A 57,671-nucleotide genomic window follows, 5' to 3' on the forward strand; every position below is an offset into this window, starting at 1 on the left:
CAGCCACTCGCCGATCCCGATGACCCACTTGCCGACCGGCGGGTGCACCACGAAGGTGGGGGTGTCACCGATGCCGGTGTCGCCCCTGAGAATCGCCTCGTTGGCCCCGTCGTCGGGCCACTTGGCCTCGTAGCCGTGCTGCCACAGCGCCCAGGCGTCCTTGGCGTAATACGTCTCGTCGAATATGACGTCCCTGGGGCTGCCCAGGTGCCTGAAGCGCAGCAGTCCCGCGAAGAGGGCGACCAGCAGCGGCCCGATCCAGCCCATGCCGCGCGCCAGGAGCAGCGCGGGCGCCGGGCGCAGCCCCAGCGCCGCCCACAGCCGGGTGCCGGGCTGCTGGTACGGCGGCACCAGCCGCTCCCGCACGTCCGGCGCGGGGCGTCCCGCGTACCCGAACCGCCGCAGTCTGCGCTGCCACGGGGGCGGCTGCCCGTCTGCCCTGTGGCCCTGCCGGCCTCGCGTCGCGGTGTCACTGGTCACCGCGCCATCGTAGGGAACGCGTCTGTGCGCGTCCGTACGGCCGCGCGGCACCCTTGGCGGGCGTGCCGTCCGAAGCGGGGGCGCCCGGGCGTGCGGGGAGCGGACTCGGGTGCGGCCGAGCGCCCGGGAAGGCCGCCGCCGGGGCCCCGCGGGTCGTGCGCCCCGCCCGGGCCGCGGCCACGCCGGCGCCCCGCCCTGCGAGGATGGGAGCGTGACTGGAACGCTCGTACTCGCAGGTACCCCCATCGGTGACGTCGCCGACGCGCCCCCACGGCTGGCCACCGAGCTGCTCGCCGCCGAGGTGATCGCCGCCGAGGACACCCGGCGGCTGCGCCGGCTCACCCAGGCCATGGGGGTGCACACCACCGGCCGTGTCGTGTCGTACTTCGAGGGCAACGAGTCCGCCCGGACGCCCGAGCTGGTCGAGGCGCTGCTGGGCGGGGCGCGGGTGCTGCTGGTGACGGACGCGGGGATGCCGTCCGTCTCCGACCCCGGCTACCGGCTCGTCGCCGCCGCCGTCGAGCACGACATCAAGGTGACGGCCGTGCCGGGGCCGTCCGCCGTGCTCACCGCGCTGGCGGTGTCGGGGCTGCCGGTCGACCGGTTCTGTTTCGAGGGGTTCCTGCCGCGCAAGGCCGGCGAGCGGCTCGGGCGGCTGCGGGACGTCGCGCAGGAGCGGCGCACGCTCGTGTACTTCGAGGCCCCGCACCGGCTGGACGACACGCTGGCCGCCATGGCCGAGGTCTTCGGCGAGGAGCGGCGTGCGGCCGTCTGCCGGGAGCTGACCAAGACGTACGAGGAGGTCAAGCGCGGTCCGCTCAAGGAGCTGGCCGAGTGGGCCGCCGAGGGCGTGCGCGGGGAGATCACCGTCGTCGTGGAGGGCGCCCCCGAGCCCGGGCCGCAGGAACTCGACCCCGCCGAGCTGGTCCGCCGGGTGCGGGTCAGGGAGGAGGCGGGGGAGCGCCGCAAGGAGGCCATCTCGGCCGTGGCGGCCGAAGCGGGCCTACCCAAGCGCGAGGTCTTCGATGCCGTCGTAGCGGCGAAAAACGCGGCAAAATAGGGCGCTTCAGAAGGTAATAGGGTTATCGTGAAAGGCAAAGCTTAGGCATGGCAGCCTGGCGCTTCGGATATGAAGCCGCCAAGTTTGGCCCAATTCAAAGCCCTGGCTGCTGCGCCGTCGCCGTGATGGGCGTTCCCTGGATAGCGGGACGTCCGGTCCCGGAGAGACTTGTCCAGCGGACAAGAGGAGCTGCCATGAGCGAGACCGCGGGTACCTCGAGCGGTGTTCAGCCGATAGCCCAACCCCGCACGCTGACCGAACCGCGCGCACCCCGGCCGGGGCGGAGCAAAGGCGACGTCGGGCACGAGTCCTACGCCTTCGCGTGCATGCGCTGCGCGCACGGCTGGGAGCAGTCGTACGAGATCGAGCACCACACCGACGCCGAGGGCAGGGCGTACGTCACCTACTACGCGGACGACGAGCGCGTCCCCTCCCCGCTGACCCGCCCGACCTGCGCGAACTGCGGCGCCCACGTCGTGCGCATCATGCGCTCCGGCCAGGTGACGCAGGTGGCCGACGCCCTGCACCTGCCCACCGGCTCGGTGGTCTCCGGCGCCGGACCGCTCCCCACCCGCGACTCCGTCGCCCGGCCCCGGCGTCCCGACGCGAACGGGACCCAGAGCCACTGGCACCTCGCGGATCTGCTGAAGCCCTTCCACCGGAAGTGAGCCCGGCCCCGGGCGATCTCTAGAATCGCGTCATGGCGGCAACAGCATCGAACAGCGGCACGACCGGCGGCGAGCGGAAGAAGAACGACGACAAGGACGTTCCCCCGCCCCTCCCGGCGCCCCTGAACGTACCGGTCGCCGACTCGCACACCCACCTGGACATGCAGAACGGGTCCGTGGACGAAGCCCTCGCCAAAGCGGCGTCCGTCGGCGTGACCACGGTGATCCAGGTGGGGTGCGACCTGGCCGGATCCCGCTGGGCGGCCGAGACCGCCGCCGCGCACGACGCCGTGTGGGCCACCGTGGCCCTGCACCCCAACGAAGCCCCCCGCATCGTCCTCGGCGACCCCGACGGCTGGTCGCGACAGGGCGCCCGCGAGCCCGGCGGCGACGCCGCCCTCGACGCGGCCCTGGCCGAGATCGACGCGCTGGCCGCGCTGCCGCACGTACGCGGCGTCGGCGAGACCGGCCTCGACTACTTCCGCACCGGACCCGAGGGCATGGCCGCCCAGGAACGGTCCTTCCGGCGGCACATCGACATCGCCAAGCGGCACGGCAAGGCGCTGGTCATCCACGACCGCGAGGCGCACGACGACGTGCTGCGCGTCCTGGCGGAGGAGGGCGCGCCCGACACGGTCGTCTTCCACTGCTTCTCCGGCGACGCCGAGATGGCCAAGACCTGCGCCGCCGCCGGCTACTACATGTCCTTCGCGGGCAACATCACCTTCAAGAACGCCCAGCCGCTGCGCGACGCCCTCGCCGTGGCCCCGCTCGACCTGGTCCTCGTCGAGACGGACGCACCGTTCCTGACCCCGATGCCGTATCGCGGACGGCCCAACGCGCCTTACCTCGTTCCGGTCACCTTGCGCGCGATGGCCGAAATCAAGGGGGTCCACGAGGACGCTCTGGCCACGGCGGTCGCCGCGAATACCGCACGCGCGTTCGCCTATTAACTCTCACGGCGCGACGCAGTGTGACTATACGACTTTGGAGAGTGAGGATCACTCCGCTACAGTCCCGGCCCGATAGCTCGGACCCAGTGGAGTGTCGTGAGTCATGCACAGGGCAGCCCCCGCGCTGCACACCGCGGGGCGGCCGAAACGCCGATGTACGAGCCGTACGCGCCCTACGCGCCGCAGGTTCCGTACGAACCGCAGGCCCCCCACGAGCCGCGGACCCCGTACGAGGCGCGAACCCCGTACGAGCCGCAGGTCCCGTACGAGCCGTACGGGGCGTACTGCCCCGAGCCCCGCGAGCCGGAGTCCTACTCCGCGCAGGCCCACGGCACGCAGGTCTACGGGGCCCAGCCCTACGGCTCCGGCGACCCCTACAGCCCGTACCAGTCCTACGAGCCGTACCTGCCCCGGCAGTCCGCCTCCCCGGACGCCTACGCCGCCCCCGACACCCACTACGCCCCGGCCGAAGCCCCGGCCGCGACGGCCGGAACCCCGGCCGAGACCCCGCCCGCCGCGCCCTACGACGAGGCCCCGGACGCCTTCGGGCCGCCGCTGCCCCCCGAGGACCCCGCCCCCCGCCCCGCCCCCGGGCGGCGCAAGAGATCCGGCGAGCGCCCCGACCGGCTGCGCCGCCTCGTCCCGCAGGCCCTCGTCGTGGCCTTCCTCGCCGGCGGCACGTCCTCCTTCATCGCCAGCGACAAGATCGTCAAGCTCAGCGTCGACGGCACCCCCCGCACCCTGCACACCTTCGCCGACGACGTCGGGGAACTCCTCGCCGACGAGCACATGAGCGTCGGCGAACACGACATCGTCGCCCCCGGCCCACACCACGACCTCGCCGCGGGCGACGAGATCGTCGTCCGGTACGGCCGGCTCCTCGCCCTCACCCTCGACGGCGAGCACCGTCGGGTATGGACCACCGCCCGGACCGTCGACGGCGCCCTGCGCCAGCTCGGCGTGCGCGCCGAGGGAGCCTTCCTGTCGGCCTCCCGCTCCGCCGCCATCTCCCGCCAGGGCCTGGACCTGGACGTGCGCACCGAGCGGACCGTCACCTTCATGGCCGACGGCCGCGAGCGCACCATCCGCACCAACGCCGCCACCGTCCACGAGGCCATCGAACAGGCCGGCATCACCCTGCGCGGCCAGGACACCACCTCCGTCGACCCCGACAGCTTCCCCCGCGAGGGCCAGACGATCTCCGTCATGCGCATCACCGGCAGCCAGGAGGTCCGGGACTTCCCCATCGACTTCACCACCGAACGCCGCGACGACCCCACCCTGAACAAGGGCACCGAGGTCGTCGCGCAGCGCGGGGAGAAGGGCGTCGAACGCGTCACCTACGCGCTGCGCACCGTCAACGGCGTCCGGCAGAAGCCCAAGCGGATCGGCTCGGAGATCGTCCGGCAGCCCCGCACCGAGATCGTGAAGGTCGGCACCAAGGCCGTGCCCGTGGCCGTGCGGGGCGGGGACGGCCTGAACTGGTCCGGGCTCGCCCAGTGCGAGGCCGGCGGCCGGCCGGACGCGGTCGACCCCTCGGGCACCTACGGAGGCCTCTACCAGTTCGACGTCCGCACCTGGCAGGGGCTCGGCGGCCGCGGCCGGCCCCAGGACGCACCCGCCTCCGAGCAGACCTACCGGGCCAAGAAGCTGTACGTGAGCCGGGGCGCGAGCCCGTGGCCGCATTGCGGCCGTAAACTTCACGGGTGAGTTCCAGCCCCAGCACAGACGAGCCCGGCGCCCTGCTCGGCCCCGCCGACATCCGCGAGCTGGCCGCAGCCTTGGGGGTACGCCCCACCAAGCAGCGCGGCCAGAACTTCGTGATCGACGCCAACACGGTCCGGCGCATCGTACGGACCGCCGAGGTGCGGCCCGACGACGTCGTCGTCGAGGTCGGACCCGGGCTCGGGTCACTGACCCTGGCCCTGCTGGAGGCCGCCGACCGGGTCACGGCCGTGGAGATCGACGACGTGCTCGCCGCCGCCCTCCCCGCCACCATCGCCGCGCGCATGCCCGCTCGCGCCGACCGCTTCGAACTCGTGCACAGCGACGCCATGCGCGTCACCGAGCTGCCGGGCCCCGCGCCCACCGCGCTCGTCGCCAACCTGCCGTACAACGTCGCCGTGCCCGTCCTGCTGCACATGCTGGAGCGGTTCCCCACCATCGAGCGCACGCTCGTGATGGTCCAGTCCGAGGTCGCCGACCGGCTCGCCGCCCGGCCCGGCAACAAGGTCTACGGCGTGCCCTCGGTCAAGGCCAACTGGTACGCCGAGGTCAAGCGCGCCGGCGCCATCGGCCGCAACGTCTTCTGGCCCGCCCCGAACGTCGACTCCGGTCTCGTCTCCCTCGTGCGCCGGCCGAAGCCGATCGAGACGACCGCCACGCGCGAAGAGGTCTTCGCCGTCGTCGACGCCGCCTTCGCCCAGCGCCGCAAGACCCTGCGCGCCGCCCTCTCCGGCTGGGCCGGCTCCGCCCCCGCCGCCGAAGCCGCGCTGGTCGCCGCCGGCATCTCCCCGCAGGCCCGCGGCGAGTCGCTGACGGTGGAGGAGTTCGTGGCCGTCGCGGAGAACAAGCAGTAGCCGCACCGCACCGCAGCCGCCACCCCGTACCAGCCGAGGAGCCCGCACCCCGTGACCGCGTCCGTCACCGTCCGCGTACCCGCCAAGGTCAACGTCCAGCTCGCGGTCGGCGGGCTGCGCCCCGACGGCTTCCACGACCTGGCCAACGTCTTCCTGGCCGTCGGCCTGTACGACGAGGTCACCGTGGCCCCCGCCGACGAACTGCGCGTCACCTGCGCCGGCCCGGACGCCGACCGGGTGCCGCTGGACCACACCAACCTCGCCGCCCGCGCCGCCCTCGCCCTGGCCGGGCGGCACGGACGCGACGCGGCTGTGCATATCCACATCGACAAGGACATCCCGGTGGCCGGCGGCATGGCCGGCGGCAGCGCGGACGGCGCGGGCGCGCTGCTCGCCTGCGACGCCCTGTGGGGCACCGGCGCCTCCCGCGCGGAACTCCTGGAGATCTGCGCGGAGCTGGGCAGCGACGTGCCGTTCAGCCTCGTCGGCGGCGCCGCGCTCGGGCACGGCAGGGGCGATCTGCTCACCCCGCTGACGGCCGGAGGCACCTTCCACTGGGTCTTCGCCGTCGCGGACGGCGGGCTCTCCACCCCGGCCGTCTACGCCGAGTGCGACCGGCTGCGCGAGACCTCCGGCGCGGGCGCGGGCGTGGCGGACGTCCCCGCCCCGCAGGCATCGGACGCCCTGCTGGACGCGCTGCGCACCGGGGACACGGCGGCCCTGGCGGCCGCCGTGTCGAACGACCTGCAGGCCGCCGCCGTCTCGCTGCGGCCCTCGCTGGCCGCGACGCTGGCCGCCGGGACCGAGGCGGGCGCACTGGCCGCGATGGTCTCCGGGTCCGGGCCGACGACGGCCTTTCTGGTGACGGACGAGGCCGAGGCGGCGAAGGTCGCCGACGCGCTGCGCGCCTCCGGCACCTGCCGCGCGGTCCGCGTCACCTCGGGCCCCGCACCCGGGGCGACGGTGCGCGGCACCACGGCATGAGAGGACGCCGCCACCGGAACGGGTGACGGCGCCACGCGTGCCCCGGCGGGCCGTCCCGCCGGGACATCGCAACAGCCGACGGGACGGCCCAGGGACGGATCAGAGCCGGACCCCGGCGCTGTTGCCCACGCCGGTGGCGATGAGGCCGTGCAGGACAACGGCGCCATCCGCGCCTGGATCAACAACGCCGGCGACACCGGCGGCGGCTGGGCCGACCACGGCCGCATCGCCACCGGCGCCGGCACCGCCGACCGGGTCCGCGTCTGAGGGCCGGGGGTACTCAGCACCGCATGAGTACCCCCACCCTGGCGGCCCCCGCCACCGTCGGCCAAGGTGCGCACATGCCTTCGAACACCCGCGTGCGCGACCTCGCCTCCGCGACACCCACCACACGCGACCGCTACATCGACCTGCTGCGCGTCGCCTCCCTCGGCACCGTCGTCCTCGGCCACTGGCTGATGGCGGCGGTCACCGTCGACGCCGACGGCCGCGCGAAGGCGGGCAACCTGCTCGCGGTGGAGCCCGGGCTGCAACTCCTCACCTGGGTACTCCAGATCATGCCGGTGTTCTTCTTCGTCGGCGGCTTCTCGCACGCCCTCTCCTACCGCTCCCTCACCCGCCGGGCCGGCGGCCCCGCCTACGCCGCCTTCCTGCGGGCCCGGCTGCGCCGCCTGCTCCGGCCCACCATGGCCTTCATCGCCGTATGGGGCACGGGCGCCCTCGCCGTACAACTCCTCGGCGACACCGGACCCCTCACCGACGTCGCGGCCCGCCTCGTCGCCCAGCCGCTGTGGTTCATCGGCATCTACCTGGCGATGGTCGCGTGCACCCCGCCGCTGCTGCGGCTCCACGAGCGCTACGGCTGGGGCGCCTTCGCCGCCCTCGCCGCGGCGGCGGCCGGTGTCGACGCGCTGCGCTTCGCCGCGGACGTGCCGTTCGTCCAGTTCCTCAACTTCGCCTTCGTCTGGCTCGCCGTCCACCAGCTCGGCTTCCTGCGGGCCGACGGCCGCCTCACCGCCCCCGCCGTCCCGGCCGTGCTGGCCCTGGCCGGCCTCGCCGCGGCCGCCGCGCTCGTCACCTTCGGCCCGTATCCGCTGTCCATGGTCGGCATGCCCGGCGAAAAGATCAGCAACATGTCACCGCCCACCGCCGCCCTGCTCTGCCACGGCACATGGCTGGTCGGCGCGGTCGAACTGCTGCGCGGCCCCGGCACCCGGCTCGTGGCCCGGCCGCGCGTCTGGCGCGGCGTGATCACCGCGAACGGCATCGCGATGACCGCGTTCCTGTGGCACCTCACCGCGATGCTCGGCGTGTACGGGGCACTGCTCGCCCTCGACATACCCCTGCCCGCCCCGGCGAGCGCCGCCTGGTGGGCCCAGGTCCCGCCGCGGATCGCGGCCGCCGCCGTCGTCACCGCGGCGCTCGTGGCCGTCTTCCGCAAGGCGGAACAGCCCGCCGCCGCCGGGCCCGCCACGGCCCACCGCGCCTCCGGGCCCCTCGCCGCCCTCGGCGTCACCCTCGCCCTCCTCGGCATCCTCGGCCTGTCCATGGCCGGCTTCGGCGGCCTCCTGGAAGGCCACACGGCCCTGCTCGTCGCCGTACACGTCACCGCCCCGGCCGCCATCGCCACGGCCGCCGCAGGCTGGCTCCTGGTCGAGGCCGCAGCCAATCGCCGTACGGCTGCATTCAGCCCGTCCGGCGATTGAGGACGCGCCCGCAGGGCGCCAAGCCGCCGCAGGCGGCAACGACGGCCCGTAGCCGAAGAAGACGCCGGCCAGGCGAGAGGCGGCCACGACGGCCCGTAGCCGAGGAACCGCCGGCCAGGCGAGAGGCCGCGGCCGGGCGTGGGATCCTGGAGGCAGTCCCCTGGAGCAAGGAGTGGAATGGCAGCCAACCTGGTCAATCTGGAAGCCGTCGACAAGGTGTACGGCACCCGTGCGCTGCTCGACGGCATCTCCCTCGGCGTCAGCGAGGGCGACCGGATCGGCGTGGTCGGCCGCAACGGCGACGGCAAGACCACCCTCATCCGCATCCTCGCCAAGCTGGAGACGGCGGACAAGGGGCGCGTCACCCACGCCGGCGGCCTGCGCCTCGGCGTCCTCACCCAGCACGACTCCCTCGACCCCGCCGCCACCGTGCGCCACGAGGTCATCGGCGACCTCGCCGACCACGAGTGGGCGGGCAGCGCCAAGATCCGCGACGTACTGACCGGCCTCTTCGGCGGCCTCGACCTGCCGGGCTTCCCCCAGGGACTCGACACGGTCATCGGCCCCCTCTCCGGTGGCGAACGCCGCCGCATCGCGCTGGCCAAGCTGCTCATCGCCGACCAGGACATGATCGTCCTCGACGAGCCCACCAACCACCTCGACGTCGAGGGCATCTCCTGGCTCGCCGCCCACCTGCGGGCCCGCCGCTCCGCGCTCGTCGTCGTCACCCACGACCGCTGGTTCCTCGACCAGGTCGCCACCCGCATGTGGGACGTCCAGCGCGGCGAGGTCCACGAGTACGAGGGCGGCTACAGCGACTACGTCTTCGCCCGCGCCGAACGCGAGCGGATCGCCGCGACCGAGGAGGCCAAGCGGCAGAACCTCATGCGCAAGGAGCTGGCCTGGCTGCGCCGCGGCGCCCCCGCCCGCACCAGCAAGCCGCGCTTCCGCATCGAAGCCGCCAACGAGCTGATCGCCGACGTACCGCCGCCCCGCGACACCGCGGAGCTGATGAAGTTCGCGAACTCCCGGCTCGGCAAGACCGTCTTCGACCTGGAGAACGTGACCGTCCAGGCCGGCCCCAAGGTCCTCATCCAGCACCTGACCTGGCAGCTGGGCCCCGGCGACCGCATCGGCCTCGTCGGCGTCAACGGCGCGGGCAAGACCTCCCTGCTGCGCACGCTCGCCGAAGCCGCCCGCACCGGCGGCGAGAAGCAGCCCGCCGCAGGCAAGGTCACGGTCGGCAAGACCGTCAAGCTGGCCTACCTCTCCCAGGAGGTCGCCGAACTCGACCCCGCCAAGCGGGTGCTGGAAGCCGTCCAGCAGGTACGCGACCGCGTCGACCTCGGCAAGGGCCGCGAGATGACGGCCGGGCAGCTGTGCGAGAAGTTCGGCTTCACCAAGGAGAAGCAGTGGACGCCCGTCGGCGACCTCTCCGGCGGTGAGCGCCGGCGCCTGCAGATCCTGCGGCTGCTGATGGACGAGCCCAACGTCCTCTTCCTCGACGAGCCGACGAACGACCTCGACATCGAGACGCTGACGCAGCTCGAGGACCTCCTCGACGGATGGCCCGGCTCGATGGTCGTCATCAGCCACGACCGGTACTTCATCGAGCGCACCACCGACAAGGTCTTCGCCCTGCTCGGCGACGCCGCCCTGCGGATGCTGCCGCGCGGTCTGGACGAGTACCTGGAGCGCCGTCAGCAGGTCATCGACGCCTCGGTGCCCGCCGCCGCCCCCGCCGTCACCGAGGCGGCCGCCGCCAAGCAGAAGTCGGCCGGGGACGCCCGCGCGGCGAAGAAGGAACTCCAGAAGATCGAGCGCCGCCTGGACCGCATCAGCGAGCAGGAGGGCAAGCTCCACGCCCGCATCGCCGAGCAGGCCACCGACTTCGCGCAGGTGGCGAAGCTGGACGCCGAGCTGCGCGAACTCGCCGGTGAGCGCGACGAGCTGGAGATGCGTTGGCTGGAACTCGCCGATGACGCGTAACGGCAGAGGCGCACGGTACGGCGCGACCGTCGCGCCGTAAGGCGGCAACAGTCTCGTCACGGGCCGGTCTCAGCTGGTGGATACCGCTGGAATCGGCCCGTGTGCCGTCCGCGTCGGGTGATACAAAGAACACCCGCTCGCCTGCCGTTGACCTGTGGGATTTCCGCCTGATTCGCTCCTTCCCGGTGATTTTCGGACACCGGGATCGCGGGGGAGACCGGTCGGGTCATGCGCCCACGTAAAGAGGAAAGCTGATGTCACAGCCGCCGCAGCCGCCCAACCAGCCGCCACAGGGCCCGCCGCCCGGCTTCGGGGCCGCCCCCGGCGGCTTCACCCCTCAGCCGCCCCCGGGCCCGCCGCAGGGCCAGCCCGCTTACGGCTACCCCCAGACACCGCCGCCCCCGCCGGGCGCACCGCAGGCCCCGCCCGCGCCTCCGGGCGCCCCGCAGGGCCCGCCGCCGCCGCCCCCGGGCGCACCCCAGACCCCGCCGGGTGGCTACGGCTACCCCGGGCCCGCGGCACCGGGCGCCCCGGGGCAGCAGGACTTCCCCACCCAGGCGTTCGGCGCCGCCCAGCCGCCGTTCGGCGCGCCGCCGCAGCCGTACGCCACACAGCAGCAGTTCGGCGCCTACCCGCCGTCGGCGCAGTACCCCGGCGCCGGTGGCGGCCCGTCCGGCGGCGGCTCCAAGAAGCGCATGGCGATCATCGTCGCCGCCGTGGTGGCGCTGATCCTCGTCGCCGGCGGCGGCGTCTGGTTCCTCACCAAGGGTGACGGCAAGGACGACGAGGCCAAGAGCGAGACCGACAACAGCCAGGGCGGGACCGGCGAACAGGGCGGCGGCGGCAAGGCGCCGAAGACCATCGACGGCAAGCTGCTCTTCAGCGTCGACCAGCCCAAGGTCGACGACCTCGTCAACGTCAAGGGCATGTGGGTCACCGACAAGGTCTTCGCCAAGGCCGACGTCTACAAGGTCGTCGGCTACGGCCTGTCCGGCGGCCAGAAGTGGGAGATCCCGCTCGACGGCGAGATCTGCTGGTCCTCCCAGCACGTCACGGCCGACGGCAAGACCGCGATCCTCGTCAAGGACGCCAAGCCCAGCGCCGAGAAGAAGTACGGCGGCCAGTGCACCCAGGTCGTCGCCCTCGACCTGAACAACGGCAAGAAGCTCTGGCAGGAGTCCGCCAAGGTCGCCGACCAGGACGTCCGCTTCGAAGAGGTCACCGTCGGCGGCGGCACCGTCGCCGCGGGCGGCACCAGCGGCGGCGCGGCCTGGTCGCTCGACGGCGCCAAGTCCCTGTGGAAGCCCAAGGCGGGCGAGGACTGCAAGGACGACGGCTACGGCGGCGGTGGCGACAAGCTCGTCGCGGTACGCCGCTGCGGCGACTACAAGCGCCCGCAGATGAAGATCCAGACCCTGAACCCGAAGTCGGGCGCCATCACGTCCGAGTACAAGGTCCCCGAGGGCATCTCCTACGTCCACGTGGTGTCCACCGACCCGCTGGTCATCGGGGTCGACGCGGGCGGCTCCACGGGCAGCGGCGCCTCCGACCTCATCGCGATCGACGACAGCGCCAAGGACGCCAAGATGCGGTCCAAGATCTCCACGGGCAACGGCAAGTTCCAGATCAAGTGCCCCTCGACCGACGTCGAGGGCTGCACCAAGATCGCCGTCGGCAAGGACGCCGTCTACATGCCGTCCGAGGAGCACCAGAGCGGCAACACCCAAAACCCCGGCCGGCTGAACGACATCGTCGCCTTCGACCTGGCCACCGGCCAGTCCAAGGGCAAGACCGAGGGCCTCCCCAACACCGAGCTGCTGCCGCTCTCGGTCGACAAGGACGGCTACGTCATCGGCTACCAGTCGCCCACCTACCGGGACGGCGGCGCGGTCTTCCGCATCGACCCGAAGACCTTCAAGAAGGACGTCCTGCTGAAGAACCCGGCCTCCGCGGCCGCGGCCGAGCGCTCGCTCTCGCCGTCCTACCAGCAGGCGCTGTACGCCCAGGGGCGGCTCTACCTGGGTGACGGATTCGCCGACAAGCCGAGCAAGTACCGCACGGACAAGGAGTACTTGACGCTCGTCTTCGGCGGCAGCTGACCCCCGCGCCCCCCGGTCGGCGAGCCGAATCTGATCATTTCGGCGAACGCTCACGCCGTATCCCTGCTCATCACGTGCACATGCCTGAACGATCCGTTTCAGTCGCGAAGTACACGTGATTGGCAGGGATTTCGGCATTCCGGGGGACTTCTCACGGGTAAGGGGCGCGCGACGTCGAACAAGCGTGTAGCTTCCGGGGGCAAGAGGGAGCCCAGGAGACGTACGCGGGCGACAGGGGGGACGCGCATGGGCGTGCGGCTCATGGTGGTCGACGACCACCGTCTGCTGGCTGAGGCGCTCGCCTCGGCACTGAAGTTGCGCGGGCACCGGGTGCTCGCCGCGGCCGCGCCGAGCGCGGGCGCGGCCGACCTGGTGGTCAGCCGCGCCCCCGAGGTGTGCCTGCTGGGCACCGCCACCCCCGCCGAACCGGGCGCCTTCGACCCGGTCGTGCGGATCAAGCGGGACCGCCCCCAGGTCGCCGTCGTCGTCCTCGGCCCCGTACCGAGCCCGCTCGGCATCGCCGCCGCCTTCGCCGCCGGAGCGTCCGGCTACGTCCGGCACAACGAACGCATCGAAGGCGTCGAACGCGCCATGATCAAGGCCCGCGCCGGAGAGGCGGCGGTCGACCCCCAGCTCCTCCAGGGCGCGTTCGCCGAACTGCTCAACCCGGCCGCCCAGCCCGACGACGAGGGCGCCCGGCTGCTCCAGCTGCTGACTCCGCGCGAGGTCGAGGTCCTGATGCGGGTCGCCGAGGGCGAGGACACCCGGCTGATCGCGGCGGGCATGGGGATAGCACCCAGCACCGCCCGCACGCACGTCCAGCGCGTCCTGATGAAACTGGGCGTCGGCTCCCGCCTCGAAGCGGCTGCCCTCGCGGCGCGCACGGGCCTCCTGGACCGCGCCGGCGGCTTGGCAGCCGGCCGCTAGGGCCTGTCCGGCGGATCACGTGGACGGCGCTGCGGCCCGTGTCGTCCCGCACCACCACCGCTGCACGGCGGTGTCCTCAATCGCCGGACGGGCTTGGTTGGCTGAGGTCGGCCCCATCGAGCCCGTGCCGGGCAGATGTCGGCTGGGGCCAGCCAATTCAAGCCCGTCCGGCGCTTGAGGACGCGCCCGCAGGGCGCTCGCCGCCGCAGGCGGCCATGACGGCCGGTGGCCGAAGAAGACGCCGGCCAGGCGAGAGGCGCTCGCCGCCGCAGGCGGCCACGACGGCCCGTAGCCAGAGCCATTGACCCCACCCGTTCGAACGTGATTCTTTATGTTCAGTCCTGTTGGTTACGGCCCCAGGGAGCTGTTCGTGAAGAAGACGGCGACCCGGCTCGCCGACGGTCGGGAGCTTCTCTACTACGACGCCCGTGACGACGCCGTGCGCGACGCCGTCGACCTCCGTCCCCTCGCCCCGGCCAACGGCACAGGCACCGGCACCGGCATCCGCACCCGCACCGACGTCCGCCGTGATCCCCTCCTCGGCGACAGCGTCGTCATCGCCTCCCACCGCCAGACCCGTACCTACCACCCACCCCCCGACCAGTGCCCCCTGTGCCCCTCCCGCGACGGGCGGCTCAGCGAGATTCCCGCCGCCGGCTATGACGTCGCCGTCTTCGAGAACCGCTTTCCCGCGCTCGCCGGCGACGCCGGCCGCTGCGAGGTCGTCTGCTTCACCGACGACCACGACGTCTCCTTCGCCGGCCTCGACGAGGAACGCGCCGCCCTCGTCCTCGACGTCTGGACCGACCGCAGCGCCGAACTCGCCGCCCGCCCCGGCGTAGAGCAAGTCTTCTGCTTCGAGAACCGCGGCCCGGAGATCGGCGTCACCCTCGGCCACCCGCACGGCCAGATCTACGCCTACCCCTTCGTCACCCCGCGCACCGACCGCATGCTCGCCACGGCCGCCGCCCACCGGGAGGCCACCGGGCGCAACGTCTTCGACGACACCCTGGCCGCCGAGCGGGCCGACGGGCGGCGGATCGTCCTCGACGGTGCGCACTGGACGGCCTTCGTGCCCTACGCCGCCCACTGGCCCTACGAGGTCCACCTCTACCCCCGGCGCCGGGTGCCCGGCCTGCCCGACCTCGACGACGCGGCACGCGCGGAGTTCCCACGGATCTACCTGGAACTCCTGCGCCGCTTCGACCGGATCTTCGACGACCGCCCCGGCCCTGACCCCGGCCCCACCCCGTACATCTCCGCCTGGCACCAGGCCCCCGTCCGCCACACCCACAGGAGTGAATTCGGGCTTCACCTCGAGCTTTTCACCAACCGCCGCTCTCCCGGCAAGCTCAAATTCCTCGCCGGTTCCGAATCCGGCATGAGCGTGTTCATCAACGATGTGCCGCCCGAGTCCGCGGCCGAGCGACTGCGAGAGGTAGCGAGCGAATGAGCGAGTATCTGGTCACGGGCGGCGCCGGTTACGTCGGGAGCGTCGTCGCCGCCCATCTGCTGGCCGCCGGACACGCCGTGACCGTCCTCGACGACCTCTCCACCGGCCACCGCGACCAAGTACCCGACGGGGCACGCTTCATCGAGGGCCGCGTCCAGGACGCCGCCCGCCTGCTCGACGGCTCCTACGACGCCGTCCTGCACTTCGCCGCCTTCTCCCAGGTCGGCGAGTCCGTCACCCGCCCCGACGCCTACTGGCGCAACAACGTCGGCGGCACGATCGAGCTGCTCGCCGCCATGCGCGACGCCGGCGTGGGCACCCTCGTCTTCTCCTCCACCGCCGCCACCTACGGCGAGCCCGCCACCGTCCCCGTCACCGAGGACGCCCCCACCGCCCCCACCAACCCCTACGGCGCCACCAAACTCGCCGTCGACCACATGATCACCGGTGAGTGCGCCGCCCACGGCCTGGCCGCCGTCTCGCTGCGGTACTTCAACGTCGCCGGGGCCCACGGACGCCACGGCGAACGGCACACTCCCGAGTCCCACCTCATCCCGCTCGTCCTCCAGGTCGCCCGCGGGGAGCGCGAGACGATCTCCGTCTACGGCGACGATTACCCCACCCCCGACGGCACCTGCGTCCGCGACTACATCCACGTCGCCGACCTCGCCGAGGCCCATCTGCTGGCCCTGGCCGCCGCCCGCCCCGGCGAGCACCTCATCTGCAACCTCGGCAACGGCAACGGCTTCTCCGTCCACGAGGTCATCGACACCGTCCGGAAGGTCACCGGCCACCCCGTCCCGCACGAGGTGGCCCCCCGCCGCGCGGGCGACCCCGCCGTGCTCGTCGCCTCCGCCGACCGCGCCCGGGACCGGCTCGGCTGGCGGCCCACCCGCACCGAGCTGGCCGATATCGTCGCGGACGCCTGGGAGTTCGCCCGGCGCACGGACGGCGCATGACCGCCGGACGGGCCGCCGCGGCCTTCCGGGAGGTGTACGGCGCGCCGCCCGCCGGGGTGTGGGCGGCGCCCGGCCGGGTCAACCTCATCGGCGAATACACCGACATCAACGACGGGCTGGTGCTGCCCCTCGCTCTGCCCCACCGCACCTGGGCCGCCGCCGCGGCCCGCACGGACGGCCGGCTGCGGCTGCACTCCGCCGCCGCACCGGGCGGCGTCGTCGAACTGCGGACGGCGGACCTCGCCCCGGGCTCGGTGCGGGGGTGGGCGGCGTACCCGGCGGGGGTCGCCTGGGCGCTGCGCGAGGCGGGGTATCCGGCCCGGGGCGCGGACCTGCACATCGAGAGTGACGTGCCCGTCGGATCGGGCTTGTCCTCCTCCGCCGCCCTGGAGGTCGCCACAGCCCTCGCCCTGACGGAACCGCACGCCGTGGAGCTGCCGCCCGACCGCCTGGCGCGCCTGGCGCGGCACGCCGAGAACGCCTTCGTCGGCGTCCCCTGCGGAATCATGGACCAGACCGCGTCGGCCTGCTGTACCGAGGGCCACGCGCTGCACCTCGACACCCGCGACCTCTCCCGCCGCCATGTGCCGTTCGCTCCCGACCCCGAGGGGCTGCGGCTGCTGGTCGTGGACACCCGGGTCCGGCACGATCTGGGCGACGGGGCGTACGCGCGGCGGCGCGCGGGCTGTGAGGCGGGCGCGCGGGCACTCGGCGTGCCTGCACTGCGCGATGTCGCGTACCCGCAACTCCCGGCCGCGCTGGAGGCGTTGGCGGACGACCCGGTCGTGCGGGGCCTCGTGCGGCACGTGGTGACGGAGAACGACCGTGTGGCCCGGGTCGCGGACCTGCTCGCGGCGGGCGACCTCCGCGCGATCGGACCGGTCCTCACCGCCGGGCACGCCTCGCTCCGCGACGACGTCGCGGTCTCCTGCGCCGAGCTGGACCTGGTCGTCGCGGTCGCGAACCGCTCGGGCGCGCTCGGGGCACGGATGACCGGCGGCGGCTTCGGCGGTTCGGCGCTGGTCCTGGTCGAGGCGGCGGGGGCCGACGCGGTCGCCGAGGCCGTCACCGAAGCCTTCGCGTCCGCCGGACACCGCCCGCCGCGCCTCTTCCCGGTGCGCCCGGCGGCGGGCGCCCGCAGGGAGCTGTGAAGCGTCAACGGCCGGACGACCGGGACGACTTAGGGCGTGACCGGCGGGTCATGGAGGCGCACCACCGCCGGAGGTCCTTCGGGCCGGCCGACCATTCCCCTTGGCCTGACCGCGAGTTGGGAGTCGCGCTATTGCGGACGCGCATGGACCACATCGCGTCGTTCCTCGTCGTTCACCGCCCCAATACTGAACATAAAGCTCACGATAAACAGCCGGGCCAAGCAGTTTTGTCAATCGGCTTCCGATGTCGTACCCCCGCCGTACGCTGATGCACAGCGTTCGGTGGGGGCCGACGCTGATCAGGGGGCGAGACAGGCAGGTACGACGCCCGGGGTGGGTAGATGTCAGGGGCGCGGCGGCGGCCGTGCGCGTGTGGCGACCCCGTCCCGGGCGCCGTGCCCGCACTGCCCGCCTCCCGGGATATGGGGGTGGCTGTGGCACGTATTCGGGTTCTGGTGGTCGACGACCACCGCATCTTCGCCGAGTCGCTCGCCGCCGCCCTCGCGGCCGAGCAGGACGTGGACGTCTCGGCGGCCGGCAGCGGGCCGGCGGCGCTGCGCGCCCTGGAGCGCGCGGCGGGCGAGGGGCGGCGCTTCGACGTGCTGCTGATCGACGCCGACCTGGGCGCGGCGGCGACGGACGTCGCGCAGGTACCGGGACAGCTCCGGGGGCCGGGGCAGGAGGGCGGCGGGCCGGGTGAGGGCGTGGTGGACGGCATTTCCCTGGTGGCCGGGGTCCGGTCAGGGCAGCCGGCGGTACGGACGGTGGTGCTCGCCGAGCGCGACGACCCCCGGCGGGCCGCAGCCGCCCTGCAGGCCGGGGCCGGCGGCTGGGTCGCCAAGGACTGCTCGCTGTCGCGGCTGCTGTCCGTCATACGGGGGGTGCTGCGGGATGAGACCCATCTGCCGCCCGCCTTGCTGACCGGTGTGCTGCGGGAGCTGACCGCCGCGCGCAAGCACCGTACGGAGAGCGAGCGGCTGGTGGAGTCGCTGACCCCGCGCGAGCGCGAGGTGCTGCGCTGCATGGTGGCCGGGCTGGGCCGCAAGGCGGTGGCCGAGCGGCTCTATCTGTCCCCGCACACCGTCCGCACCCATATGCAGAACGTGCTGGGAAAGCTCGGGGTGCACTCCACGCTGGCCGCCGTGGCGCTGGCCCGGCGGGCCGGGGTGGGCCCGGTGGACCTAGCCGGGGATGTTGTCGAACGGGGCGGTCAACTGGCGTAGCAGCCCTGCCAGTTCCAGACGCTGGGCGTGGGACAGCTCGGCGAGGATCGCCCGTTCCTGGGCGAGCAGGCCGGCGAGCGCCTGGTCGGCGCGGTCCCGGCCCTCGGCGGTCAGCCGTACCAGCACGCCGCGCCGGTCGCTGGGGTCCGGGAGCCGCTCGACCAGGCTCTTCTTCGCGAGCCGGTCGATGCGGTTGGTCATGGTGCCCGAGGTGACCAGGGTCTGGGTCAGCAGCTGGCCGGGGGAGAGCTGATAGGGCGGCCCGGCCCGGCGCAGCGAGGTCAGCACGTCGAACTCCCACGGCTCGAGCTGGTGCTCGGCGAAGGCGATCCGCCGGGCCCGGTCGAGATGGCGGGCCAGCCTGCTGACCCGACTGAGCACCTCGAGCGGTTCCACGTCGAGGTCCGGGCGCTCTCGGCGCCATGCTGCGACCAGCCGATCGACCTCGTCCTCCATGACGATCAGTGTAGAGGGTCTGTCGACATGAAGTCTCTTGACGTCAAGAGACTTCGGGGGGAATGCTGGAACACAGGTCACCGGCCGCGCCTCCACGCCCCGGTCGCCCCGGTATGTCCACCCCGCAGGGAGGCCCCCATGCACAGCGCACCCACCTGGGACCCGCGGCAGTACCTCCGCCACGCAGACCACCGGACCCGCCCTTTCCACGACCTGCTCGCCCGGATCCCCGAGCCACCGGCCCGCTCCCCGCGCATCGCCGACCTCGGCTGCGGCCCCGGAAACGCCACCACCATCCTCGCCGAACGCTGGCCGACCGCCCACGTCACCGGCTTCGACAACTCCGCCGCGATGCTCGCCGACGCCCGGTCCTACGCGGGCCGCACCCTGCGCGGCGGCCTCCTCGACTTCCGCCACGCCGACCTCGGCCACTGGGCCCCCGACGAGCGCTACGACCTGATCGTCTCCAACGCGGCCCTCCAATGGGTGCCCGGCCACGCCGCGTCCTTCGACACCTGGACCGCCGCGCTGAACCCCGGCGGCACCTTCGCCTTCCAGGTCCCCGGCAACACCGACGCCCCCAGCCACGCCATCCTGCGCGAACTGTGCGCCGACCGGCGCTGGAGCACCCGCCTGGGAGAGGCCGGGCGCCGCCGCGTCGCCGTCCTCGACCCCGCCGACTACCTGGAACGACTGGCCGGGCCCGGCCGCGAGGTGGACGTCTGGGAGACCACCTATCTGCACCTGCTGACCGGCGAGGACCCCGTCCTCGACTGGGTCAAGGGCACCGGCCTGCGCCCCGTCCTGACCGCCCTGGCGGACGACCCGGCGGCCACGGAGGAATTCCTCACCGCCTACCGCACCCGGCTCCGCACGGCCTACCCGGCGGGCCCGCACGGCACGGTCTTCCCGTTCCGCCGGATCTTCGCCGTCCTCCGGACGGGGCGATAAAGCGGACTTCCGCCCCGGAGCACCCCTGAGCCGTGTCCGGCGGATCTTCGACTACCGGCCGGCTTTGCCGCCTGCGGCGGCGTGGCGCCCTGCGGGCGCGTCCTCAATCGCCGGACGGGCTTCATACGAGCCCGTCCGGCGATTGAGGACAGAGCACAGCAGCCCGTCCGGCGATTGAGGACAGAGCACAGCAGCCCGTCCGGCGATTGAGGACAGAGCACAGCAGCCCGTCCGGCGCTTGAGGACACCGCCGCGCAGCGGTGGCGCCGCTAGGACCGCCGGTGACCGATCAGCCGAGGCTTCGGCTCCAGGCCGTCCAGCCCGTGCCAGGCCAGATTCACCAGATGCGCCGCCACCTCGGCCTTCTTCGGCTTCCGCACGTCCAGCCACCACTGACCCGTCAGCGCCACCATGCCCACCAGCGCCTGCGCGTACAACGGCGCCAGCTTCGGATCAAAGCCCCGGGCCTTGAACTCCAGCCCCAGAATGTCCTCGACCTGGGTGGCGATATCGCTGATCAACGACGCGAACGTGCCCGTCGACTGCGCCACCGGCGAATCCCGCACCAGGATGCGGAAACCGTCCGTATACGTCTCGATGTAATCCAGCAGGGCGAACGCCGCCTGCTCCAGCAGCTCCCGCGGATGCCCCGCCGTCAGCGCCCCCGTCACCAGATCCAGCAGCTGCCGCATCTCCCGGTCCACGACCACCGCGTACAGCCCCTCCTTGCCGCCGAAGTGCTCGTACACCACCGGTTTGGAGACCCCGGCCTTCGCCGCGATCTCCTCCACCGACGTACCCTCGAACCCCTTCTCGGCGAAGAGCGTGCGACCGATGTCCAGCAGCTGCTCACGGCGCTCCGCGCCGGTCATCCGCACCCGGCGGGCGCGGCGGCTCCCCGTAGCCGGGGCCCGGTCCTTGTCACTGGTACTGCTGTCGATCGCCACGCTGTCAATCATGCCGCGTGCGCGGCATCGTCCTTCCGTCGGGATTCGATGCGGCCGGCATCGGGCCACCGCACGTCGTACGCCCAGCCGGCCTTCTCAAACCAGCGGATGATCCGGGCACTGGAATCCAGCTGCCCCTTCAGCACACCGTGTCGCGCCGACGTCGGGTCGGCGTGGTGCAGGTTGTGCCAGGACTCCCCGCAGGAGAGCACCGCCAGCCACCACACGTTCCCCGACCGGTCCCGCGACTTGAACGGGCGCTTGCCCACCGCGTGACAGATCGAGTTGATCGACCAGGTCACATGGTGCAACAACGCCACCCGTACCAGCGAACCCCAGAAGAACGCCGTCACCGCGCCCTGCCACGACCACGTCACCAGCCCGCCCACCACCGGCGGGATCGCCAGCGACACCACCGTCCACAGCACGAACTGCCGGGACACCCGCCGCAACGCCGGATCCTTGATCAGATCCGGGGCGTACTTCTGCTGCGACGTCCGCTCCTCGTCGAACATCCAGCCGATGTGCGCCCACCACAGGCCCTTCATCAGCGCCGGCACCGACTCGCCGAACCGCCACGGCGAATGCGGATCACCCTCCGCGTCCGAGAACCGGTGGTGCTTGCGATGATCCGCGACCCAGCGCACCAGCGGCCCCTCGACCGCCAGCGACCCCATGATCGCCAAAACGATCCGCAACGGCCGCTTGGCCTTGAACGCGCCATGCGTGAAATAGCGGTGGAAGCCGATCGTGATGCCATGGCAACCGATGTAGTACATCGCCACCATCAGCCCCAGATCGAGCCAGCTCACCCCCCAGCCCCACACCAAGGGGACCGCGGCGAGCAAGGCGACAAAAGGAACGATGATGAACAGCAGCAGCGCGATCTGCTCGACCGAACGCTTGCTGTCGCCACCCAGCGTGGCGGAGGGGAGCGAAGTTTCCTGGGCCATCGGCGCGTCTTCGATCACGTCGGGGCTTGCAGTCATGGGGTTCCCTCAAAGGGCTCGGGGCAAGGCTACGGTTCCGTAACCTACGGCTACGTAAGTATGGCAGGACCGGCGCCCCGTACACGAGGGCTGGGGACAACCGCGCGTCGAGCGGAGACCTATGCTGGGGACCGTCGGACAGCGCGGTCCGCCACCCCTCCAGACGTGCTCAGAAATCTGCAAGGAGCCGCACCTGTGAGCAGTGCCGACCACACCCCCCTCGCCCCCGCCGAGACCCCGGACAGCGACGGCGAAGCACAGCGCAGCGCCGCCCTGCGCGCCGACATCCGCCGTCTGGGCGACCTCCTCGGCGAGACCCTCGTCCGCCAGGAGGGCGAAGAACTCCTCGACCTCGTCGAACGCGTCCGCGCCCTCACCCGCAGCGACGGCGACGCGGCCGCCCGGCTCCTCGGCGAGACCGACCTGAACACCGCCGCCCGGCTCGTCCGGGCCTTCTCCACCTACTTCCACCTGGCCAACGTCACCGAACAGGTGCACCGCGGCCGCGAGCTGCGCGCCAAGCGCGACGCCGAGGGCTCCATCCTCGCCCGCACCGCCGACCAGCTCAAGGACGCCGACACCGACCACCTCCGGCACACCGTCGAGCACCTCGGGGTACGCCCCGTCTTCACCGCACACCCCACCGAAGCCGCCCGACGCAGCGTCCTCAACAAGCTCCGCCGCATCGCCGAACTCCTCGACACCCCCCACACCGAGGGCGCCTCCGGCGACAAGCGACGCACCGACCTGCGCCTCGCCGAGAACATCGACCTGCTCTGGCAGACCGACGAACTGCGCGTCGTCCGCCCCGAACCCACCGACGAGGCCCGCAACGCCATCTACTACCTCGACGAACTCCACGCCCGAGCCGTCGGCGACGTCCTCGAAGACCTCACCGCCGAACTCGAGCGCGTCGGCCTCACCCTCCCCGCCACCACCCGCCCCCTGACCTTCGGCACCTGGATCGGCGGCGACCGCGACGGCAACCCCAACGTCACCCCCCAGGTCACCTGGGACGTCCTGATCCTCCAGCACGAACACGGCATCACCGACGCCCTCGAACTCGTCGACGTCCTGCGCGGCGCCCTCTCCAACTCCATCCGCAACAGCGGCGCCACCGAGGAACTCCTCACCTCACTCCAGCGCGACCTCGACCTCCTCCCCGAGATCAGCCCCCGCTACAAGCGCCTCAACGCCGAAGAGCCCTACCGCCTCAAGGCCACCTGCATCCGCCAGAAGCTCGTCAACACCCGCGAGCGACTCGCCCGCGACACCCCCCACCAGGACGGCCGCGACTACCTCGGCACCGCCGAACTCCTCGCCGACCTCCAGCTCATCCAGGACTCCCTCCGAGCCCACCGCGGCCGCCTCATCGCCGACGGCCGCCTCGAGCGCGCCATCCGCACCCTCGCCGCCTTCGGCCTCCACCTCGCCACCCTGGACGTCCGCGAACACGCCGACGCCCACCACCACGCCCTCGGTCAGCTCTTCGACCGCCTCGGCGAGGAATCCTGGCGCTACGCCGACATGCCCCGCGACTACCGCCGCAAGCTCCTCGCCAAGGAACTGCGCTCCCGCCGCCCCCTGGCCCCCCAGCCCGCCCCCCTCGACGCCGGCGGCGCCAAGACCCTCGGCGTCTTCCACACCATCCGCGAAGCCCTCGCCCGCTTCGGCCCCGAGGTCGTCGAGTCCTACATCATCTCCATGTGCCAGGGCGCCGACGACGTCTTCGCCGCCGCCGTCCTCGCCCGCGAAGCCGGACTCATCGACCTCCACGCCGGCTGGGCCAAGATCGGCATCGTGCCCCTCCTGGAAACCACCGACGAACTCAAGGAAGCCGACCGCATCCTCGACGAGATGCTCGCCGACCCCTCCTACCGACGCCTCGTCGCACTCCGCGGCGACGTCCAGGAAGTGATGCTCGGCTACTCCGACTCCTCCAAGTTCGGCGGCATCACCACCAGCCAGTGGGAAATCCACCGCGCCCAGCGCCGACTGCGCGACGTCGCCCACCGCTACGGCGTACGCCTGCGCCTCTTCCACGGCCGCGGCGGCACCGTCGGCCGCGGCGGCGGCCCCACCCACGACGCGATCCTCGCCCAGCCCTGGGGCACCCTCGACGGCGAGATCAAGGTCACCGAACAGGGCGAGGTCATCTCCGACAAGTACCTCATCCCCGCCCTCGCCCGCGAAAACCTGGAACTCACGGTCGCCGCCACCCTCCAGGCCTCCGCCCTGCACACCGCCCCCCGGCAGTCCGACGAGGCCCTCGCCCGCTGGGACGCCGCCATGGACACCGTCTCCGACGCCGCCCACCACGCCTACCGCGAACTCGTCGAGGACCCCGACCTCCCCGCCTACTTCTTCGCCTCCACCCCCGTCGACCAGCTCGCCGAACTCCACCTCGGCTCCCGCCCCTCCCGCCGCCCCGACACCGGCGCCGGACTCGACGGACTGCGCGCCATCCCCTGGGTCTTCGGCTGGACCCAGTCCCGCCAGATCGTCCCCGGCTGGTACGGCGTCGGCTCAGGCCTCAAGGCCGCCCGCGAAGCAGGACTCGACACCGTCCTGGACGAAATGCACGAACACTGGCACTTCTTCCAGAACTTCCTCTCCAACGTCGAGATGACCCTCGCCAAGACCGACCTGCGCATCGCCCAGCACTACGTCGACACCCTCGTCCCCGACCACCTCAAGCACGTCTTCGACACCATCCGCGCGGAGCACGAGCTGACCGTGCAGGAAGTCCTGCGCATCACCGGAGAACGGGAACTCCTCGACGCCAGCCCGGTACTGAGGCAGACGTTCCACATCCGGGACGCGTACCTGGACCCGATCTCCTACCTCCAGGTCACCCTGCTCGCCCGCCAGCGCGAAGCCGCGGAGCGGGGTGAGGCGGCGGATCCGCTGCTGTCGCGGGCGCTGCTGCTCACCGTCAACGGGGTCGCTGCCGGCTTGCGGAACACAGGCTGACTCCGCGGGTCGTCGTGCCGGCTGCGCCGGCGAGCGCCCTGCGGGCGCGTCCTCAAGCGCCGGACGGGCTTCCGTGCCTTGTCCTCAATCGCCGGACGGGCTTGAATCAAGCCTGTCCGGCGATTGAGGACCGGGGCCCGGGGCGGAGCCCCGGTACTACGAGTTGTACGTGCCCTGCGCCCGCTCCAGGCCGTCCACGATCAGCGACTCCACCGCGTCCGCCGCCCGGTCCACCTCGAAGTCCAGCTCCTTGCGCTCCGTCGACGAGAAGTCCTTGAGCACGAAGTCCGCGACCTGCATACGGCCCGGCGGACGCCCGATCCCGAACCGCACCCGGCAATAGTCCGGCCCCAGCGCCTTGGTGATCGACTTCAGGCCGTTGTGCCCGTTGTCACCACCCCCCAGCTTGAGCCGCAACTGCCCGAAATCGATGTCCAGCTCGTCATGGACGGCGACGATCCGCTCCACCGGCACCTTGTAGAAATCCCGCAGCGCGGCCGTCGGACCACCCGACAGATTCATGAACGACATCGGCTTGGCGATGACCACCCGCCGGCTCGACGGACCCGGCGCACCGAGCCGGCCCTCGACGACCTGCGCCCGCGACTTGTGCGCCTTGAACTTCGCCCGCATCCGCTCCGCGAGCAGATCCGCGACCATGAAGCCCACGTTGTGCCGGTTCGCCGCGTACTCGGGGCCGGGATTGCCCAGGCCCACGATGAGCCAGGGGCTCGTGTCGTCCGTCATCCGCATACCTCCTTATAGCCAACCGCCGCCCCGCTCCGTGCGGAGCGGGGCGGCGGCGGCGAAAAAAACCTCAGCGGGCGAGGATCAGGCCTCGGTGCCCTCGGCCTCGGCCGGGGCCTCGGTCTGCGCGGCCAGGACCTGCAGGACCACGGCGTCGGCGTCGACGGCCAGGGTGGTGCCGGCCGGCAGGACGACGTCCTTGGCGAGGACGGAGGCACCGGCCTCCAGGCCCGCGATGTTGGCGGTGACGGACTCGGGGAGGTGGGTGGCCTCGGCCTCGACCGTCAGGGTGTTCATGACGTGCTCGAGCAGGTTGCCGCCCGGGGCCAGCTCGCCCTCGGTGTGGACCGGGACCTCGACGGTGACCTTCTCGCCCTTGGAGACGACGAGCAGGTCGACGTGGACCAGGAAGCCCTTGAGCGCGTCACGCTGGACGGCCTTGGGGATGACCAGCTCGGTGCGGCCCTCGATGTCCAGGGAAAGCAGGACGTTCGGGGTCTTCAGCGCCATCATCAGCTCGTGGCCCGGCAGGGTCACGTGAACCGGCTCGCCACCGTGGCCGTAGACGACGGCGGGAACCTGGGCGGCGGCACGGGCGCGGCGGGCGAAGCCCTTGCCGAACTCGCGGCGGATCTGTGCGGGGATCTTGACCTCGGACACGGGGCACTCCTCGTAAGCAATCGGATCTGACGGCCGTTACCCGGCCCACGACAGACCTTGCTACGAAGAGCGCGTCGATAACGGACCGCCGCACACTGCGCACAGCAGTGCGGCCTCCCTCGCCGAGCAACTCGATGAGTCTACCCGGCGGGAAGGCCGCACTGAAATCGATCTACCGACCGGTCACGCCTGCTCGTCGAAGAGGCTCGTGACCGAACCGTCCTCGAAGACCTCGCGCACCGCGCGGGCGATCGTCGGCGCCATCGACAGCACCGTGATCTTGTCCAGCTCCAGGTCACCCGGGTCGGGCAGCGTGTTCGTGAACACGAACTCGCTCACCTTGGAGTTCTTCAGACGGTCCGCGGCCGGACCGGACAGGATGCCGTGCGTGGCCGTCACGATGACGTCCTCCGCACCATTGGCGAACAGCGCGTCCGCCGCGGCGCAGATCGTGCCACCCGTGTCGATCATGTCGTCGACCAGGACGCAGATGCGGCCCTTCACATCACCGACGACCTCGTGCACCGTCACCTGGTTGGCGACGTCCTTGTCACGACGCTTGTGCACGATCGCCAGCGGCGCGTCCAGCCGGTCGCACCAGCGGTCGGCGACCCGCACCCGGCCGGCGTCCGGCGAGACGACCGTCAGCTTGGAACGGTCGACCTTCGCACCCACGTAGTCGGCCAGCACCGGCAGCGCCGAGAGGTGGTCCACCGGGCCGTCGAAGAAGCCCTGGATCTGGTCGGTGTGCAGATCGACCGTGAGGATGCGGTCGGCACCCGCGGTCTTCAGCAGATCCGCGATCAGACGCGCCGAGATCGGCTCACGACCACGGTGCTTCTTGTCCTGACGGGCATAACCGTAGGACGGGATGATCACGGTGATGCTCCGGGCGGAAGCCCGCTTCAGAGCGTCGATCATGATGAGCTGTTCCATGATCCACTTATTGATGGGAGCCGTGTGGCTCTGCATCAGGAAGCAGTCGGCACCGCGCGCCGACTCCTGGAAGCGGACGTAGATCTCACCATTGGCGAAGTCGAATGCCTTGGTCGGGACCAGGTCGACACCCAGCTGGTGCGCGACCTCCTCGGCAAGCTCGGGGTGGGCGCGGCCGGAGAAGAGCATCAGCTTCTTCTCGCCGGTCGTCTTGATCCCGCTCACAGCACAGTCTCCTTGGATGTCCATTTGTGTGCGCTTATCACGGTACGCCCCGCACGGCGCGCCCGTGTCACGATCACTGCTCGCCGTCGGGCTCCGGGCGAGCCGTGGAAGCGGCCTGCGCGGCCGCGCTTCCGGGACGCTTACGGGCGACCCAACCCTCGATATTCCGCTGCTGACCACGGGCGACAGCCAGCGAACCCGGGGGCACATCCTTGGTGATGACGGAGCCGGCGGCGGTGTACGCGCCGTCCCCGACCGTGACAGGAGCCACAAACATGTTGTCCGAACCGGTCCGGCAGTGCGAACCGATCGTCGTGTGGTGCTTGTTCACACCGTCGTAGTTCACGAAGACGCTCGCCGCGCCGATGTTGGTGTACTCACCGATGGTCGCATCCCCGACGTACGACAGGTGCGGCACCTTGGTGCCCTCGCCGATGTCCGCGTTCTTCATCTCGACGTACGCCCCGGCCTTCGACTTACGGCCGAGCTTCGTACCCGGCCGCAGATACGCGTACGGACCCACGGACGCCCCCTCGCCGATCAGCGCGCCGTCGGCGACGGTGTTGTCCACCACGGCGCCCGCACCGACGGACGTGTCCTTCAAGCGGGTGTTCGGGCCGACCTCCGCGCCCGTGGCGACGTGCGTGGCGCCCAGCAGCTGCGTACCGGGCTGGACCAGCGCGTCCGGCTCGAAGGTGACCGTGACGTCCACCCAGGTCGTGGCCGGGTCGACGACCGTCACACCGCTCATCATCGCGTCGTGCAGCAGCCGCTCGTTGAGCAGCTTGCGGGCCTCGGCGAGCTGGACCCGGTTGTTGATGCCCAGGATCTCCCGGTGGTCACCCGCGACGGCCGCCCCCACCCGGTGACCGGCCTCGCGCAGGATGCCGAGCACATCGGTGAGATACTCCTCGCCCTGGCTGTTGTCCGTACGCACCTTGCCGAGCGCGTCGGTCAGGAGCTGGGCGTCGAACGCGAACACCCCGGAGTTGATCTCCCGGATGGCGCGCTGCGCGTCGGTGGCGTCCTTGTGCTCGACGATCGCGGTCACGGCGCCGCTGTCGTCGCGGACGATACGGCCGTAGCCGGTGGAGTCGGGGACCTCGGCGGTCAGCACGGTGACGGCGTTGCCGTCGGCGGCGTGGGTGTCGCTGAGGGCCTTGAGCGTCGCGCCGGTCAGCAGCGGGGTGTCACCGCAGACCACGACGACGGTGCCGTCGAGGGTGACCCCGCTGTCGCCGAGCGACTCCAGGCCCATCCGCACGGCGTGACCGGTGCCGTTCTGCTCGTACTGGACGGCGGTGCGGGTGGCCGGGTCGATCTCCGCCAGATGCGCGCTCACCTGCTCGCGGGCATGCCCGACGATCACCACGAGGTGCTCGGGGTCCAGCTCGCGGGAGGCGGCGACGACGTGCCCGACGAGGGAGCGGCCGCAGATGGCGTGCAGGACCTTGGGGGTCGCCGACTTCATGCGGGTGCCCTCACCCGCTGCGAGGACGACGACGGCTGCCGGGCGGTTGGCGCTCACGGGTGTGCCCTTCGGCTTCGAGTGGTGGACACCCGAAGGATACCGGTGCGTATGTGGGCCGAAACGCGGGCGGGTCCTGACCTGGAGGTCAGGACCCGGGTATTCGAACTTTGAGCTCCCCCACCAGGACTCGAACCTGGAATAACTCATCCAAAGTGAGCAGTGTTGCCGATTACACCATGGGGGATGGCAAGCCACCCTAAAAGGGACATCCCGCTAAGCGGTCTGCTTGACCCCCAACACTATGCCGTACCACCAGCCTTCGATGCGACGGTATAGGTCGGCGCCGCCCAGGACTCGGACGACAAGGCACCCCCGGTAGTTCTCCCCGACGTTCTTGCGGACGGTCTTGGGGTTGTGTTTTTTGAGTGTCGTTCTGTCCAGTTCGGTGGCCTGGATACCGACCAGGTCGGCCCAGTAGTGCTCCGCGCCTGCCACGTCGGCGGACTCATGGATCATGACGCGATACCGAAGGCGTTCGCGTTCGACCCCCAGGAGCGCGAGCCACGCGAGGTAGACGGTGATCATGTTCGGGTCGCTGTTGATGAAGATGACCGTCTCCTGGAGTCGATGCGGCTTGCTCTTGGAGCCTTCGGCCCAGTAGAGCCCGACGCCGAGCAGGAAGAGTTCCCGGTCGGTCACCCGCCCTATCTCTCGGGTGGCCGATTCCTTCGTCTCCTTCCGTTTCGCCGCCTGTTCCCGCCGGTGTGGCTCCCAGCGCGCCTCGGTCATCCGGCGCAGGCGCTCCGGTGGTGTGGGCGGCTTCGGAAGATCCCGCACCCACAGCGACACCGAACCCTTCGACACGCCGAGCTCCGCCACGATCTCGTCGTACGTCTTCCCCGCCCGCCGCAGCTCTCGTGCGCGGGCCTTCATGTCTGTTTTGGCTTGGACCATGCCCGAAGCCTCGTCGTACGTGCGTGCACATGTGCCGAAAATCCGGCCGATTCAACAGTTCGAGGGAAAAGCTCGCTATTCGTCCTTGTTCGTACACCCCTCGTGCTGCCGTGCGCACCGGAAAACCGGCGGCTGTCGCCCTTAGTCTGGGAGGTATGACCACAACGGGGGCAATCGTGGAAGCGGGCGCGCGGGGCGCGCCGTCGGGGCCTTGGTGGTGGGCCCGGCGGCGGAGTCTGGTGCTGGATGCGGTGCTGGCGTTGGTGTCGGCGCTGGAGTGTGTGCTGGAGGGGGTCCAGTTCGCCGACGAGCACGGGGTGCCGGGGCTGCTGGGGGCGGTGATCGGGTTGCCGGCCGGGGCGTCGCTGCTGTTGCGGCGGCGGTGGCCGGTGGCCGTGGTGCTGCTGTCGATCGCGATCACGCCGGCGGAGATGGGTTTTCTGCTGAGCATCGTCGGTCTGTACACGCTGGCGGCGTCCGAGGTGCCGCGTCGTATCACCGTGGTGCTGGCCGGGGCGTCGCTGGCGGGGACGTTGATAGTGACGTTCGTGCGGTTCGAGCAGGACATGGCGCAGGACGGTTATCAGCCCGCGCCGTGGGTGGTCGTGGGGTTCACGGTGGCGATGGCGCTGGGGCTGACGGCTCCGCCGGTGCTGCTGGGGTTGTACGTGGGGGCGCGGCGCCGGTTGGTCGACAGTCTGCGGGAGCGGGCGGACGGGCTGGAGCGGGAGCTGTCGTTGCTGGCGGACCGGGCGGAGGAGCGGGCGGTGTGGGCGCGTAATGAGGAGCGCACCCGGATCGCCCGGGAGATGCACGACGTGGTGGCGCACCGGGTGTCGTTGATGGTGGTGCACGCGGCGGCGTTGCAGGCGGTGGCGTTGAAGGATCCGGAGAAGGCGTCGAAGAACGCGGGTCTGGTGGGTGACATGGGCCGGCAGGCGCTGACGGAGTTGCGCGAGATGCTCGGTGTGCTGCGGACGTCGTCGGAGGGTGCGGCGGCGGAGTCGGCGGCGGCGCAGACGCAGCGGTGGGCGGCGGTGGCGGCGGTGGCTTCGGCGCGGGCGTCGGCGGGTGTGGCCGGTGGTCATGAGGACGAGGGTGGTCCGGCCGGTGACGGTCCGTGTCTGGATGGTCTGGCGGATCTGGTGGGGCAGTCGCGGGCGGCGGGGATGGCCGTGGAGCTGTCGGTGGAGGGTGAGGAGCGGGCGTACGGGGGGCGGGTGGAGCGTACGGCGTACCGGGTGGTGCAGGAGGCGTTGACGAACGTCCACAAGCACGCTCCGGGTGCGACGGCGCGGGTGCGTCTGGCGCATCGGGAGGGGGAGGTGGCGTTGCAGGTGGAGAACGGTCCGTCGGAGGGTGGTGCGGATGCGGGGCTGCCGAGTGGGGGCAATGGTCTGGTGGGGATGCGGGAGCGGGTGTCCGCGTTGGGTGGGGTGTTTGTGTCGGGGCCGACGGAGTCGGGTGGTTTTCGGGTGTCGGCGGTGATTCCGGACCGGGTGCGGGCGGCGTGATCGGCGCTCGGGGCTGGGCGTGGCGTGGGGTCAGCGGCGTCCGGCGGACAGGCGTGCGGGGCGGGTGCCGGTGACGAGGGTGCCGATGGCGTGGTCGATGTCGGGGCCGAGGTACCAGTCGCCGGTGTGGTCGAGGCTGTAGACGCGGCCGTGGGTGTCGATGGTGAGCAGGGCTTGGTTGTCGGCTTCCTGGCCGAGGGGGCAGACCTCGGTGCCGAGTGCGCGGCCGAGGTCGGCGACGGTGCGGGCGAGGTGGAGGCCGTGCAGGGGGTCGATGTGGAAGGGCGTGGGGGCGATGTGGCGGCCGGCGCCGGGGGCGGCGATGTGGAGTCCGCCGAATTCGGCCCAGGCTTCGACGGCGGCGGGGAAGACGGTGTGGCGGTGGCCGGCGGGTGAGACGTGGGCGCGGAGGGCGTCGGCCCAGTTCTCGGCGGCTTTGATGTCCCAGCGGCCGGGCTGCCAGCCGGCTTCGCGCAGGGCGGCGTCGACGGCTACGGGGAAGCGGGTGGCGGCGGTGCGGTCGAAGGCGCGCATGTGTGTGTCAGCTCTTGCCGTTGGTGGGGGTGGCGGGGTCGACGGGCCGGACGCCGAAGTGGGTGAGGAGGGCGGTGCAGGAGCGGCAGGGGGGTGCGTAGCTGCCGTGGCGGGGGTCGCCGTCCTCGCGGATGTGGCGTGCGGTGAGTTTGGATTGTTTGAGTGCGCGTCGGGCTTCGCCGTGGGTGAGGGGTTTGCGGGAGGCGCGTTTGCTGCGGCCGGCTTCGAAGGCGCTGAGGTAGCGGGTGAGGAGGACGGCTTCGGGGCAGCGGCCGGTGAAGCGTTCGCGTCGTTCGCTGGTGAGGGTGTCGAGGAAGTCCTGGACGAGTGGGTGCAGGGCGGGTGGCTGGTCGGATCTGCCCGCGGTGCAGGTGAGGGTTTCGCCGCGGACGGAGAGGGCGGCGGCCACGGCGGGGAGTATGCCGTCGCGGCGGTGGAGCAGTGCGGGTGCGCGGTCGGCGTCGTCGGTGGCGCTCCAGGTGAGCCGGGGGTCGCCCGGTGTTCCGCCGTCGGTGTGGCGGTCCTGCGTTGTGTGCATGGTGGTTCTTCCCTCCCGTGCAATCCCCCTGTTGCGGGGATCAGACTGCCAAATGGGATGCGGGGTGTGGAAGTCAGGGCGGTGTTGTGCGCGCGTCGTGTGGCGGATGTGCTTGGTGAGGCCAGGGGTGGCGGGGCGGTGCGGCCCTTGGCGCGCTCGGGGCGGGCGGGGTGGAACCGGTGGCTCCGCGTGGGCGGGGGCGGGGGCCGCTCTTGCGGCACCGCATAGGCTGTCCGCCACGAGGGGTCCTCGGCCATGGGGACACCGACCGGCCGAGCCGCCCCGTGGTCCGGCCGGGGAGCTGGTGGCCCGCGGCGTCCGCCGCATCTGTCCGGGCCTCCAGGAGACACATCAGCAGGGGGCATCCGCCATGACGACAGGTCGGCTCGGGCAGCAAGCCGCGCCACCGAACACGGCCTACGCAGGGCAGGTCGTGCACTTTCCGGACCCGGTCCGGGCCAGCCGCTACCCCAAGGGCGTGCGGATGGACGAGGACGGTTTCCCGGACTTCTCGCCGTACGCGCGTGCCGCCGCGGAGATCGCGGAGCCGCCGGAGGGTTTCGGCGTGGACGAGTTGCGGCTGACGGACTACGTGTCGGCGAACGCCGCCCTGCACGCGGCCGGTCACGAGCTGTGGGCCAGTCTGCCGCCGGTGGCGACGCCGCACGGCTGGACGTGGCACCACTCGGTCCGCAGCCGTCGGCTGGAGTTGATCCCGGTGGAGGTCAAGGCGCTGTTGCGGCACCACGGCGGGCTGGCGACGGCTCCGGTGGACCAGGACAAGCGCGGTACGCGGCCGTTGGCGGAGACCCGGCCGGTGCACTTCGCGCTGCCGCAGCGGGACCTGGCGGTCTCGGAGGAGCAGGTGCGGGGTGTCGAGGAGGATCTCGGCTATCGGCTGCCGGGTGCCTACCGGGCGTTCTTGAAGGCGGCCGGCGGGTGTGCGCCGGTGGGTGCGGCGCTGGACGCGGAACTGGGTCTGCTGTTGGACCAGCCGTTCTTCACGGTGCGTGACGAGGCAGCGGTCAACGACCTGGTGTATGTCAACAAGTGTTTGCGTGACCACTTCACCAAGGACTATCTGGGTGTGGGGTTCGTGCAGGGCGGTGTGATCGCGGTCAAGGTGAAGGGCGAGGCGATCGGGTCGGTGTGGTTCTGCCCGTACGACGACGCCCGGGACCAGGACGGTTTGACGGTGCAGGAGCGGGTGGAGCGGCTGCTGTTGCCCTGTGGTGAGGATTTCGACGCGTTTCTCTCCCGGTTGGCGGGTGGCCCGCCGGAGCTGGAGACCGTGGCGAATCTGATGGTGGACGGTGGCTTCGCGTACGCCGTCCCGGTGGAGGGGTGAGCGCGATGGTGACGTTCGCGCAGGCGCAGGAGCGCGCGGAGCGCTGGGTCAACGGTGATGTTCCGGCGTATCTGCACCGTGAGGTGCGGGTGCGGGAGTTCGATCTGGGTTTCGTGGCCTGGGCGGAGGACCGTGCGGACCGTCCGGTGACGGACGGTGGCCGGGCGCGTCTGGTGATCGCCCGTGACAGCGGGGAGACCACGCTGTGGCCGGGGCTGCCGGTGGGTGAGGTGATCCGTCGGTACGAAGAGGAGTACGGGGCTGTGGACGAGTCGGTACCGGCGGCGGAGACCGCGCCGAAGCGGTTGGATCTGGAGGCGACGTCGTTCCTGCTGAGCCCGCCGCAGTGGTTGCAGGACGCGGCGGACGCGATCGGGATTCCGGACCGGCGTTCGGGGTCCTCCTCGGCCGCCGCGCCCGCGGCTGCCGAGGACGCCGCGTCGTCCGCCTCGTCGTCCCCGGCGGTTCCGTCGGTGCCGGCCGCCCGTGCGGACGCGGGCCGGCTGCCGGCCGAGGCGCCGGCTCCGGCCGCCGCCCCGGTGCCCGCCCCGGAGACGGATGTGCCCGCCGCGCCCGCTGCCCCGGACGTTCCGGCGGGGGCGACGCCGTGGGCCGGTGCCGACACGAACACGGACGCGGACGACAGTGACCGTTCGGTCGGTCTGCCCGCCACGGTCTTCGCGCCCGCCCTGGAGGACACCGACGCGCCGGACGCCGCGTCGCCGGCCGTGCCGGCGGACGCCAAGACGGCGCTGATGGCGACGGGCAGCGCGCTGCCCCGTACGGCGATCGCCCCCGCGATCGAGGACCCCGCCGGGGCCGTACCCGCCGGGACCACGCCCGCGCCGCCCGCCGCCGCTCCCGAGCCGCCCGCCGCCCAGCAGCCGCCGGCCGTTCCCCCGCAGGCACCGCCGAGTGCCCCTCCGGCCGCGCCGCCGGGTGGGTACGTCCGTACGCAGCTCGTGTCGCAGCTCGACGCCGACGGCCCCGGTGCGGGTGCGGGTGCCCCCGGCGCCGGTGCCCCGGGCGCGGCGGACGCGTCCGCCGGTGGCCCCCGCCCGCCGCAGGGGCCGGGTGCTCCCGGTGGCGGTGCGCACGCGGCGGCGACGATGCTCGCGGACCCCGGTACGCCGGGTACGCCGGGTGCGCCCGGTGCGCCCGGTGCGCCGGGCCGACCGGCCGCGCCGGCGTTCCCGGGCGCGCCGGGTCAGCCTCCGGCGGCGCCCGTGCCCGGTCAGCCCCAGGGTGTGCATGCGGCGGCGACGATGCTCGCGGGGCCCGGTACGCCGGGTGCGCCCGGTGCGCCGGTGCCGCCCGGGCCGCCCGGTGCGCCCGGTGCTCCCGGTCAGGGGCATGTTCCCGGCCGTCCGCAGGCGCCCGGTGCCCCCGGCCGGCCCGGCGCGCAGCCTTCGGCGGCGCCCGTGCCCGGTCAGCCGCAGGGTGTGCACGCGGCGGCGACGATGCTCGCCGGGCCGGGTACGCCGGGCCTGCCGGGTGCGCCGGTGCCGCCCGGGCCGCCCGGTGCCCCGATGCCCCCGGCGGCTCCCATGGGTGCCCCGGCCGCTCCGGGCGGGTACGGGTATCCGCAGGCCGCTCCCACGGGTCTGCCGACGGTCGGCCCCGGCTACATGGCCGTGCTGCGCTACCGCGCGCAGGACGGTTCCGAGCAGCAGATCATCCGGCGCAGCGCGCCGGGTACGCCGCATCCCGAGTGGCAGATCCTGCATGAGCTGCGGGCGATGAACGTGCCGCCGCAGCAGGTGCTGGAGTTGCACACGGAGTTGGAGTCGTGTGATCTGCCCGGTGGTTACTGCGCCCGGATGGTGCGGGAGACGTGGCCGCAGGTGCGGATCAGTCATACGGCCGCGTACGGGCGGGACCATCTGACGCGTCAGCAGGGTGTGCGTCATCTGGTGGAGCATCAGGGCGAGCTGCACCAGGTCGCGGACGGTCCCGCGCGTCCGGCGCCGAACCGGGTGCCGTTGCCGCACCCGGGCCAGGTGCCGCAGGCGCCGCCGGTCGCTCCGGACGGCATCGCGCGTGAGCTGGTGGAGGCGTTCGGCCCGCAGGGGATCTTCCGTTTCGACCAGCGGGCGGTGTCGCGTCAGGGCGTGCCGGACATGGTCGCGCAGACGTTGGTGTGGGCGGGGCTGCCGGTCGATTTCGGCCCGTTCTTCTGGGGTCAGGCGCAGCCGGGCCGTCCGGTGCCGACGCTGGCGGAGCTGGCGGCGGAGCGTGGGGTGCGGCCGGCGCCGGACGCCGGTTCGTATCTCGTCATGGGCAGCGATTTCGGTCGTCAGCTGTGTGTGCAGTACGGGACGGCGCACATCGTGGCGGTGCCGATGGAGGCGGGTCCGGACGGTGGTTCGGTGGCGCCGCAGTTCGTCAACACGAGCCTTCCTCAGTTCGTACGCTGTTTGGCGCTGCTCGGGAAGATGTGGCGTTGGCGTTACGGGCTGACCCCGGAGCAGGCCGGGCGCTGGACCGTGGATTTCCAGGCCCAGCTCATGGCGTTGGACCCGGCGGCGCTGGCGTCGCCGGAGAACTGGTGGGCCGTACTGCTGGAGCAGATGTGGGACGGTCTCTTCTAGCGACCGGCCGGTGCAGGTGAGGGCACAGGGCGCTCGACCCGGGTGAGGGGTCGGGCGCCCTGCGTCGTGGGTCCGCGCGTCCTTGCGGGATAACGGGGCGGAGTGTCGCCTTATGGGCGCTTCGGTGGTCCAGGAAAATGATGTGCGCCGGATCGCGTCGCATACCGGATATCCGGATATAAGGGGCTTCAAGGATGAGTGCATCGGTGTCTCCCGGCGGTTTCACTGTCGTGCGGGGCCGCGGCTACCGGCCTGAGCAGGTCGAGCGCGCGTCGGCGGAGTTCGCGCGCCAGCGGGACGAGGCCTGGGAACGGGTGGCGCGGCTGACCGTGCTCGCACGGGAGATGGAGAGCGAGGTGGAGCGCCTCACCGAGGTGGTGGCGCAGCTTCCGCCGCAGACGTACGAGTCCCTCGGCGTGCGTGCCCGGGGGCTGCTGACCACCGCGGAGGCCGAGGCGGCGGGGCTGCGCGAGCGCGCCGAGGCGGCGGCGGCCGAGCTGCGCGAGCGGGCGGAGGCGCATGCCCGCACGGTCCGGGAGGAGGCGCACGCGCACGCCGTGGCGGTGCGGGCGGAGGCGGAGGGCTGGGCGCGGCAGGCGGTGCTGGCCGCGCAGTCCGCGGCGGACGAACTGCGGGCGGAGGTGCGCCGGGAGGTCAAGGCGCGGCGTGGGGAGTCGCTGGCGGCGCTGCGGGAGATGCGGCAGCACACGGCGGGTCTGCTGGCGGAGCAGGAGAAGGACCAGGCCGAGCGGTGGGACGCGGCGGGCCGTGAGATCGCCGAGCGGGAGGCGGCGATGGACGTGCGGGTGGCCGCCCTGGAGGAGTACGCGCGCTCGACGCTGGGGGAGGCGCAGCGCCGGTACGCGGAGGCGGAGGAGGCCGCGCGGCACGGCCAGGAGGACGCGGAGGCGCAGGCGGGGGCGTTGCTCGCGCAGGCGCGGGTGCGCGAGGAGCGGGTGACCCGGGAGACCGAGCGGATGCTGCGGGAGCACGAGGAGCGTCGTGAGGAGCTTCGGTCGCACATGGCGCACGTGCGGCACAGTCTGGCGGCGCTGACGGGCAAGCCGGTGGCCGAGGACGCGGGTGCGGGGGATCTGTAGCCGGGGTCCACGCGTCCCGGGCGGGCTGTCGGCGGCTGGGGTCAGCCGCTGACAGCCCGCCCGGCGTTCGGGGACGCGGCCCGCGGGGCGCTTGCCGTCGCGGGCTCAGGACTTCGGGGAAATGCTCGGCCGTGTGGTGGACGTTTCCGTCGCCACGTTCACGTGCACGAGGAAGATGTGGCCGTCGGTGGTGAGGATGCGGATGGTGTGGCTGCCCAACCGGTCGTCGGTGAAGAGCTGCGGCAGGGTGAGCTGGCCGTCCGCGCCGGTCTTGCCGAGGTCCACCGTGCGGACCGGCTTGCCGTTCTTGTCCTTGAAGTACGGGCCGGTCGTGACGGTGCCCTCGCCGTCGGAGGGGGCCACGGTGGCGGTCATGCCGATGCCGGGCACGGCCCTGCGGTCCTTGGTGGCCTGAATGATGATCTTGCTGGTGAAGGCGCTGTTCGGTTTGGCCTCGAGTTTTTCGGTGCCGACGCGCTCGATCCTGTCGGCTTGTGGTGCCGGGGCGGGCTTGACGGTCGCGTTGAAGTCGACGGGCGTGACGGCGTCCTTGCCTTCGACGGTGACCCGCAAGGTGAACGTGCCCGCCGTGTCGCCCGCGAGGATGGTCGGCGCGTCGGCGATGCCGTCCTTGAGCGTCGTGTAGGTGACCTTCCTGGAGTTGCCCAGGAAGCGAGCCTTGGTGTTGTCACCCCTGATCTCGAAGACCACCCGGGTGCCGGCGACCGGATTGCGGGCCTTGTCGAGGGCCTGGACGCTCGCGGCCTTCTCGAAGGTGCCGCCCGCTGTGGTCTCCACGTTCACCGGACTCGTCCGCTTCAGACGGTCGACGGGCGAAGGGGTGGGCTTGTTGGGGTCCGGCTTGCCGGGGTCCGGCTTGGGGTCCGGCTTGGGGGTGGGCTTCTGCGGGTCCGGCTTCGGCTTCGGCTTCGGTGTCGGCTTCTGCGGCGTGGGCGTCTGCCGGCCCGGCGTGGGCTTGTCGCTCGGTGACGTGGACGAGCCGGATCCGGGTGTCCGGCCGGTGGCCGGGGTGGGGATCGTGCCGGGGGTGTCACCGGCCGGGTTGTGCGGGGTGGCCGGGGTGTTGTCGGGCAGGGTGCCGACGTTGCCGGCCTGGTACGTACGCATCCAGGCCAGGACGGCGTTGACGTACTCGCGGGACTGGTTGTAGCTCATCACCGCCTTGTCGAGGTCGTCGCTGTTGGACAGGTCCCGGTTGTGCGCGCAGAGGTAGTGGGCGGTGCCCAGCGCGGCGTCGAAGATGTTGTTGGGGTCCTTGATGCCGTCGCCGTTGCCGTCGGCGCCCGCGATCTCCCAGGTGGAGGGGATGAACTGGGTCGGGCCGACGGCCCGGTCGTACTCGGTGTCGCCGTCCCAGCGGCCCTTGTCGGTGTCCGTGATCTTCTCGAACTGACCGCCGGTCAGCCGGGGGCCCCGGATCGGCCGCTCGGTCGAGCCGTCGCTGCGCAGCCCGTAGCCGCTGGCGTGCACCGACTCCACCCGGCCGATGCCCGCGATCAGCTCCCACGGGATGTGACAGCCCGGCAGCTGGGTCGCGGCGAGCCGTGCGGCGTTCTGATAGGCGGCCAGGGCGGTCTTGGGAATGCCCGTGTTGCCGTCCGGGGTGTCGCCGCCGGTGCCGCCGCCGGGCTTGCCGGCGTCGCCCGGCTTCTTCGGGGCGAGGTCGGGCAGGGCCAGGTTGGGGACGCCATGCGGCTTGCCCTGCGGGTCGGAAGGTCTGGGGGAGGAATCGTCGGCACCGGCGGTGTTGTGCGGTGGGCTGACGCCGACGGCCGCGGTGAGGCTGGCGACGAGCAGAGCAGTGCACAGTCCCTGCCGGGAGACGCTGGCAGCGCGAGTACGAAGTATCTTCACGGAGGCTGCTTCCTTGGGAGACCGACTGGCCGGTGCGAGGGGGGTCGCACGTGCCCCCCACGGCCATAGACCCGAACACTAATTCCCTCTGGCCCCAATTGTCTTGTCCCGGGACTGGCTTCACGTATTCTTCGCTCTTCGTTCCCCCCTTCAGGGGGCCGTTTCCCCCTGTTACCCCCTGTCTTCGACCGTTCGTCCGCCCCGGTGGCCCCGACACGGGGCGGCCCGGCGGGAGCGCCGTCCCGTGGCGGGCGAGCCGTGGACTCCCAGCGGGGGGTTCATAGCGCAGCGGGATGCTTCGGGCGAGGGTGATTTCCAGCCTTTAGGACGGAACACTTGTGATCCCGCCCGGCAGCAAGATCGACCCCAAGGACATGCTGTGATCACCTCAGCCCCTATCGGCGACTGGACCTGGGAAATTTCGCCGGACACCGGTGGAGCCGGGCCCATGCACGCCGTGCAGATCGCCGGCGCGCTCTGGGGCGTCCTGGCCGGGCAAGAGCTGGCCGTTCCCGTGGGGAAGGCCGATTTCTCGGTGCGGTCCTTGGGTGATATGCGGGATATCCGCGTGAACGCGAAAGGCCTCCCTCTCGAGGAAGAGCCGCTCGGCCCTGAGACGGCTCTTTCGCGGGTGGTGGCACAGGCCGAGGCGCTGGAGGGCGACTTCCTCGTCAGTGTTCGCGTCCAATGCCCGGGTTTCTGGCTGGAGTCAGGGACGAAACACCGGGCAGAGAAGCTGTTCGTCATCCAGGTGGACATCTGGAAGCGCAGCCTTGTCGTAGTGACGTTGGAGACGTACACCGACGCGTGGTTGACGATGGACACACGAGAGCGGGAGCAGGTCGCGGTACATGCGGAGAACGCGCCCCGGCTCGCCGCCGTCCTGGAAGGTATGTCAGCCCGGCTCGGCAGCGCCCCTACGCCTGGCGACCCGAACCGTCACGCGACCCCGACTGAGACGGGGTTTGAGGATCTGCGGATCGAGGGGCCTGCCTATAGCGACTCGTGGGGGACGTTCGATGTCCCGGCTCGTTCCCGTCGGCTGCGTTCCCTTCTTCCGCCGTCCGAGGACGAGTATCCGGAGACCACTGAACATCCAGTGCGCTACCTCACCATCCAACGCGAGGGGCAGACGCTGGGCTTCCTCTGGGCCTCGGTCGCTGACAACGCCGCAGGATTCGAGCCCCGGACCGCCGCCGGCGATGATGCGTTCGAGGCCGGAGCCGGATGGATGCTACGCCTGCGGACCGCTCATGGCCGGGGTTTCAACGCCCTTGAGGCACTGAGCTGGCTGGCACAGCTTCCGCCGCGACAGGAGATCGGCCTGATTGCCGAAGGCGCGCCCCGGGAAGTACCGACCTTGGACTCGCTGGAGGAACTCTCGGGCCGGTACTAGGGCCGGTCCGGCGGATCCCATGTGGGCGGTGCGCTGCGGCCCCGGGGCGTCCGTACCACCGCCGCGGGCGGCAGGACGCGCGACCGGAGATTTGCCGGAGGACGGCCCAGGTCGATCAGACCCCAACCTGATGCCGGCGGAGAACGGCAGCTACTGCTGTCCATCCGGACCGTCCACCCCGCCGACGAGCGGCTCGTTCTCGGGGGCGCACTGGAATGTGCCTGGCTGGTGCTGACTGGATCCCCTCCTGCCGGGTGGTCCACCGCCGAACCCGTCAACGTTCCTTGGGCCCCGCAGCAGCTGACCGAACTCGCCCGTACCCGGGCCAGACGGTCCGATCCCACCTGGCTGGTCGCCGTCGGCACTCCTGACCGTCCGGCCATCGCCACCATGCGCATCGTCCGTACAGAGGCCGGTGTCGAAGAGCACATCACCTTGGGTGTCGGCTACGGCGCCGATGAGGATCCGCCAATAGGCGCCCTGCCTGAGCTGGCAGAGGCCCTTTCAGCGCGGCACAACCTCGCCATGATGATTACGGAGCTGCGCGCCGCCCGCGCCGACCTGACCACCCCGGCTCATTACGAGCGGCCTTCCGTTCCCCTTTCCCTCACCCTCGGCCCCGACGCGGTAGCCGACCTCGGCCTCGACCGGATCCGCAGAGGCTCGATCGACATTGCCCCCGCCCTGCTAGGCCCGGCTGCCCGCCCCGCCTTGTATTTCGCGTTCGGCGACGGCACGGACCCCGCTGCTTGGCGACGCCTGAGGCAGCTCAACGATCATCTGAACGGTGCCGGACGGACGGTCTGAACCTGGGCTCGACGCGAACGGGACTGCGCCCAGGCGGGGGCTTGTGTACGGGCCCGGACCGATCTCCCGGCCCCGGGGGTTTCGGCGGTCCGCGTCCGCCGTCCGGCCCATTCGGCGCGATCGATTGCCGTACGGTGCTCGGGCACCCTTGGGAGGACGCACGACCACGCAGCCCGTTCACGACGGTGGGGCGCTGACCCCCAGACCCGAGAAGAGTGCGTCGTGCAGGTCACCCTGTGGCCCCTCTGAGCCGGGGCCGGCGGGGTGAGCGGGGCCGCGGCGGGACGCCCCTGGTGCATTCGTGGTCCGGCGGTGGCCGTCGGCCCGCCGTCGTAGGCTGGGGGCACCCCGGCCCGTATCCCACGTGTCGGGTGGTTCGCGTTGTCCCTGACCTCGTCGCCCTGCCCTCCTCTGTTCGAACCGGGACGGAAAGATCCTCATGAGCCTGCACGGTCTGCTCGACGCCGTCGTCCATGATCCGGCGCTTGCCGAAGCGGTGAAGGCCGCGGCCGACGGGAAGCGGCCGCACGTCGATCTCGTCGGCCCGCCCGCCGCGCGCCCCTTCGCCATCGCCGCGCTCGCGCGGTCCGCCGGGCGGCCCGTGCTGGCCGTCACCGCCACCGGGCGGGAGGCGGAGGACCTGGCGGCGGCGCTGCGGTCGCTGCTGCCGGCCGACGGCGTCGTGGACTACCCCTCCTGGGAGACGCTGCCGCACGAGCGGCTCTCGCCGCGCTCGGACACCGTCGGCCGGCGGCTGGCGGTGTTGCGCAGGCTCGCGCACCCGAGCAAGGACGACCCGGCCGCGGGGCCCGTCAGTGTCGTCGTCGCGCCCGTGCGGTCCGTGCTGCAGCCGCAGGTCAAGGGGCTCGGCGACCTGGAGCCGGTCGCCCTGCGCAGCGGGCAGAGCGCGGACCTCGGCGAGGTCACCGAGGCGTTGGCGGCCGCCGCGTACGCCCGGGTGGAACTGGTGGAGAAGCGGGGTGAGTTCGCCGTCCGCGGTGGGATCCTGGATGTGTTCCCGCCCACCGAGGAGCACCCGCTGCGCGTGGAGTTCTGGGGTGACGACGTCGAGGAGATCCGTTACTTCAAGGTCGCCGACCAGCGGTCCCTGGAGGCCGCCGAGCACGGTCTGTGGGCGCCGCCCTGCCGGGAGCTGCTGCTGACCGACGCCGTGCGGGCGCGGGCCGCGGAGCTGGCGGAGGAGCACCCGGAGCTGGGCGAGCTGCTCGGCAAGATCGCCGAGGGCATCGCGGTGGAGGGCATGGAGTCCCTCGCCCCGGCCCTGGTGGACGACATGGAGCTGCTGCTCGACGTCCTCCCCGCCGGGTCCATGGCGGTGGTCTGCGACCCCGAGCGGGTGCGGACCCGGGCCGCGGACCTCGTCGCGACGAGCCAGGAGTTCCTGCAGGCGTCGTGGGCGGCCACGGCGGGCGGCGGCGAGGCGCCCATCGACGTCGACGCGGCATCCCTGTGGGGCATCGCGGACGTCCGGGACCGGGCCCGTGAGCTGGGCATGATGTGGTGGTCGGTCAGCCCCTTCGCCGCGGACGAGGAGGAGCCGGACGGCGACACCCTCAAGCTCGGCATGCACGCCCCCGAGGTCTACCGGGGTGACACCGCCCGTGCCCTGGCCGACACCAAGGGCTGGGTCGCCGACGGCTGGCGCACGGTCTTCCTCACCGAGGGCCACGGCCCGGCGGCCCGTACGGTGGAGGTGCTCGGCGGCGAGGGCATCCCCGCCCGTCTCGACGCCGACCTGGCCGAGCTGTCGCCGTCCGTCGTGCACGTCTCCTGTGCGAGCCTCGACAACGGCTTCGTCGATCCGGGGCTGCGGATCGCGGTGCTCACCGAGACCGATCTGACCGGTCAGCGGTCGGCGAGCAAGGAACTGGGCCGGATGCCGGTCCGCCGCCGCAAGACGATCGACCCGCTGACGCTCCAGGCCGGTGACTACATCGTCCACGAGCAGCACGGCGTCGGCCGCTACATCGAGATGGTGCAGCGCACCGTGCAGGGCGCGACCCGTGAGTATCTGCTCGTGGAGTACGCGCCGGCCAAGCGCGGCCAGCCCGGCGACCGGCTCTACATCCCCACCGACCAGCTGGAGCAGGTCACCAAGTACGTCGGTGGTGAGTCGCCGACGCTGCACCGGCTCGGCGGCGCGGACTGGACGAAGACCAAGGCGCGCGCGAAGAAGGCCGTCAAGGAGATCGCCGCCGACCTGATCAAGCTGTATTCGGCGCGGATGGCCGCCCCCGGGCACTCCTTCGGCGCGGACACCCCCTGGCAGCGGGAGCTGGAGGACGCCTTCCCCTACGCGGAGACCCCCGACCAGCTCACCACCATCGCCGAGGTCAAGGAGGACATGGAGAAGTCCGTCCCCATGGACCGCCTGGTCTGTGGTGACGTCGGCTACGGCAAGACGGAGATCGCGGTGCGGGCCGCGTTCAAGGCGGTGCAGGACGGCAAGCAGGTCGCCGTGCTGGTGCCGACCACGCTGCTGGTGCAGCAGCACTTCGGGACCTTCTCCGAGCGGTACGCGCAGTTCCCGGTGGTCACCAAGGCGCTGTCGCGGTTCCAGAGCGACTCCGAGGCGAAGGCCGTTCTGGAGGGGCTTCGGGACGGCTCGGTCGACATCGTCATCGGTACCCACCGGCTGTTCTCCTCCGAGACCAAGTTCAAGGACCTGGGCCTGGTCATCGTGGACGAGGAGCAGCGCTTCGGCGTGGAGCACAAGGAGCAGCTGAAGAAGCTCCGTGCCAACGTCGATGTGCTGACGATGTCCGCCACGCCCATTCCCCGCACGCTGGAGATGGCCGTCACCGGCATCCGCGAGATGTCGACGATCACCACGCCGCCGGAGGAGCGCCACCCGGTGCTGACCTTCGTGGGCCCCTACGACCAGAAGCAGATCGGTGCCGCCATCCGGCGGGAGCTGCTGCGCGAGGGCCAGGTCTTCTACATCCACAACCGGGTCGAGTCCATCGACCGGGCGGCCGCGCGGCTGCGGGAGATCGTCCCGGAGGCGCGGATCCAGACGGCGCACGGGCAGATGGGGGAGAGCGCCCTGGAGCAGGTCGTGGTCGACTTCTGGGAGAAGAAGTTCGACGTGCTGGTCTCCACGACGATCGTGGAGTCGGGCATCGACATCTCCAACGCCAACACCCTCATCGTCGAGCGCGGTGACAACTTCGGTCTGTCGCAGCTGCACCAGTTGCGCGGCCGGGTCGGCCGTAGCCGCGAGCGGGGTTACGCCTACTTCCTCTACCCGCCGGAGAAGCCGCTCACCGAGACCGCGCACGAGCGGCTGGCCACCATCGCCCAGCACACGGAGATGGGTGCGGGCATGTATGTGGCGATGAAGGACCTGGAGATCCGCGGTGCGGGCAATCTGCTCGGCGGGGAGCAGTCCGGGCACATCGCGGGTGTCGGCTTCGACCTCTACATCCGTATGGTCGGCGAGGCCGTGGCGGACTACCGGGCCTCGGTGGAGGGCGGGGTGGAGGAGGAGCCGCCGCTGGAGGTGAAGATCGAGCTGCCGGTCGACGCGCACGTCCCGCACGATTACGCGCCGGGCGAGCGGCTGCGCCTGCAGGCCTACCGGGCGATCGCCTCGGCCAACAGCGAGGCGGACATCAAGGCCGTCCGCGAGGAACTCACCGACCGTTACGGCAAGCTGCCGGAGCCGGTGGAGAATCTGCTGCTCGTGGCAGGTCTGCGGATGCTGGCCCGGGCCTGCGGGGTCGCGGACATCACCCTCCAGGGCCCCAATGTGCGCTTCGGGCCGGTCGAGCTGCGCGAGTCGCAGGAGCTGCGGCTCAAGCGCCTCTATCCGCGGACGGTGATGAAGCCGGCCACGCGGCAGATCCTGGTGCCGCGTCCGGCGACCCGGCCCATCGGCGGCAAGCCGCTGGTCGGGCGGGAACTGCTGGCGTGGACGGGCGAGTTCCTGACGACGATCCTGGGCTCGTAACCCGCCCTCCGCCGCCCCCCCGGTCGCCCCCGGCCGCACCGATCCCGGGCCGGGGGGCGGTCGTGGGCGCTGTGACGTGGGCGGATGTGCTCCTTCGCGCCGTTTGTGACCGTCTGGGACGGGACAAATTCCTTAACGCCCGGTGGGCGGCGCCCGCCGGGTGGTCACGGGATCCGGTTCAGGCCCCACCACAGACGGGACGACTCCCTTGCCTCGGTCCACGCTGCCCGCGTTCCCCGCCGTCCGGAAAGCCGCCTCCACCGTCCTCGCCTGCGCGGTGCTGTGTGCCGCCGCCGGCTGTTCCTCCGAGAGTGAGAAGAAGGGGGACGCCAAGGGCGGTGCGGGTTCGGCGCTGAAGTCCGTGTCCACCCTGACCGTCAAGGAGCCCGGGCCCACGGCGGGTTATGCCCGGACGAAGTTCGGCCAGGCCTGGGCGGACACCGACGGGAACAAGTGCGGCACCCGGGACGACATCCTCAAACGCGACCTGTCGGAGGTGAAGTTCACCGACGGCCGCTGCCAGGTCGCCTCCGGCACGCTCACCAAGGACCCCTACACGGGGAAGTCGGTCCGCTTCGAGCGGGGGAAGAGCAAGATAGACATCGATCATGTCGTCGCCCTGTCCGACGCGTGGCGCAAGGGCGCCCGTGACTGGGCCCCCGCCAAACGCGTCGCCCTCGCCAACGATCCGCTCAACCTGATAGCCGCCGACGCCTCCGCCAACCGGGGCAAGGGCGACGGCGACACGGCGAAGTGGCTGCCGGACAACAAGGGCTACCGCTGCGAGTACGTCGCCCGTCAGGTGGCGGTGAAGAAGAAGTACGGCCTGTGGGTGACGGGCGCGGAGAAGACGGCCATGGTGAAGGTCCTCTCCACGTGCCCTTCCCGCAAGGCACCGACGGGAGGCAATCCGACGGTGGCGCCGACGCGGTTCACGACGCGATAACCGATCGCCTGGCCGGCGGGCGCGGGCGCTCTGCGGGCGCGTCCTCAAGCGCCGGACGGGCTGCGTTTGCAGCCCGTCCGGCGCTTGAGGACACCGCCGCGCAGCGGTGGTGCGACGTGCCGACGCCGGCTAGGCGAAGCGCTTGAGCACGACGTAGCCACCCTCGTCGCCGAGTACCCCGAAGCGTGAGCCGGGGTGCCGGCGCTGGGCCTCGGCGGCCAGTTCCCGGGGTGGTTTGCCGTCGGTGACGTGCTGGGCGACGTAGTCGGGGACGACGCCCCGGGTGTCCCCGATCCACAGCACCCGGCAGCGGGTGACGAGCCGGCTTATCGGGCCGACGTCCGATTCGACGACGGCACCGTCGGGGATGCGGGCCAGCAGGCCTTCGGCGGCCCGCACGCCCTGGGATATGCGGTACGTGTCGGGTTCGGTCAGCCCGTACAGCGGCAGTGAGGCGCTCAGCGCCAGGGCCGCCGCGAGCACCGCGGCGGGCAACTGGTGCGCGTAGCGGCGCAGCCACCCGTGCCGGCTGCGCCGTGCCGAGGCCAGCGCGTCGACGAGGGCGAGGAAGACGACGGGCATCAGCACGGCGCTGTAGTGCCAGTCGGTGCCCCAGTAGTGCTCCTCGTGGGAGAGGAACCGCCAGCCCAGCGTCGGCAGCGCCACGATCAGCAGGGGCGAGCGCAGTGCCAGCAGCCCGGTGGTGGGCAGCAGCACCCACAGCAGGGTGCGCACGGCGGTGTCGAGGGGGATGGTGGCGGTGGGGCCGGAGCCGTTGACCTTGTTCCAGTAGTCGTAGGAGCCGCCGGTGTTGAAGGCCGGGATGACCAGGCCGACGGTGACGGCGAAGGCGGCCAGTCCGAACGCGACCAGCGCGACGGCGAGCGCCGTCGTGCGCGGGTCGCGTCTCGTGCCGCGCAGTCGCACGAGGATCAGTACCCCGATGGCCGCGACCGTGACACCCAGGTCCTCCTTGACGAGGACCAGCGGCACCGCCCACCACACCGCGGCCCGCCACCGCCGGCGCACCACGGCCTCCAGGGAGAAGGCGAGCAGCGGCATGGCGAAGGCGATCTCGTGGAAGTCGAAGTCGACCGCGCGCTGCACCCCCCACGACAGTCCGTACGCGGCGCCGACGGCCAGCCCGCGCGCCCGGCCCAGCAGCCCGGCCGCGAGCCGGGTGACGGGCACGGCGGACAGCGCGAACAGCGCGGCCTGGACGACGAGCAGCGTGACGGGGCCGGGGAACAGGCGGTAGAAGGGCGCGACCAGCGCGGTGACCGGGCTGAAGTGGTCGCCGAGGATATGGGTGCCGGGCCCCTTGAGGTCCGCGACCGGCGCCTGCAGGTGCGCGTAGGCGCGTATGGCCTGCTCGAAGATGCCCAGGTCCCAGGACATGGTCAGCATCCGCCGGTGCCGGCACACCGACACGGCGGTGAACAGGACGAAGAGGACGGCCCCCACCCAGTAGGGGTCGGCGCGTGGCCCGCGCAGGGCGGCGGCGCGCGGCCAGGCCCCGGACACGGACCCGGCCCGGCTCCGGCCGGGTGCCGAGACGGCGGCTGCGGCCGAATCCATGGGCGGTCCTGTCCTCTCTCTATGCGCTGTGTCCCTCGGGCCGCCGGGGCCCCGGGACGCGCCGGGTGAATGTCGAAAAGATACGCGAGGGCGAACGGGCCCCTTGCCGGGAAGGCCCGCCTCTCCTTCGGCCCCCTCCGCGAAGACGGCTCCCGGGCGGTGGCGGTTCACCGTCGGGCGCTTTCGGTCCGGTGACGGTGTCCTCAATCGGGAGATTGAGGACGCGCCCGCAGGGCGCCCGCCGCCGCAGGCGGCACAACCGGCCCACAGCCGGAGGCGAATCGTTGGTCGAATCAGTGGCCTACGTCACGTGGACTCCCTAACATCGATCAACGCAAGGCCGACTGCCCGCCCGTCATCGTCCACGACCCAGCCGGGAGGCTCCATGCACCGCCGTAGGACCGCGCTCTCCGTCTCCGCCGCCGTGCTCCTCCTCTCCGCGCCGCTGCTCACCGCGTGCGGGTCGACGGCGCATCCCGGTGCCGCGGCCGTCGTGGGGGACGACCGGATCACGGTCTCGCAGTTGCAGGGCGCGGTGAACGACGTACGGGACGCGCAGCGGTCCGCCCCGCAGGGGCAGCAGCTGGTGGCGAACAGCGCCCGGCTCAACCAGGACACCCTGATCCGCCTCCTGCAGTACCGGATCGTGCGGCAGGCCGCCGAGGACAACGGTGTGAAGGTGACCCGGCGCGAGGTGCAGCGCCGCCGCGCCGAGGTCGAGCGGTCCAACGGGGGAGCGGAGGCGGTGCGCAGCAGGTTCCTGGCCCTCGGCATCGCTCCCGGCCAGATCGACGAGGCCCTCACCATGGACCTCGCCCGGGCCGGGCTGGACGGCAAGCTCGGCACCGCCCGGACCAACGACGTGCTGCGCCGCACCTCCGACGCGCTGCGTGTGGATGTGAACCCCCGCTACGGGACCTGGGACCCCCAGCGCGGTACCGCCGAGCCCGCGCGGGAACCGTGGCTGCGGGTCGCCGCCCCCGCCCCGGGCGAACCGCGCCGCCCGGCGTGAGCCGCCGCCGGGCCCGTCCCCTACGCTCGGCGGTGTGAACGACTCCGCACCTGGCCGCATCGTCCTGCTCACCACCAGCCACCGGGTCGCCCCCGGGCTGCTGTCCTGGCCCGCCTGGCAGGTGCTGCGCGCCGCCGACCGGGTGCTGTGCGCCGACGCCGCCCACCCGCAGCTGCCGTATCTGCGGGAGGCGGGCGTCGACGTCGAGGAGGGCGGTGTGACCGCCCGGGAGCTGGTCGACTACTGCGTGACCGGCGGCCGTACGGCCGTGGTGCTCACCTCGGCCGTCGGCGAGTCCGCCCTCACCGACGGGCTGGCCCGCCTCGCGGGCTCCGGCCGGGAGACGATGCCCGCCCTGGAACTGCTGCCGGGCTCCTACGACCTGCCCGGCGCGCGTCTGCTCGACCTCGTCCAGGTCATGGACCGGATCCGGCGCGCCTGCCCGTGGAGCGGCATCCGCACCCACGAGGACCTGGCGAAGTACGGCCTGGAGGAGATGTACGAGCTGCTGGAGGCCATCGAGACCGGCGACCGGGAGTCGCTGCGCGAGGAACTGGGCGACGTGCTGCTCCAGGTCGTCTTCCACGCCCGGATCGCCGAGGACGACCCGGACGAGCCGTTCTCCGTCGACGACGTGGCGGGGGTGATCGTCGACAAGCTCATCCACCGCCACCCGCACGTCTTCGGTGCGGAGTCCGCCGAGACGCCCGAGGACGTCAAGGCGCACTGGCTGCGGACGAAGGCGATCGAGAAGGACCGTGCGTCGGTCACCGAGGGGGTGCCGCTGGGTCAGCCGGCCCTGGCCCTGACCGCGAAGCTGGCCTCCCGCGCCCGTACCGGGGGCCTGGACGTGGCCTTGCCGGCCGGTGACGGCGTCGGTTACGAGCTGCTCGCCCTGGCCGTCCGGGCCGAGGCGGACGGCGTCGAGCCGGAGACCGCGCTGCGGGCCGCCGCCCGTGCCTACCGCGACGCGATCCGCGCGGCCGAGGGCGCGCCCGGCGAAGACTGACCCGGCCGGGGCGGGGCGCCGGCCGTCGGTCCCGGTGACGGCCGCGCACCCGTTCGGCCCAGATTCGGGGCTGACCGCGCGCAGCCGGGGTAACCGGACCGCATGCTGGAACACATGGACCTCGCCAACCGCGACCACCTCGTCGGTATCGCGCCCGCGGTCGTCGGCGTGATCGTCACCATTCTTCTGATCGTCGCCGTCTTCTGGGGCCGACGGAAGCGTGACGCGGAGCCGCCGCCCCCGGCCGCGCCGCAGCGACGCATGGGCGCGTGGAGTACACCGGACGAGAAGGACGGGCCGAAGACGCCCGACCACGGGCCGGGCCACGATGACGACGACGGCACGGTCGGCTATGTCACCGAACATCATGAGTCGAATGAAGTGCCCGTGCAGGACCAGGAACACCGGATGCTGCCGCACGAGCTGAACCCCGCCAGCCACGAGGAAGAGCTGACGGAGGAGCGCAAGAAGTGGCACGAGGGCGGCAGCGGTGGCTTTGGCAGCGGCGGCGGCGGTCACACGTAGGCCGTCTGTGCCGCCTGCGGCGGCGGGCGCCCTGCGGGCGCGTCCTCAATCTCCCCCAGCTACCGCTGGGGGGACCCCCAGCGGGCTTGATTCGAGCCCGTCCGGCGATTGAGGACACCGCCGCGCAGCGGAGGTGCACAGGTCAAGACCCGCAGGGCACCGGGTAGCGTCGGGGGGTGCACGACGACAAGGACACACCCCCCGCGCCGCCCCTGTTCACCTGGGAATTCGCCGCCGATCCGTACCCCGCGTACGCCTGGTTGCGCGACCACGCTCCCGTGCACCGCACCACCTTGCCCAGTGGCGTCGATGCCTGGCTCGTCACCCGCTACGCCGACGCCCGCCAGGCCCTCGCCGACCAGCGGCTGTCGAAGAACCCGGCGCACCATTCCGAGGCCGCGCACGGCAAGGGCAAGGTCGGCATTCCGGGCGAGCGCAGCGCGAATTTGATGACGCACCTGCTCAACATCGACCCGCCGGACCACACCCGGCTGCGCCGGCTGGTGTCGAAGGCCTTCACCCCGCGCCGGGTCGCCGAGTTCGCCCCGCGTGTGCAGGAGCTGACCGACCGGCTCATCGACGCCTTCATCGACAACGGGGAGGCGGACCTGATCCACGAGTTCGCTTTCCCGCTGCCCATCTACGCGATCTGCGATCTGCTTGGTGTGCCCCGCGAGGACCAGGACGACTTCCGCGACTGGGCGGGCATGATGATCCGCCACGGCGGCGGGCCGCGCGGCGGGGTCGCCCGGTCGGTGAAGAAGATGCGCGGCTATCTGGCCGAGCTGATCCACCGCAAGCGGGAGGAGCTGGGAGAAGGAGGGGACGACGACCTCATCTCCGGGCTCATCCGCGCCAGCGACCACGGTGAGCACCTCACCGAGAACGAGGCCGCCGCCATGGCCTTCATCCTGCTGTTCGCCGGTTTCGAGACCACCGTGAACCTGATCGGCAACGGCGTCTACGCCCTGCTGCGCAATCCCGGTGAACGGACGCGTCTGCAACGCGCCCTGGCGGCGGGTGACGAGAGCCTGCTCGCCACCGGCGTGGAGGAACTGCTGCGCTACGACGGGCCGGTGGAGCTGGCGACCTGGCGGTTCGCGACCGAGCCGATCAGTCTGGGCGGGCAGCGCATCGCCGCCGGCGATCCCGTGCTCGTCGTGCTCGCGGCCGCCGACCGGGACCCCGAACGGTTCGCCGGGCCGGACACCCTCGATCTGTCCCGGCGTGACAATCAGCACCTCGGATACGGGCACGGCATCCATTACTGCCTGGGCGCGCCGCTCGCCCGGCTGGAGGGCCAGACCGCGCTGGCGACGCTGCTGCGCCGGCTGCCGGATCTGCGACTGGCCGCCGACCCGGAGGAGTTGAGGTGGCGCGGCGGGCTGATTATGCGTGGTCTACGCACGCTTCCGGTGGAGTTCACTACGCGTATCAGATGACCCTACGTCAGTTCGCGTGACCTTCGCGTGACCTCCGCTACACCGGCTTGTGACTCCCGTGGTCCGTCGCTATGTTCGACCACCATCAACTCAGCCGCCAACGAGAGGCCAACGCATGCGCTCCGGCAACGGTAGACACCGCAGACCCCGTCAGGTACCGGCGATCGTGGTCGCGGCGGGGGTGACGGGCGCGTCCCTCGCCATGCCGCTGCTCGCCGCCACCGGCGCGAACGCCGCCGATGCCCCGACGTGGGACAAGGTCGCCCAGTGCGAGAGCGGAGGCGTCTGGAGCTCCAACTCGGGCAACGGCTATTTCGGCGGGCTGCAGCTGACGCAGGAGATGTGGCAGCAGGGCGGCGGCACGGACTACGCGCCGCGCCCCGACCTCGCCAGCCGCTCGCAGCAGATCGCGGTGGCGGAGCGGATCCTGGCGAACCGTGGCCCGGACGCCTGGCCGAGCTGCGCGGTGTCCTCGGGGCTCGCCAAGGGCGGCAAGGCGCCGGAGGTCAACCCCGGCAGCACGCACACCCCCGAGCCGGAGACGTCCACCGGGCCCGCGCCGACGCGCACCACCCCCTCCACGCCGTCGACCTCTTCGCCTTCCCCCGACCCCGATTCCTCCGACTCCTCCCGGAAGCCCTCGCCTTCCGACAAGCCGTCACCTTCCGACAAGCCGGCCTCGCCCTCCTCCTCGCCGTCTTCCCCCACCTCTCCCGCCTCGCCGTCCGCCCCCACGGGGACCGGCCGGCCGAGCGGCGAGCCCACCGGGCCCGCGACCGGGGAGTCCCCCCGCCCCACGGACGGCACTTCGGACGGCAAGCACCGCACGCCCGCCACCGACGATCCCACCGAGATCCCCTCGACCACACCCGGTGCGCCCTCCGGCACCCCGGCCCCCGGCAACGCGGACAGCACGGACGGCACGGACGCCGGCAAGGAGCACACCGGGACGCCGCGTTCGGACACCGGCCGCGCCTCGCGGGACGGCGGCGCGCGAACGGACCAGCCGGGCGCCGGTGACTACACGGTGCGCCCCGGTGACAACTTGTCAGCCATCGCGGAGGAACACTCCGTCGCAGGCGGCTGGTCCACCCTCTACCAGGACAACAAGAAGGTCGTCGGCTCCGATCCGGACCTCATCCAGCCTGGTCAGAAGCTTGAGGTCCGGAAACACCCCACGAAATAGAGCAGACTTCGGGGGGAATGTCCGTTCCAGTCGAAAGTGAGACATGGGTCTCGTTGACTTTTGGTCGGAAGGTCCTCATCCGGAGTTTGTTCATGGGGTCTCACCTGCGGAAACGAGGTGTTCCCGTGGGTAACAAGAGGCAACTGTGGCTGGAATCAGGGGTTTGAACCCGTACGCCAGCTGTGTCTAACGTCGTCACCGCTCGCCACCGCGAGCACCACGGCCGCCACGCCGAATCCTGCCGGCGGCCGGAGGGGTCGTCGCGAAAGCGCCGTAGGCAGGAGCGGGGGAACCAAGGTAGGCGCCGGAACGGTCCAGCCGATCACCTGATCGACAGGAGCGGGACGGCTTGGGGTGAAGCCGGGTGTGCACCACACACCGGGCCGGGCAACTCACAGCCCGAACCCGACAGCTCACCTCGTAGGCGTCGGTGAGGAAACCGACTCATGTCCAAGGGCAAGCACCGTCGTCCGTCCAAGGCCGTTCGTATCGTCACGCTCGCCGGCGTCGCCGGTGTCGCCGTCGCCGCGCCGCTGATGGCCACGACCTCCGCCAACGCCGCCTCCGTCTCCACCTGGGACGCGGTCGCGCAGTGCGAGTCCGGTGGCAACTGGTCCATCAACACCGGCAACGGCTACTACGGCGGTCTGCAGTTCTCGCAGTCCTCCTGGAACGCCGCCGGCGGCCAGGCCTACGCCGACCGCGCCGACCACGCCACCAAGAGCCAGCAGATCGCCGTCGCCGAGAAGCTCCTCGCCATGCAGGGCCCGGGTGCCTGGGGCTGCGCCGGTGCGGGCGGTCTGACGTCCGGCGGCCCGAAGGCCGACGTCGACACCTCCGGCTCGTCCTCGCGCGGCACCTCCACCAAGTCGCACGCGGACCGCAGCGAGCGCCAGGCCCCGCAGCAGACCGCGCCGAAGGCCGCCCCGCAGCTGCAGTCCGACGACGAGGACGACGCTCCGGCCCCGGCCCCGAAGCAGACCGCTCCGAAGGCCACCCCGAAGTCCTTCAAGAAGGGCGACGGCGAGTACGAGGTCAAGTCCGGCGACACCCTCGCCAAGATCGCCGAGGCCAAGAAGGTCAAGGGCGGCTGGCAGAAGCTCCACGAGCTCAACAAGGACATCGTCGAGAACGCCGACCTGATCTTCGTGGGCCAGCACCTGCACCTCAGCTGATCCGGCGGGCCGGCCGCCGCGCCGCGCCCCCAGTGTTCACAGCGGACCGCCCCGCTCCGACGCGCGCCTTCCCCCCGGGGCGCGCCGGAGCGGGGCTCCGCCGTTTCCGGGGCCCCGCCGGCTCCGGCGGTCCGGCCGTCCGGCCCGCCGTCCGTGTTTCCCGCTCGGCGAACACATCGGCTATTCGTCCGATGATCTCGGCATTTGTGCGGTTTTTCGGCTCGCCAGGTGGTCCACCGGCGGGGGGAACCTCCGGAGCCCGTTAGGCTCGGGGGCAGAACTCCAGACACACACGAAGGAGACGCACGTGCCGTCTATCGACGTCGTCGTAGCTCGCGAGATCCTCGACTCGCGAGGCAACCCCACGGTCGAGGTCGAGGTCGGCCTCGACGACGGCTCCACGGGCCGTGCCGCCGTGCCGTCCGGCGCCTCCACCGGCGCCTTCGAGGCCATCGAGCTCCGCGACGGGGACAAGAACCGCTACCTCGGCAAGGGTGTCGAGAAGGCCGTCCTCGCCGTCATCGAGCAGATCGGCCCGGAGCTCGTCGGCTACGACGCCACCGAGCAGCGCCTGATCGACCAGGCCATGTTCGACCTGGACGCCACCGACAACAAGGCCTCGCTCGGCGCCAACGCCATCCTCGGCGTCTCCCTCGCCGTCGCGCACGCCGCCTCCGAGGCGTCCGACCTGCCGCTCTTCCGCTACCTCGGCGGCCCGAACGCGCACCTGCTGCCCGTTCCGATGATGAACATCCTCAACGGTGGGTCGCACGCCGACTCCAACGTCGACATCCAGGAGTTCATGATCGCGCCGATCGGCGCGGAGTCCTTCTCCGAGGCGCTGCGCTGGGGCACCGAGGTCTACCACACCCTCAAGGCCGTGCTGAAGCGCAAGGGCCTGTCCACCGGCCTCGGCGACGAGGGCGGCTTCGCCCCGAACCTCGGCTCCAACCGCGAGGCCCTCGACCTCATCCTCGAGGCCATCAAGGAAGCCGGTTACACCCCCGGCCAGGACGTCGCGCTCGCGCTCGACGTCGCCGCGTCCGAGTTCTACAAGGACGGCTCGTACGAGTTCGAGGGCAAGTCCCGCTCGGCCGCCGAGATGACGGACTACTACGCGGAGCTGGTCGCCGCGTACCCGCTGGTCTCCATCGAGGACCCGCTGTTCGAGGACGACTGGGACGGCTGGAAGACCCTCACCGAGCGCCTCGGCGACAAGGTGCAGATCGTCGGTGACGACCTGTTCGTCACCAACCCCGAGCGCCTCGGCCGCGGCATCGAGGAGGGCGCCGCCAACGCCCTGCTGGTCAAGGTCAACCAGATCGGTTCGCTGACCGAGACCCTCGACGCCGTCGAGCTGGCCCAGCGCAACGGCTTCAAGTGCATGATGTCCCACCGCTCCGGCGAGACCGAGGACGTCACCATCGCCGACCTGGCCGTCGCCACCAACTGCGGCCAGATCAAGACCGGTGCCCCGGCCCGCTCCGAGCGCGTCGCCAAGTACAACCAGCTGCTGCGCATCGAGGAGATCCTCGACGACGCCGCGGTCTACGCCGGCCGCAGCGCCTTCCCGCGGTTTCGCTCTGCGAACTGATTAAACGCGGCAAGGGCTGACATACCCGCTGTGAACGGGCGCTGAACGGCCCCGGCCGAAAACCCTCCCGGGACAGACGGCAGCCTCACTACGTCCTCGGCCACGGTCCCGTACCGTGGCCGAGGACGTACGTTCGTTCAGAGACCACGGGGAGGCGACGTGGCGGCGGAACGGTTGCCCACCGCGACCAGGCTCAAGGCGCTCGGCACGGTGCTCGTACAGGGCCCGTCGGCCCGCGGCGGCCGGGTCTACCGCGCCCGGCCGCCCCGCCGCAGCCGGCTCACCGGCCGGGCCGCGCTCCTCGCGCTCGTCGTCTGCTCCCTGGTCGTCGCGCTGGCCTACCCCATGCGCCAGTGGGTCACCCAGCGCTCGGACATCGCCGACCAGCGGCGCCAGTCCGAGCGCGCCCGCGAACAGGTCAGACAACTGCGGGAGCAGAAGGCGCGGCTGGAGGACCCGGCGTACGTCGAGCAGCAGGCGCGCGAGCACCTGCACTACCTACGCCCCGGTGAGACCGGCTACAGCGTGGTGGACGGCAGCGGGCCCGCCAAGCGCCGCACGGACCAGGGCGCCGCCAACCGCCCCTGGTACAGCAACCTCTGGGACGGCGTGGACGCCACGGACTCCCCGTAAGGGCCCGTCAGGGCTCCTCCCGGATCGTCCCGGATCGTCCTGATCTCCCGATCTTCCCCGACCACATTCGAGAACACCGAGTACGAGCGAGCACATGGACACCCCTCCTCCGAAGACCGAGCCCACCGAGCCGACCGACGCGGACATCGCGGCGTTCAAGGAGCAGCTGGGCCGCCCGCCGCGCGGGCTGCGCGCCATCGCCCACCGCTGCCCCTGCGGCAACCCCGACGTCGTCGAGACGCAGCCGCGTCTGGAGGACGGCACGCCGTTCCCGACGCTGTACTACCTGACCTGCCCGCGCGCCGCCTCCGCGATCGGCACGCTGGAGGCGGACGGCGTCATGAAGGACATGACCGCCCGGCTGCAGAGCGACCCGGAGCTGGCCGACGCCTACCGCGCCGCGCACGAGGACTACATCACCCGCCGTGACGCCATCGAGGTGCTGGAGGGCTTCCCGAGCGCCGGCGGCATGCCGGACCGGGTCAAGTGCCTGCACGTGCTCGTCGGCCACTCCCTGGCCGCGGGCCCCGGGGTGAACCCGCTGGGTGACGAGGCCATCGCGATGCTCCCCGAGTGGTGGGCCAAGGGCCCGTGCGTGAGCCCGTGCGACACCGACGGGGCGTGCGGCGCCGACGCGAAGGCGTGAGCCCCGCCGGGCCCCGCCCGGCAGCAGACTCCCCGGGCGTGCCGCCCGGGGAGCGGAACCAACCTCTCAGGAGTGCGCATGACTCGCGTCGCGGCCATCGACTGCGGCACCAACTCCATCCGTCTGCTGGTCGCGGACGCCGATCCGGCGACCGGTGAACTCAAGGACCTCGACCGCCGGATGACGATCGTCCGGCTCGGCCAGGGCGTGGACCGCACGGGCCGGCTCGCCCCCGAGGCGCTGGAGCGCACCTTCGCCGCCTGCCGGGAGTACGCCGGGGTCATCAAGGAGCACGGCGCGAGCCGGCTGCGCTTCGTGGCCACGTCCGCCTCCCGGGACGCGGAGAACCGCGAGGACTTCGTGCGCGGCGTGCTGGACATCCTGGGCGTCGAGCCCGAGGTGATCAGCGGCGACCAGGAGGCGGAGTTCTCCTTCACCGGCGCCACGAAGGAACTGACGGGCCGCACCGACCTGGCGAAGCCGTATCTGGTGGTGGACATCGGCGGCGGCTCGACGGAGTTCGTCGTCGGCGAGGAGCACGTGCGCGCGGCGCGCAGCGTGGACGTGGGCTGCGTCCGGATGACCGAGCGTCATCTCGTCCAGGACGGTGTCGTCACCGACCCGCCGACCTATCGTCAGCTCGCGGCGATAAAGGCCGACATCGAGGCCGCCCTGGACCAGGCCGAGGAGAGCGTCCCGCTGACCGAGG

The 57,671-nt window shown here is 71.8% G+C and carries 47 protein-coding genes, 1 tRNA gene and 1 riboswitch (2 of these 49 running past the window's edge); of the genes, 34 read left to right on the forward strand and 14 right to left on the reverse strand.

What is annotated here, in order from left to right:
* Positions 1-480: the 5' portion of a dolichyl-phosphate-mannose--protein mannosyltransferase gene (locus ACZ6MA_RS23650; protein ID WP_469435915.1), read on the reverse strand. 1,284 nt of this gene lie to the left of the window's left edge; only the first 480 of its 1,764 coding nucleotides appear in the window; its start codon is at positions 478-480; its stop codon lies beyond the left edge, outside the window.
* 211 nt (positions 481-691) lie between these two features.
* Between ACZ6MA_RS23650 and rsmI the strand changes: the two genes are divergently transcribed.
* The 14 genes from rsmI to ACZ6MA_RS23720 all read left to right on the forward strand — a co-directional run bounded on the left by rsmI (position 692) and on the right by ACZ6MA_RS23720 (position 18,231).
* Entirely contained in the window at positions 692-1,540 is an 849-nt protein-coding gene (gene rsmI, locus ACZ6MA_RS23655; protein WP_469435916.1) for a 16S rRNA (cytidine(1402)-2'-O)-methyltransferase, read from the forward strand.
* 194 nt (positions 1,541-1,734) lie between these two features.
* Positions 1,735-2,208: a hypothetical protein gene (locus ACZ6MA_RS23660; RefSeq protein WP_469435917.1), complete on the forward strand. Its 474-nt coding sequence runs from the start codon at positions 1,735-1,737 to the stop codon at positions 2,206-2,208.
* Positions 2,209-2,240: 32 nt separating this feature from the next.
* A complete protein-coding gene (locus ACZ6MA_RS23665; RefSeq protein WP_469435918.1) occupies positions 2,241-3,161 on the forward strand; it encodes a TatD family hydrolase in 921 nt (306 codons plus the stop codon).
* A 153-nt stretch (positions 3,162-3,314) separates the two neighbouring features.
* Positions 3,315-4,871: a ubiquitin-like domain-containing protein gene (locus ACZ6MA_RS23670; protein WP_469436041.1), complete on the forward strand. Its 1,557-nt coding sequence runs from the start codon at positions 3,315-3,317 to the stop codon at positions 4,869-4,871.
* On the forward strand, positions 4,868-5,740 hold the full coding sequence (gene rsmA / locus ACZ6MA_RS23675) for a 16S rRNA (adenine(1518)-N(6)/adenine(1519)-N(6))-dimethyltransferase RsmA (protein ID WP_469435919.1): 873 nt from the start codon (positions 4,868-4,870) through the stop codon (positions 5,738-5,740). The genes ACZ6MA_RS23670 and rsmA overlap by 4 nt, the downstream gene beginning before the upstream one ends.
* Before the next feature lie 51 nt (positions 5,741-5,791).
* The gene (locus ACZ6MA_RS23680) at positions 5,792-6,724 is read left to right on the forward strand and encodes a 4-(cytidine 5'-diphospho)-2-C-methyl-D-erythritol kinase (RefSeq protein WP_469435920.1); all 933 of its coding nucleotides are present in this window, start codon (positions 5,792-5,794) and stop codon (positions 6,722-6,724) included.
* A gap of 341 nt (positions 6,725-7,065) precedes the next feature.
* Positions 7,066-8,430 carry an acyltransferase family protein gene (locus ACZ6MA_RS23685; protein ID WP_469436042.1) on the forward strand — a complete coding sequence of 455 codons (1,365 nt, stop codon included), beginning with the start codon at positions 7,066-7,068 and terminating at the stop codon, positions 8,428-8,430.
* A 177-nt stretch (positions 8,431-8,607) separates the two neighbouring features.
* Positions 8,608-10,419, forward strand: coding sequence for an ABC-F family ATP-binding cassette domain-containing protein (locus ACZ6MA_RS23690; protein WP_469435921.1), 1,812 nt, complete (start codon positions 8,608-8,610; stop codon positions 10,417-10,419).
* 254 nt (positions 10,420-10,673) lie between these two features.
* A complete protein-coding gene (locus ACZ6MA_RS23695; protein ID WP_469435922.1) occupies positions 10,674-12,518 on the forward strand; it encodes a hypothetical protein in 1,845 nt (614 codons plus the stop codon).
* A gap of 246 nt (positions 12,519-12,764) precedes the next feature.
* Complete coding sequence (locus ACZ6MA_RS23700; RefSeq protein WP_469435923.1) at positions 12,765-13,445, forward strand: response regulator transcription factor; 681 nt, start codon at positions 12,765-12,767, stop codon at positions 13,443-13,445.
* Between the two features lie 370 nt (positions 13,446-13,815).
* Entirely contained in the window at positions 13,816-14,898 is a 1,083-nt protein-coding gene (galT, locus tag ACZ6MA_RS23705) for a galactose-1-phosphate uridylyltransferase (RefSeq protein WP_469435924.1), read from the forward strand.
* Positions 14,895-15,857 (forward strand): UDP-glucose 4-epimerase GalE, encoded by a 963-nt coding sequence (galE, locus tag ACZ6MA_RS23710; RefSeq protein ID WP_469435925.1) that lies wholly within the window; start codon positions 14,895-14,897, stop codon positions 15,855-15,857. The genes galT and galE overlap by 4 nt, the downstream gene beginning before the upstream one ends.
* The gene (gene galK, locus ACZ6MA_RS23715; protein WP_469435926.1) at positions 15,854-17,008 is read left to right on the forward strand and encodes a galactokinase; all 1,155 of its coding nucleotides are present in this window, start codon (positions 15,854-15,856) and stop codon (positions 17,006-17,008) included. Before galE ends, galK begins: the two co-directional genes overlap by 4 nt.
* 434 nt (positions 17,009-17,442) lie before the next feature.
* Positions 17,443-18,231 carry a response regulator transcription factor gene (locus ACZ6MA_RS23720; protein WP_469435927.1) on the forward strand — a complete coding sequence of 263 codons (789 nt, stop codon included), beginning with the start codon at positions 17,443-17,445 and terminating at the stop codon, positions 18,229-18,231.
* Here the strand turns inward: ACZ6MA_RS23720 and ACZ6MA_RS23725 are convergent.
* Positions 18,190-18,687 (reverse strand): MarR family winged helix-turn-helix transcriptional regulator, encoded by a 498-nt coding sequence (locus ACZ6MA_RS23725; RefSeq protein WP_184734059.1) that lies wholly within the window; start codon positions 18,685-18,687, stop codon positions 18,190-18,192. The genes ACZ6MA_RS23720 and ACZ6MA_RS23725 overlap by 42 nt on opposite strands.
* A gap of 138 nt (positions 18,688-18,825) precedes the next feature.
* On the opposite strand from ACZ6MA_RS23725, the gene ACZ6MA_RS23730 reads away from it, so the two are divergent.
* Positions 18,826-19,638 carry a trans-aconitate 2-methyltransferase gene (locus ACZ6MA_RS23730; RefSeq protein WP_469435928.1) on the forward strand — a complete coding sequence of 271 codons (813 nt, stop codon included), beginning with the start codon at positions 18,826-18,828 and terminating at the stop codon, positions 19,636-19,638.
* A gap of 269 nt (positions 19,639-19,907) precedes the next feature.
* Here ACZ6MA_RS23730 and ACZ6MA_RS23735 read toward each other — a convergent pair whose 3' ends face one another.
* Together ACZ6MA_RS23735 and ACZ6MA_RS23740 are read right to left on the reverse strand one after the other, a co-directional pair.
* Positions 19,908-20,597: a TetR/AcrR family transcriptional regulator gene (locus ACZ6MA_RS23735; RefSeq protein WP_469435929.1), complete on the reverse strand. Its 690-nt coding sequence runs from the start codon at positions 20,595-20,597 to the stop codon at positions 19,908-19,910.
* Positions 20,594-21,574 (reverse strand): acyl-CoA desaturase, encoded by a 981-nt coding sequence (locus tag ACZ6MA_RS23740; RefSeq protein ID WP_469435930.1) that lies wholly within the window; start codon positions 21,572-21,574, stop codon positions 20,594-20,596. The genes ACZ6MA_RS23735 and ACZ6MA_RS23740 overlap by 4 nt, the downstream gene beginning before the upstream one ends.
* A 195-nt stretch (positions 21,575-21,769) precedes the next feature.
* Between ACZ6MA_RS23740 and ppc the strand changes: the two genes are divergently transcribed.
* Entirely contained in the window at positions 21,770-24,547 is a 2,778-nt protein-coding gene (gene ppc, locus ACZ6MA_RS23745) for a phosphoenolpyruvate carboxylase (RefSeq protein WP_469435931.1), read from the forward strand.
* Positions 24,548-24,703: 156 nt separating this feature from the next.
* Here the strand turns inward: ppc and pth are convergent, their stop codons facing one another.
* The 6 genes from pth to ACZ6MA_RS23775 all read right to left on the reverse strand — a co-directional run bounded on the left by pth (position 24,704) and on the right by ACZ6MA_RS23775 (position 29,540).
* The gene (pth, locus tag ACZ6MA_RS23750) at positions 24,704-25,294 is read right to left on the reverse strand and encodes an aminoacyl-tRNA hydrolase (RefSeq protein ID WP_469435932.1); all 591 of its coding nucleotides are present in this window, start codon (positions 25,292-25,294) and stop codon (positions 24,704-24,706) included.
* A gap of 84 nt (positions 25,295-25,378) precedes the next feature.
* On the reverse strand, positions 25,379-25,954 hold the full coding sequence (locus tag ACZ6MA_RS23755; RefSeq protein WP_469435933.1) for a 50S ribosomal protein L25/general stress protein Ctc: 576 nt from the start codon (positions 25,952-25,954) through the stop codon (positions 25,379-25,381).
* Between the two features lie 183 nt (positions 25,955-26,137).
* Complete coding sequence (locus ACZ6MA_RS23760) at positions 26,138-27,115, reverse strand: ribose-phosphate diphosphokinase (protein WP_466898851.1); 978 nt, start codon at positions 27,113-27,115, stop codon at positions 26,138-26,140.
* Positions 27,116-27,188: 73 nt separating this feature from the next.
* A complete protein-coding gene (gene glmU / locus ACZ6MA_RS23765; protein WP_469435934.1) occupies positions 27,189-28,643 on the reverse strand; it encodes a bifunctional UDP-N-acetylglucosamine diphosphorylase/glucosamine-1-phosphate N-acetyltransferase GlmU in 1,455 nt (484 codons plus the stop codon).
* A gap of 115 nt (positions 28,644-28,758) precedes the next feature.
* A tRNA-Gln gene (locus ACZ6MA_RS23770) sits at positions 28,759-28,830 on the reverse strand.
* A 29-nt stretch (positions 28,831-28,859) separates the two neighbouring features.
* Positions 28,860-29,540 carry a hypothetical protein gene (locus ACZ6MA_RS23775; protein ID WP_469435935.1) on the reverse strand — a complete coding sequence of 227 codons (681 nt, stop codon included), beginning with the start codon at positions 29,538-29,540 and terminating at the stop codon, positions 28,860-28,862.
* Positions 29,541-29,695: 155 nt separating this feature from the next.
* Here ACZ6MA_RS23775 and ACZ6MA_RS23780 point away from each other — a divergent pair, with 155 nt between their 5' ends.
* Positions 29,696-31,054 (forward strand): sensor histidine kinase, encoded by a 1,359-nt coding sequence (locus tag ACZ6MA_RS23780; protein ID WP_469435936.1) that lies wholly within the window; start codon positions 29,696-29,698, stop codon positions 31,052-31,054.
* A gap of 30 nt (positions 31,055-31,084) precedes the next feature.
* Here the strand turns inward: ACZ6MA_RS23780 and ACZ6MA_RS23785 are convergent, their stop codons facing one another.
* Positions 31,085-31,588 (reverse strand): SUKH-3 domain-containing protein, encoded by a 504-nt coding sequence (locus ACZ6MA_RS23785; RefSeq protein ID WP_365189263.1) that lies wholly within the window; start codon positions 31,586-31,588, stop codon positions 31,085-31,087.
* 7 nt (positions 31,589-31,595) lie between these two features.
* The gene (locus ACZ6MA_RS23790) at positions 31,596-32,126 is read right to left on the reverse strand and encodes a YwqJ-related putative deaminase (protein WP_469435937.1); all 531 of its coding nucleotides are present in this window, start codon (positions 32,124-32,126) and stop codon (positions 31,596-31,598) included.
* 370 nt (positions 32,127-32,496) lie between these two features.
* Here ACZ6MA_RS23790 and ACZ6MA_RS23795 point away from each other — a divergent pair, with 370 nt between their 5' ends.
* The 3 genes from ACZ6MA_RS23795 to ACZ6MA_RS23805 all read left to right on the forward strand — a co-directional run bounded on the left by ACZ6MA_RS23795 (position 32,497) and on the right by ACZ6MA_RS23805 (position 37,165).
* The gene (locus tag ACZ6MA_RS23795) at positions 32,497-33,474 is read left to right on the forward strand and encodes an SMI1/KNR4 family protein (RefSeq protein WP_469435938.1); all 978 of its coding nucleotides are present in this window, start codon (positions 32,497-32,499) and stop codon (positions 33,472-33,474) included.
* Positions 33,475-33,479: 5 nt separating this feature from the next.
* A complete protein-coding gene (locus ACZ6MA_RS23800) occupies positions 33,480-36,065 on the forward strand; it encodes an SUKH-4 family immunity protein (protein ID WP_469435939.1) in 2,586 nt (861 codons plus the stop codon).
* A gap of 194 nt (positions 36,066-36,259) precedes the next feature.
* Positions 36,260-37,165 (forward strand): cellulose-binding protein, encoded by a 906-nt coding sequence (locus tag ACZ6MA_RS23805; protein WP_469435940.1) that lies wholly within the window; start codon positions 36,260-36,262, stop codon positions 37,163-37,165.
* Between the two features lie 105 nt (positions 37,166-37,270).
* Here the strand turns inward: ACZ6MA_RS23805 and ACZ6MA_RS23810 are convergent, their stop codons facing one another.
* Positions 37,271-39,040 (reverse strand): lytic transglycosylase domain-containing protein, encoded by a 1,770-nt coding sequence (locus ACZ6MA_RS23810; protein WP_469435941.1) that lies wholly within the window; start codon positions 39,038-39,040, stop codon positions 37,271-37,273.
* Positions 39,041-39,419: 379 nt separating this feature from the next.
* On the opposite strand from ACZ6MA_RS23810, the gene ACZ6MA_RS23815 reads away from it, so the two are divergent.
* From ACZ6MA_RS23815 to ACZ6MA_RS23830, 4 genes are all read left to right on the forward strand, one after another.
* Complete coding sequence (locus ACZ6MA_RS23815) at positions 39,420-40,436, forward strand: hypothetical protein (protein WP_469435942.1); 1,017 nt, start codon at positions 39,420-39,422, stop codon at positions 40,434-40,436.
* 21 nt (positions 40,437-40,457) lie between these two features.
* On the forward strand, positions 40,458-41,243 hold the full coding sequence (locus ACZ6MA_RS23820) for a DUF6177 family protein (RefSeq protein ID WP_469435943.1): 786 nt from the start codon (positions 40,458-40,460) through the stop codon (positions 41,241-41,243).
* Between the two features lie 439 nt (positions 41,244-41,682).
* Positions 41,683-45,216 (forward strand): transcription-repair coupling factor, encoded by a 3,534-nt coding sequence (mfd, locus tag ACZ6MA_RS23825; RefSeq protein ID WP_469435944.1) that lies wholly within the window; start codon positions 41,683-41,685, stop codon positions 45,214-45,216.
* Between the two features lie 208 nt (positions 45,217-45,424).
* Positions 45,425-46,162: an HNH endonuclease family protein gene (locus tag ACZ6MA_RS23830; RefSeq protein WP_469435945.1), complete on the forward strand. Its 738-nt coding sequence runs from the start codon at positions 45,425-45,427 to the stop codon at positions 46,160-46,162.
* Positions 46,163-46,291: 129 nt separating this feature from the next.
* On the opposite strand, the gene ACZ6MA_RS23835 is transcribed toward ACZ6MA_RS23830, so the two are convergent.
* Positions 46,292-47,740 (reverse strand): DUF2079 domain-containing protein, encoded by a 1,449-nt coding sequence (locus tag ACZ6MA_RS23835; RefSeq protein WP_469435946.1) that lies wholly within the window; start codon positions 47,738-47,740, stop codon positions 46,292-46,294.
* 385 nt (positions 47,741-48,125) lie between these two features.
* On the opposite strand from ACZ6MA_RS23835, the gene ACZ6MA_RS23840 reads away from it, so the two are divergent.
* From ACZ6MA_RS23840 to ACZ6MA_RS23885, 10 genes are all read left to right on the forward strand, one after another.
* Positions 48,126-48,752: a SurA N-terminal domain-containing protein gene (locus tag ACZ6MA_RS23840; protein ID WP_469435947.1), complete on the forward strand. Its 627-nt coding sequence runs from the start codon at positions 48,126-48,128 to the stop codon at positions 48,750-48,752.
* 34 nt (positions 48,753-48,786) lie between these two features.
* Positions 48,787-49,761, forward strand: a complete 975-nt coding sequence (locus ACZ6MA_RS23845) for a nucleoside triphosphate pyrophosphohydrolase (RefSeq protein WP_469435948.1) — start codon at positions 48,787-48,789, stop codon at positions 49,759-49,761.
* 102 nt (positions 49,762-49,863) lie between these two features.
* The gene (locus ACZ6MA_RS23850) at positions 49,864-50,286 is read left to right on the forward strand and encodes a DUF6479 family protein (protein WP_469435949.1); all 423 of its coding nucleotides are present in this window, start codon (positions 49,864-49,866) and stop codon (positions 50,284-50,286) included.
* 176 nt (positions 50,287-50,462) lie between these two features.
* Complete coding sequence (locus ACZ6MA_RS23855) at positions 50,463-51,728, forward strand: cytochrome P450 family protein (RefSeq protein ID WP_469435950.1); 1,266 nt, start codon at positions 50,463-50,465, stop codon at positions 51,726-51,728.
* A 115-nt stretch (positions 51,729-51,843) separates the two neighbouring features.
* Entirely contained in the window at positions 51,844-52,914 is a 1,071-nt protein-coding gene (locus tag ACZ6MA_RS23860) for a transglycosylase family protein (protein WP_469435951.1), read from the forward strand.
* A 259-nt stretch (positions 52,915-53,173) separates the two neighbouring features.
* Positions 53,174-53,356: riboswitch (cyclic di-AMP (ydaO/yuaA leader) on the forward strand.
* A 4-nt stretch (positions 53,357-53,360) separates the two neighbouring features.
* On the forward strand, positions 53,361-54,089 hold the full coding sequence (locus tag ACZ6MA_RS23865) for a transglycosylase family protein (RefSeq protein ID WP_469435952.1): 729 nt from the start codon (positions 53,361-53,363) through the stop codon (positions 54,087-54,089).
* A gap of 307 nt (positions 54,090-54,396) precedes the next feature.
* Complete coding sequence (gene eno / locus ACZ6MA_RS23870) at positions 54,397-55,683, forward strand: phosphopyruvate hydratase (protein ID WP_469435953.1); 1,287 nt, start codon at positions 54,397-54,399, stop codon at positions 55,681-55,683.
* 159 nt (positions 55,684-55,842) lie between these two features.
* Complete coding sequence (locus ACZ6MA_RS23875) at positions 55,843-56,316, forward strand: FtsB family cell division protein (RefSeq protein ID WP_469435954.1); 474 nt, start codon at positions 55,843-55,845, stop codon at positions 56,314-56,316.
* A gap of 94 nt (positions 56,317-56,410) precedes the next feature.
* Positions 56,411-56,962, forward strand: coding sequence for a DUF501 domain-containing protein (locus ACZ6MA_RS23880; protein WP_469435955.1), 552 nt, complete (start codon positions 56,411-56,413; stop codon positions 56,960-56,962).
* A gap of 78 nt (positions 56,963-57,040) precedes the next feature.
* Positions 57,041-57,671, forward strand: partial view of a Ppx/GppA phosphatase family protein gene (locus tag ACZ6MA_RS23885; protein ID WP_469435956.1) — the 5' portion only. 335 nt of this gene lie beyond the right edge of the window; 631 of the gene's 966 nt are visible here — the first part of the coding sequence; its start codon is at positions 57,041-57,043; its stop codon lies beyond the right edge, outside the window.

The sequence above is a fragment of the Streptomyces sp. NPDC042259 genome (assembly GCF_055582085.1).

Excerpts from the sequence above, each read along its gene's own strand:
- ACZ6MA_RS23660 (WP_469435917.1), top strand. The coding sequence starts at position 1,735 with ATGAGCGAGACCGCGGGTACCTCGAGCGGTGTTCAGCCGATAGCCCAA.
- ACZ6MA_RS23665 (WP_469435918.1), top strand. The coding sequence starts at position 2,241 with ATGGCGGCAACAGCATCGAACAGCGGCACGACCGGCGGCGAGCGGAAG.
- ACZ6MA_RS23670 (WP_469436041.1), top strand. The coding sequence starts at position 3,315 with ATGTACGAGCCGTACGCGCCCTACGCGCCGCAGGTTCCGTACGAACCG.
- ACZ6MA_RS23685 (WP_469436042.1), top strand. The coding sequence starts at position 7,066 with ATGCCTTCGAACACCCGCGTGCGCGACCTCGCCTCCGCGACACCCACC.
- ACZ6MA_RS23690 (WP_469435921.1), top strand. The coding sequence starts at position 8,608 with ATGGCAGCCAACCTGGTCAATCTGGAAGCCGTCGACAAGGTGTACGGC.
- ACZ6MA_RS23695 (WP_469435922.1), top strand. The coding sequence starts at position 10,674 with ATGTCACAGCCGCCGCAGCCGCCCAACCAGCCGCCACAGGGCCCGCCG.
- ACZ6MA_RS23700 (WP_469435923.1), top strand. The coding sequence starts at position 12,765 with ATGGGCGTGCGGCTCATGGTGGTCGACGACCACCGTCTGCTGGCTGAG.
- galE (WP_469435925.1), top strand. The coding sequence starts at position 14,895 with ATGAGCGAGTATCTGGTCACGGGCGGCGCCGGTTACGTCGGGAGCGTC.
- galK (WP_469435926.1), top strand. The coding sequence starts at position 15,854 with ATGACCGCCGGACGGGCCGCCGCGGCCTTCCGGGAGGTGTACGGCGCG.
- ACZ6MA_RS23725 (WP_184734059.1), bottom strand. The coding sequence starts at position 18,687 with ATGGAGGACGAGGTCGATCGGCTGGTCGCAGCATGGCGCCGAGAGCGC.
- ACZ6MA_RS23730 (WP_469435928.1), top strand. The coding sequence starts at position 18,826 with ATGCACAGCGCACCCACCTGGGACCCGCGGCAGTACCTCCGCCACGCA.
- ACZ6MA_RS23735 (WP_469435929.1), bottom strand. The coding sequence starts at position 20,597 with ATGATTGACAGCGTGGCGATCGACAGCAGTACCAGTGACAAGGACCGG.
- ACZ6MA_RS23740 (WP_469435930.1), bottom strand. The coding sequence starts at position 21,574 with ATGACTGCAAGCCCCGACGTGATCGAAGACGCGCCGATGGCCCAGGAA.
- pth (WP_469435932.1), bottom strand. The coding sequence starts at position 25,294 with ATGACGGACGACACGAGCCCCTGGCTCATCGTGGGCCTGGGCAATCCC.
- ACZ6MA_RS23775 (WP_469435935.1), bottom strand. The coding sequence starts at position 29,540 with ATGGTCCAAGCCAAAACAGACATGAAGGCCCGCGCACGAGAGCTGCGG.
- ACZ6MA_RS23780 (WP_469435936.1), top strand. The coding sequence starts at position 29,696 with ATGACCACAACGGGGGCAATCGTGGAAGCGGGCGCGCGGGGCGCGCCG.
- ACZ6MA_RS23785 (WP_365189263.1), bottom strand. The coding sequence starts at position 31,588 with ATGCGCGCCTTCGACCGCACCGCCGCCACCCGCTTCCCCGTAGCCGTC.
- ACZ6MA_RS23790 (WP_469435937.1), bottom strand. The coding sequence starts at position 32,126 with ATGCACACAACGCAGGACCGCCACACCGACGGCGGAACACCGGGCGAC.
- ACZ6MA_RS23795 (WP_469435938.1), top strand. The coding sequence starts at position 32,497 with ATGACGACAGGTCGGCTCGGGCAGCAAGCCGCGCCACCGAACACGGCC.
- ACZ6MA_RS23800 (WP_469435939.1), top strand. The coding sequence starts at position 33,480 with ATGGTGACGTTCGCGCAGGCGCAGGAGCGCGCGGAGCGCTGGGTCAAC.
- ACZ6MA_RS23805 (WP_469435940.1), top strand. The coding sequence starts at position 36,260 with ATGAGTGCATCGGTGTCTCCCGGCGGTTTCACTGTCGTGCGGGGCCGC.
- mfd (WP_469435944.1), top strand. The coding sequence starts at position 41,683 with ATGAGCCTGCACGGTCTGCTCGACGCCGTCGTCCATGATCCGGCGCTT.
- ACZ6MA_RS23835 (WP_469435946.1), bottom strand. The coding sequence starts at position 47,740 with ATGGATTCGGCCGCAGCCGCCGTCTCGGCACCCGGCCGGAGCCGGGCC.
- ACZ6MA_RS23840 (WP_469435947.1), top strand. The coding sequence starts at position 48,126 with ATGCACCGCCGTAGGACCGCGCTCTCCGTCTCCGCCGCCGTGCTCCTC.
- ACZ6MA_RS23850 (WP_469435949.1), top strand. The coding sequence starts at position 49,864 with ATGCTGGAACACATGGACCTCGCCAACCGCGACCACCTCGTCGGTATC.
- ACZ6MA_RS23860 (WP_469435951.1), top strand. The coding sequence starts at position 51,844 with ATGCGCTCCGGCAACGGTAGACACCGCAGACCCCGTCAGGTACCGGCG.
- ACZ6MA_RS23865 (WP_469435952.1), top strand. The coding sequence starts at position 53,361 with ATGTCCAAGGGCAAGCACCGTCGTCCGTCCAAGGCCGTTCGTATCGTC.
- ACZ6MA_RS23880 (WP_469435955.1), top strand. The coding sequence starts at position 56,411 with ATGGACACCCCTCCTCCGAAGACCGAGCCCACCGAGCCGACCGACGCG.